Source organism: Atopomonas sediminilitoris (genome assembly GCF_022601735.1).
In the GTDB taxonomy this organism is placed as follows: Bacteria; Pseudomonadota; Gammaproteobacteria; order Pseudomonadales; family Pseudomonadaceae; genus Atopomonas; species Atopomonas sediminilitoris.
In genome coordinates, this window is sequence record NZ_JAKUMM010000006.1 from 194,923 (window position 1) to 251,002 (window position 56,080).

Genomic DNA, 56,080 nt, shown 5'->3' on the forward strand with positions numbered 1-56,080 from the left:
ATGCCGTCGGTCATCAGCTTGATCAGCGTGCCGTCGTGGCTTTGGTCTTCAAAGCGCATCTGAAAACCGACCTGCTCGCCCAATGGAACGTTTAGCTCCTCCGCCACGCGACTGGCCACACTGCGCGCCGCCAAACGACGCGGCTGGGTATGGCCGATCAGCCCGTGTATGCCACGGCCTAATTCAAGACACATTTTCGGCAACTGCGTGGTTTTACCCGAACCGGTTTCGCCGGCAATCACCACCACCTGATGCGCGCTGATCGCCGCTTTGATCTCATCCCGCTTGGCGGCAATCGGTAGTGCGTCGTCATAACGCACCAACGGCACACTGCCACGCCGCGCCGCCACCTTGGCTTGCGACTCAGCAAAGCGCGCCTGCCACTGCGCCAGCTTGGCGGCATCGGGCTGTTTGCTCAGCGCCTGTAACTGGCGGCGTAAGCGGTGGCGATCAGCCTGCAGCACCTGCTCAAGGTTGGCGTTAAGTTGACGAAAATCAGGGTTGCTCATGGCGGAGGAGTAACTACGACGTAATAAAGGGGGGCGATTGTCGCAGATATTTGTACCAGCGACCGAAAGCTAGTCTGCTGAGGATTTCTTTAATTGATCATACTGCGCACAAAGACGCTCTTTTTCTTCGCGCAGCTTCATATCACCGTTACCCATGGAGGCGGCAATAGCTGCGTTACATGCGCTTCGCGCTTCCTGTAACTCTGTATTTGCAGGCGACCACTGCACTGAAGCGACTGTCGGCTTAAAGCTCACGGCAGCCTGACAATACATATTCTTAAGTTTCTTTTGCTTCCAATGCGTTAAGCGCTTCGTTTGCAGCTGAGCGCAAACTTGTGAGAAGAGGTCGCTAGCAACCCTAGTGCACTGTGAAAACACGGCAAGATCAGGCTTATAACGCACACACACCGTCGGCTCTTGAATGCGCCACATTTGATAGGAATAGGGAACCACCACATGCTTGTGCTCAACTTGCATAGCGGTTAGTTCCACGCCCATCACATCCTCCAGCTTGCTATGAGTCACGCCAACAACAAGATCAAGGTACGAAGCAAAAGCCAAAGATAAGGGGTCCATCAGCCATCCCTGCCATTTTTATCCAAACCATAATAAAAAACGGCCGCCGAGGCGACCGTTCTTCATGACGCTAATGCTTACTTATGACCGAGCTTTTTCAGCTCTTCGTCACGCAGTTCGCGGCGCAGGATTTTGCCAACGTTAGTGGTCGGCAGCTCCGCGCGGAATTCAACATGACGGGCCACTTTATAGCCGGTCAGGTTGGCGCGCATGTGATCGATCACTTGCTTTTCGGTCAGGGTGACGTCGGGCTTGGTCGAGATAAACACCTTGATCGACTCCCCCGACTTGTCATCCGGAATACCGATAGCGGCGCACTGCACCACGCCCGGCAAGGTGACCAGAACGTCTTCCAGCTCGTTGGGGTACACGTTGAAACCCGAGACCAAGATCATGTCTTTCTTGCGATCGACGATGCGCATAAAGCCATCTTCTTGGATCACAGCTACGTCACCGGTACGCAGCCAGCCTTCAGCATCCAGTACTTCGTCGGTGGCTTCCTGGCGCTGCCAGTAGCCTTTCATCACTTGCGGGCCTTTAACGCACAGCTCGCCGACCGCGCCGATACCAAGATCTTTGCCATCTTCGTCGATGACTTTACACAAGGTCGACGGCGCGGGAATCCCGATGGTGCCAATCTGAATATTTTGCGGCGGGTTCACCGATGCTACCGGGCTGGTTTCGGTCATGCCGTAACCTTCGCAGATCGGGCTGCCGGTGACTTTCTGCCACAGTTCAGCCGTCGCCAGTTGCAGCGCCATACCGCCGGACAAGGTCAGCTTTAAGCCCGAGAAATCGAGCTTTTTGAAGTCTTCGTTATTGCACAGCGCGACGAACAAGGTGTTCAAACCAACAAAGCCGGTAAAGCGGAACTGGCTCAGGTCTTTAACCATCGCCGGCAGGTCGCGCGGGTTGGTGATCAGCAGGTTGTGGTTACCGGTGATCATCATGGCCATGCAATGGAAGGTAAAGGCGTAGATGTGATACAGCGGCAGCGGTGCCACGATGATTTCACAGCCCTCGCCCATGCCAGAAGCCATCAGGGCTTTAGCTTGCAGCATGTTGGCCACGAGGTTGCGGTGAGTCAGCATGGCGCCTTTGGCCACGCCGGTCGTGCCGCCGGTATATTGCAGTACGGCCACTTCACCTGAGTCGGGGCTGGCTTCGGTCACCGGCTGACCCGCGCCTTTGGCCAAGGCGTCATTCAATTTCACCGCACCGGGAATACGGAACGGCGGCACCATTTTCTTCACGTGCTTGACCACGGTGTTGACCAGCAAGCGCTTAAGCGCCGGCAGCATGTCACCCACTTCGGTCACGACCACATGACGGATGCCCGTCTTAGGCACTACTTGTTCAGCCAGGTGCGCCATGTTGGCCAAGCACACCAGCGCTTTGGCGCCGGAGTCATTGAACTGGTGTTCCATTTCCCGCGCGGTGTACAGCGGGTTGGTGTTAACCACCACAAGCCCTGCGCGCATCGCGCCAAATACCACGACGGGGTATTGCAGGATGTTGGGCATTTGCACGGCGATACGATCGCCAGGCTTTAGATCGGTGTGTTTTTGCAGGTAGGCGGCAAACTGACCAGAGAGTTTGTGCAATTCGCCGTAGGTCAGGGTGCGACCTAAGTTAGTGAAGGCCGGTTTATCGGCAAAGCGCTCGCAAGAATGGCGAAACACAGCTTGGATATTGGGAAACTGATCAGGGTTGATCTCAGTTGGGATGCCAGCCGGATACTTATCCGCCCAGAAATTATCAGTCATGAAACGCCCACTCCTCAAAAAACTGAAGCAAAGTCCATCCGCCGACTCACACGTAGGTTCCGGCGGTTTGTTGTGATCATCTGGAATTTGGCGGCTTAGGGCACCAAAAACTGCCTGAGGTTAGCAGGATTTGCCGCATGCGCCTAGGCAATAGCGCCATTGCCTAGAGCATGATCCGCGTGCTAATGACGTGATCGACACAGCAAAAAAAGCCCGCAAGCACCATCAAATGTGCTGCGGGCTTTTGGTTCACGACGACCGCTTAAGCGGCGCTATCGCGCAACTCGCGGCGCAAAATTTTACCCACAGGGCTCATGGGTAAGCTTTCACGCACCTCGTAATGGCGCGGCACTTTGTAGCCGGTCAGGTTCGCCTTGCAGTAAGCCTTCAGCTCATCCAAGTCGATACTGCCTTCGCGTGGCACCACAAATAGTTTCACGGCCTCGCCTGACTTTTCATCCGGCACGCCAATCACCGCACAGTTGGCCACCTTGGGGTGTGCGCCAACCACATCTTCAACCTCATTGGGGTAGACGTTAAAGCCGGAGACGATCACCAGGTCTTTCTTGCGATCAACAATCCGCGTAAAGCCGTCGTCATCGATGATGGCTACGTCACCGGTCCGCAGCCAACCGTCGGCATCAAGAATTTCAGCCGTGGCTTCTTCTCGCTGCCAGTAGCCTTTCATCACCTGCGGGCCTTTGACGCACAGCTCGCCGCGCTCACCGATGGGCTGCTCGACGCCGTCATCGTCAATCACTTTCAAGGTGGTACCGGGCACCGGCACACCCACGGTACCCAAGCGCACCAAGTCGCCATAGGGGTTGGTGGTGACCACAGGTGAGCACTCGGTCAGGCCGTAGCCTTCCACCACCGTACAGCCGGTCACTTTATGCCAGCGCTCGGCCGTGGCCTTGACCAACGCGGTGCCGCCGGAGTTGGTGACTTTAAGGTTGGAGAAGTCCAAATCATTGAACTCTGGGTGGTCCATCAAAGCGACAAACAGCGTGTTTAGACCCAGCAGCGCCGAGAAACGCCACTGCTTAAGCTCTTTGATAAAGCCTGGAATATCGCGCGGATTGGTGATCAGCACGTTGTGGTTACCGGTCACCATCATGCACATGCAGTTCGCGGTAAACGCGTAGATATGGTAGAGCGGCAGCGGCGCGATCATCACCTCTTGGCCGTCTTTCAATAGCGGCTGGCCGTCATCACCGTATTGCGATAAGCACGCGTGAATCTGCTGCATGTTGGCGACCAAGTTGCCGTGGGTCAGCATCGCACCCTTGGAGACGCCCGTCGTGCCGCCGGTGTATTGCAGCACCGCGATATCGTCCAAGCTCACCTGCACCGGCTTGAGACTAGCGCCCTGCCCCTTGGCCAACACCTGCTTAAACGGCAGGGCTTGTGGCAAGCGGTAATCCGGCACCATTTTTTTAACGTGCTTAACCACGGCATTCACCAGCATGCCCTTGAGCAGCGGCTGCATGTCGCCCATGCGCGCTTCAATCAAGTATTCAATTTGGGTGTCAGCCAGCACTTCTTGCACCAGCGCGCCGAACAAATTGACGTACACCAAGGCGCGCACACCAGCATCAGTGAACTGATGGCGCATCTCGCGCGCGGTGTACAGCGGATTGGTATTGACCACGATTAAGCCTGCGCGCATGGCGCCGAACACCGCGATCGGGTATTGCAGAATATTGGGCATTTGTACAGCAATGCGGTCGCCCGGCTTTAGGTCCGTGTGGTTCTGCAGATAGCCTGCAAACGCCGCAGAAAGCCGATCAAGCTCAGCGTAAGTTAGGGTGACGCCCATGTTGCTAAACGCGGGACGATCAGCAAAGCGTTTACACGAACGTTCAAACACCTCAACAACGGAGGCATACTGCCCCATATCCAGTTGGTCGAGTACACCGGCGGCACGCTTGCCATTCCAGAATTCAGGTTGCATTGTTCTTGTTCCTCTTGACCTGATGCGATGGGCTCTTCTCTGAGCTGTAAGCACGTTAGCAGGGCCATACCTTGCGGCCAAGAGGGTGCCTCACCCATTGACGCGATGAATTATCATTGCTAACCACCTCATCAAACCTGGACACACAGGGACAAGGACACGCAATGCGCCACGAAGGCTTCTGGCTTACTGCCGGTGATGCAACCGAACTGTTTATTAACCGCTGGTGCGGAGATGCCCCACTCAAAGGCGTGGTGATGATTTCGCACGGCATGGCCGAGCACAGTCTGCGCTACGCCCGCTTTGCTGAAGCACTGACCGCACAAGGGTTTCAGGTCTATGCCCTGGATCAGCGCGGCCACGGCAAAACCGCTGAACGCGGCACCGTTGGCCACTATGCTGACAACGATGGCTGGCAAAAAGTGGTCAGCGATCTCGCGCTACTGAACCACCATATCCGCAGCACGCACCCGCAGGCGCCGATCTTTTTATTCGCCCACAGCATGGGCTCCTACATCGCACAGGCCTACTTGATGCAGCACAGCTGCAGCCTGCAAGGTGCAGTGCTGTCGGGCTCCAACTACGGCGATCCGCTGACCTTTAAAGCGGGCCGCTTGATCGCGCAATTCGAGCGCTGGCGCCAAGGCAACACCGGGCGCAGCAAACTGCTCGACTTTTTATCCTTTGGCTCGTTTAACAAAGCGTTTAAGCCCAACCGCACCGCGTTTGACTGGCTAAGCCGCGACCCGAGCGAAGTCGACAAGTACGTCAACGACCCGCTGTGCGGCTTTTTGTGCAGCAATCAGCTGTGGGTTGATCTACTCGGCGGGCTAGTGACGATCACCTCAGTGCCGGCACTGAGCACCATCGATGCCGATTTGCCTGTTTTGGTGATTGGCGGCGAGCGCGACCCGGTCAGCGATGGCAAACGCCTGAGCACGTTGGCCGAGAAGCTGCGTGAAGCTGGGCTCAATAGCGTGCAGTTGAATATTTATCCGCAAGCACGCCATGAGCTGCTCAACGAAACCAACCGTGCCGACGTCACCCACGAAGTGATCAATTGGCTGGAAGCGCATCTCACCCATGCACGCGTGTGCACGCCCAAGGAAATGGCATGAGCCAAGTCACCAACTTCGCTTACGAGCAACTTGAAATTGGTCAGCGCGCCGAACTGATACGCCGCGTAGAAGCGCGCGACGTGCAGCTGTTCGCCGCCGTGTCTGGCGACAACAACCCCGTGCATTTAGATGCCGAATACGCCGCCACCACGATGTTTAAGGGGCAAATTGCCCACGGCATGTTCTCTGGCGCGCTGATCAGCGCAGCCATTGCCTGCCAACTGCCGGGGCCTGGCACTATTTATCTGGGGCAAAACTTGAGCTTTTCGCGCCCCGTTAAGCTGGGCGACACCCTACGGGTTGAGCTGGAAGTACTGGAAAAGCAACCTAAAGGCCGTGTGCGCATGGCGACCCGCGTCTTCAATCAGCATGGCGAGCAAGTGGTCGATGGTGAAGCCCAAGTACTCGCGCCGCGCAGCGCACAAACACTAGAAATGCCTGCCATCCCTGCTGTCACTATCGGCAACTAAAAAACGCAGGCAAAAAAAGGGGCGGGGTTAACCCGCCCACTTTTTCTTCCCTGTTCCCTGCTTTGTCCCTGTCACCATCCTGGTGCGCTGCGTCCTGCAGTGTCCTGATCAACGTCCTGTTGATCTGCGTTATCCCTGAACGCAGGGCTATAGTCGCGCAAGCGATGCCTTCAGGCAAAAGCCGCTTTGCCGTGATCACCGCTAACGTACAAACCATAAGCTTTAAATAAAGTCTTATTTTTCAACGCATTAGATTCGCGCATAGCGCTTGACGCACACACCAGATCGCACTTTTTGCCAACTTACTGACATCGCTTGTCAGCAAATGCTTACACGCCTTTAAGCCTTTGGCGCATACCACCCGCATATTCCAAAAGCTGACCAAAACAAAAAAAGCCCAGCCGATCGCTCGACTGGGCTTTTTGACACCGGCGCCAAAAGGCGGCGCCGCGCGTGACTTACTGACTTACAGGTTGCCGGCGTTTTCAGCCAAGTACTTCGCCACACCGTCTGGTGAAGCGGTCATACCCTTGTCGCCTTTCTTCCAGCCAGCTGGGCACACTTCGCCATGCTCTTCGGTGAATTGCAGCGCATCCACCAAACGCAGCAGTTCGTCCATGTTGCGACCTAGCGGCAGGTCGTTAACGATTTGCGAACGCACAACACCGTTCTTGTCGATCAAGAAGGCGCCACGGAAAGCCACGCCGCCAGCGGCTTCGACGTCGTAGGCTTGGCAGATTTCATGCTTAACGTCAGCCACCAAGGTGTACTTCACTTGGCCAATGCCACCTTTGTCGACAGGCGTGTTACGCCAAGCGTTGTGGGTGAACTGCGAGTCAATCGATACACCGATCACTTCCACGCCACGCGCTTGGAACTCAGGGGTGCGGTGGTCCAGCGCGATCAGCTCGGACGGGCACACGAAGGTGAAGTCCAGCGGATAGAAGAACACTAAGCCGTACTTACCTTTAATGGCTTCGCTCAGGCTGTAGTTATCAACGATCTGGCCATCGGCCAGAACGGCTGCTGCGTTGAAATCCGGAGCTTGTTTACCTACGAGAACGCTCATTCCTTGCCTCCTAAGAGTTAACGGGCGCAAGCCAACGTGGCCACACCAATCGAGTGAGTATGGCAGAGGCCCATCGTACCTGCGGAAAAATATCGCAAGCCATCATACATCCCGCGCACCGCTTCACCCAAGCTCAGCCAGCTGTCTATCCCGACATAAACCTTATTTTTTACAAGGACTTAGCAGGTGCGGAACGCCAACCAACGGTCAATGCATTGACCGTTAGTCGATCCGCGCAAAATCTAAATGCGATAGTGTTTGACAATCATTCTCATTATTTCTTAGCATCGCCTTAACCACTTTACGGAGTTCTTCTTATGTATGTCTGTCTCTGCCAAGGCGTGACCGACCACCAGCTTCGCGCCGCCGTTGATAGCGGTTGCGGCAGCTATAAAGAAGTTCGCTTAAAAACCGGCGTCGCCAGCCAGTGCGGCAAATGTGCCTGCCAAGCTAAACAAATCGTACGCGATGCGTTGGCTGACATGACCTTTGACTTCAGCTTGGCCTACCCCGCCGAGGGTGTTGCGGCCTAACAAACGTCCGTGTTTTACCTTGCACCTTCGGTTACGCTAGCGCCCATGTTGGCTTGATAACCGGAGCTTCCCCTCATGCGTCGCCCGCTCTTACCTGTATTCGCTCTCAGCATGGCCTTGGCCGGTTACGGACTGCCTGCAACTGGCGAAACCTTGTCTGAATACCAACTCAATCGCACCTTGACGCAAGTGGCCAAGCGCAGCAGCGAAGGCACACCGCGCACCATCAACGAACACTTGATCGATCAGGGTTACGCCGTCGAAGGCGCCATGCTAATTAATTACCTGAGTGTTACCCCAGCGCACGGCCAAGAGATGCTTAACAACCGCGATTCCACTCGCCAACAGCTGCGCGCCAGCGTGTGTACCAACAGCGGTTTTCGCGAGCTATTAGCGCAGGGCGCGGTGCTGAGTTACCGCTTTAGCGAGCAACACAGCAATCGGCCTTTGATCGAAGAACGCTTCATTGAAAGCGACTGCATGCCCTAAGGCTTAGCGCCCGTGCCGACATCGGTGTCGGCGTCGGCGTCGGCGCGCAGATGGCGCAGCTCCTCAATCACTTCCTCAAGGCGCCGCGAGCGTCGCGCGGTACCTTCCAAGCGGCGCATGCACTCGTCCTCCAGACTCAGCCCATGCAACTGCGCCGACTGCTGCAGCAAGCGCATTAACTGCGGCTCTAGCAGCAATTTCAACTCAACCATGGTTCAACCTCCTTGTTCTTGACCTTGTCTTACTTTAGCCGAGGTAGCCGACCTGTTCGCGCCAATCCGATGACTTGCATCAAGGCCATCATGCTAGGTTGGTTCAGGCTAGAGAAAACACAGGAGGTTTTATGGCACTGCTCACCTTTCATGGCGCTATTCGACAAGTCACTGGCTCCTGCTACTTGCTAGAAACCCGCGACGGAGCGCGCGTGCTGCTGGAATGCGGCATGCATCAAGGCCTGCGGGATCAAGAAGCGCTGAACGGCTCGCCCTTCCCTTTCGACCCTGCCACGCTAGACGCGGTGGTGGTATCGCACGCGCATCTTGATCACAGTGGTTTGCTACCGAAACTGGCCAGCGCCGGCTACAGCAAGCCGATCTACGCCACCGAAGCCACCAGCGAGCTACTCGAGCTGCTGCTCCAAGACTCCGCGCATATCCAAGAAAAAGACGCCGAGTGGGAGAACCGCTGGCGTGCTCGTCAAGGCAAGCCCGCCATCAAGCCCTTGTACACCAGCGTAGAAACCGACAAAGCGCTCAAGCTGCGCGTGCCGGTGCCTTACGGCAAAACCCTGCAAATCGCCAAAGGCATTGAGATCACCTTCCACAATGCGGGGCATATTCTCGGCTCGGCGATTGTTGAGATCGTCATCCACGAGCACGGCTTATCACGCCGTTTAGTCTTCTCGGGTGATTTGGGCAATGCTTGCACCCCGCTGATGCAAGACCCAACCTACTTGGAAGACGCCGACCTTGTGATGCTGGAGTCCACCTACGGCGATCGCGATCACCGTTGCAGCCAAGCCACCGAAGATGAGCTGCTGGCGATTTTGCAGCAGGCACAAACCGATGGCGGCAATGTCCTAATTCCATCGTTTTCCGTCGGCCGCACACAAGACCTGTTGTTTACGCTTGGGCGCTTTTATCACCAAGGCAAACTGCCGCAGCAAGCCGTGTTTCTTGATAGCCCGATGGCCATTCGCGCCAACGCGATTTACTCGCGCTTTCGCGACCAATTTGACGAAGCCGACCGCGCCGAAATCCAGCGCACAGGCGCCGATACGCTGGAGAAATGGCTGCCGGTATTGCGCTGTACGTTAAGCCCTGAAGAGTCCATGGCGATTAACCGTTTCAAAAGCGGCGTCATCATCATTGCCGGCAGTGGCATGTGCACCGGTGGGCGCATCGTCCATCACTTCAAACACAACCTATGGCGCAACGAATGCCATGTGGTGTTCCCAGGCTTTCAGGCGCGCGGCACCTTAGGGCGGCGCATTGTGGATGGCGAGGAGAACGTCCGCGTCCTACACCAGCGCATTGCGGTAAAAGCCAAGATTCACACCCTCGGCGGCTTCTCCGCGCATGCGGGGCAAAACCAGCTGCTCGACTGGGCCAGTCACTTCAGCAAGCGGCCAGAATTGTATTTGGTGCATGGCGAGCTGGAGAAAACCCAAGCACTGCAACAAGCCCTGAAAGAGCGCTTTAACTGGGATGCGATCATCCCTGAGCAAGGCGAACAAATCGCCTTTTAAGTGCCTATTTCAAGGCTTAGCCAGCAAAACTCGGTGGCGCTGATATGCTTACAGCAAGCACCACCGAGGAGCAACGAATGCCCTACGAACCCGATGACTACCTTGCACGCCACGTGCAAACCAGCGCCATTGACCTGCAACAGCGGGTCGATGAGCTGCTGAGCCAAACCTTACCCAGCGACAGCGAAAACACCAGCCTGTATCGCGAAATGCTCAGCACCGTGATCCGCATGGCGCAAGCCGACCGCGACCGCTGGGACGCCAAAATCATGCTGCAAACCCTGCGTGAGATGGAAGGCGCCTTCGCCATGCTCAGCCAGTTCAAGCGGCGACGCAAAATCACGGTGTTCGGCTCGGCCCGCACCCCCAGCGACCACCCGCTCTACCACCTCGCTCGCGAGCTGGGCGCCACGCTGGCCAAGTACGAGCTAATGGTGATCACCGGCGCGGGTGGCGGCATCATGGCCGCGGCACACGAAGGAGCCGGCTACGAAAACAGCTTGGGCTTTAACATCACCTTGCCTTTTGAACAGCACGCCAACGCCACCGTGCACGGCACCAGTCACGTGCTGCCGTTCCACTTCTTCTTTTTACGCAAGCTGTTCTTCGTCAAAGAAGCAGACGGCTTGGTGCTGTGCCCGGGCGGATTCGGCACCTTGGATGAAGCGCTAGAAGTGCTCACCTTGATCCAAACCGGCAAAAGTCCGCTGGTGCCTGTGGTACTGCTTGATGTGCCCGAAGGCCGCTTCTGGCTCGACGCGTTAGAGCTGCTGCAAACCCAGCTGCGCGACAACGGCTACATTTGCCCGTCGGACCTCAAACTGATCCGCATTGCCAGCACACCGCAGCAAGCAGCTGAGGAGATCATCGGCTTTTACCGTAATTTTCACTCCTCGCGTTGGCTCAAAGAGTCGTTTGTCATTCGCATGAATCACGCGCTGAATGAGCAAGCCATGGCACAGCTCAAGCACGACTTTGCTGACCTATGCCTGACGCCCGGCTTTACCCAGCAACCCTACTGCAAGAGCGAAGCGGACGAGCCTGAGTTTTGCGAGCTGATTCGGCTCGCCTTCCACTTCAACGCCCGCGACCATGGTCGGCTGCGCGAGCTGGTCGACTTCATCAACCAACCGCAGCACTGGAAACAATAAGCCCCGAACTTTTCTGCAGGCATGAAAAAAGGAGGCTCACCTAGCCTCCTTTTTTGCATGTCCTGTGCGCTGCGGATTGCAGAGTGCTTTATCCCTTGCCTTGTGAGCAGTGGCAGGCCGGTTGATGGTGTCGCCGGTAAGCGAAACATCGAAGCAGTGCGCGGGTTAGCGCCTGCAGAAGGACAAATGTCCCAGCCCTTAAGCTTGATAGAAATTCTAGTGCGTGCGCCGAGCAATTACTGATCGAATATGGCACCATCTCAGCACCACACAGCAATTTAATTTCAGCAAATATGCAAAAGACGCAAGCATGAACATAAACAATAGCAACACCCTGCAACTCGATCGCTACGATCTGCAGATTTTGCGCGAATTACAGCGCGATGCCGGGCTTAGCAATCAAGATCTGGCCGAACGCATCGGCTTATCCGCCTCCCCGTGCCTGCGTCGCGTGCGCCAGCTGGAAGAACTTGGCCTCATTCGCCAGCGCGTTGCCCTGCTCGACCGACGCAAATTGGGACTGACGCTCAGCGCCTATGTGTTAATCAGCATGGATAAACACACACCCGATCGTTTTAGCCACTTTGAAGCCGAGCTAGCCAAGTGCCCTGAGGTGCTGGAGTGCTGCCTGATTACCGGCATGGAGGCGGACTACCTGATCAAGGTCGTCGCCACCGACATGGATCACTACCAACAATTCTTGCTCGGCACACTGACGCGCATTGACGGCGTGTCCAGCGTGCGCTCCAGCTTTATCCTGCGCCCCGTGATGGAAGCCACCGAGCTACCGCTTGAGCATTTGCGCCGCTAAGGCGCGAGGCATTGGGTATAATCGCCGCCCGCTATTGCCCCCTACAACGCAGCATGAGGTAACACCCGTGGAAGATTACGAAGCCATCGAGCAGTGGTTGATGGTCGCCATGATCACCGGCCTAGTCGGCTTTATGGGGTTTATTGTGTGGGATTTGGCCAAGCGCTCTAAGGCCGGCCGCTGGGGCACGCTGGTGCTGTTTTTTGCCTTAGGCTTGGGCGTGCTGGGGTTTGTGATCAAAACCGTGGTGATTGAAAGCATCGAAGGCGGGTTTTAACCCCCCTTTGCGACGTTGGCCGTGGCACGATTAAAGCGCTGGCGCGACCTCGCGCCATTGCCCGGGCGCCAAGTCGTCTAAGTGCCAAGCCCCCACTTTCACCCGCACCAGCCGCAGCGTGGGCAAGCCCACCGCAGCCGTCATGCGGCGCACCTGACGATTGCGGCCTTCGCGAATGGTCAGCGCCAGCCAGTGGGTAGGCACATTTTTACGAAAACGCACCGGCGGGTTACGCGGCCAAAGCGCAGGCTCAGGCATGGGCTCAACCACCGCAGGCAAGGTCCAACCGTCTTTCAGTTCGACACCTTTACGCAGCTGACGTAATTGCTCGGGCGTCGGCTCGCCCTCCACTTGCACCCAATAGGTTTTCGCCAGTTTATGCGCGGGGTCAGCAATGCGAGCTTGCAGCTGCCCATCATTGGTCAACAGCACCAAACCTTCGCTATCGCGGTCCAGCCGGCCGGCCGGATACACCCCGCTGACGCTGACAAAGTCTTTTAACGTGGCGCGGCCCTGGCCGTCGGTAAACTGCGTCAGCACATCAAAAGGCTTATTCAGCAAGATTAACCGGGGCACCTCGGGCACCGCCGCCGCTTGCCGACGATACGGCGCTTTACCCGCCGCAGTGCGGGCAGGCTTGGCTGAACGTGGACGGCGCGGCGCGCGGGACATAAACAACACCTGACGATTAAAGCGCGCATGCTAGGCAGGCCAGCCTGTGCATGCAAGCGACGGCTTAACGGAAAGGCGGCTCGTCAAAGCTGCGCAATTTGCGTGAATGCAGACGCCCCAACTGGCTGCGCAAGCGCTCTAAGGCGGCGATAGCAATGGCCAAATGTTGGCTGACGGCACGCTGATAAAACCCGGTGGCAGCTCCAGGCAGCTTAATTTCGCTGTGCAGCGGCTTATCCGACACACACAACAAGGTGCCGTAGGGCACCCGCAGACGATAGCCTTGCGCGGCGATGGTGCCGCTTTCCATGTCCACGGCAACCGCACGCGACAAGTTAATCAACGCCCGCTCATGCGCCCAGTGCAGCTCCCAGTTGCGGTCGTCGTAGGTCAATACGGTGCCGGTGCGTAGGCGTTTTTTTAGCGCATCGCCTTGCTCACCGGTTACCTCGGCGGCGGCCTCCTGCAGCGCTTGCTGCACCTCAGCCAGCGCGGGAATGGGGATATTCGGCGGCAACACACGATCCAAGATACCGTCGCGGCGCATGTAGGCATGGGCCAGCACGTAGTCGCCGATGGTTTGCGACTGACGTAAACCGCCGCAGTGACCAATCATCAACCAGCAATGCGGGCGCAAGACGGCCAAGTGGTCGGTAATGTTTTTTGCATTTGCCGGCCCCACGCCAATGTTGATCAGCGTTGTCCCCTCACCATCGGCCGCTTGCAGGTGATAGGCCGGCATCTGAAAACGATGCCACTCCACCCCATCTACCAAGGCTTGCTGCTGCGCCGCCGGTAAGTCACGACTGACGCGCACATTGCCCGGCAGCACCAAGGCTTGATAGCGCGTATTGCTGCGCAACTGCTCTAGGCCATGCCGAATAAACTGATCGACGTAGCGGTGGTAGTTGGTCAGCAACACCCACGGCTGAACCTCTCGCCAGTCACTGCCGGTGTAATGCACCAGGCGGCGCAGGGAAAAGTCCGTGCGCGCGGCATCAAAGAGCGCCAACGGCAGGTCATCGCTATTGCTCCAGTCGTAGCGACCATCCACCACACTGTCACTCACGCTGGATAAGTCGGTGCTGGGGAACACACGCGCCAACTCAGCCGCCGTCACGCCGCTGCCCGCCAGCTCATCGCCACCTTCCATCACATACGGATAAGGAATGCTCTGCTGACTGCGACCGACCTCGACCGTGACGCTAAAGTCCGCCATCAGAGGCCCAAGCTGGTCGAGCAGATAAGCGCGAAAAGCCGCTGGCTGCGTAACGGTAACGCGATAGGTGCCAGGCAGCTGCACTTTGGCGTAAGCGCGCACGGTGCTGGGTACCTCACCGGGGCAGTGGTAGGTCAGGCGCAACTCGGGGTAGCAAAAACGCTCGCGCTGACTGGCTTGTGGCTGACGACGATTACGCAAGTAATCACGCAGCGCCTGCTGCAAGGTTTCTTGCGCCTCGGTGTACAGCGCCGCTAAGCGCTGCACGGCCTCTTCGGCGGTGGCGACCACCACAAACTCCTGCATCAACACGACACCCACGGCGTTTCTCCTTCAAGATTTTTCAGCAGTGTGGCGGTTTTGACATGACCGCGCATCAGGTCAAGCTCAGCAGCAGATGAACTTTTAATGACCCAAGACTAGGCTTGACCCTCGTCATCTTTTTGTCCCAGTTGCCTTTTACACTGAGCCCAGACTTCCCACTTGAGGGCTGCCTCATGCCTATCACCATCCGCACTGAAGACACTTTCTGGCTGGTTAGCTTCGACAAGCACTGCATCCGCTTCCGCAGTCGCGAAGAGGCCGAACACTACGCCGCCACCCTGCGCTTGCGTGTCAACGCCCCTCACCCATGGCCCCGCCCCGCGATGGCTAAAGCAGGCTGATCAGCACCTTAACCTGATAACAACAAGCCCAGCAGTGCTGGGCTTGTTGTTATAAATATAGCCAAATCGTCGCCAGCCTTACTCCGCTTATCGCCATAGAGCAAGGTACCGCGCCAACAACATACCGTTAGCACTTGGCAGGCATAGAGCGGCTAAGGCATAACGTCGCAAGTCGTTGCTGTTGTCTGGGGTCTCGCTATGTTGAAACAACTCCCGCGCTGGGTGGAACTAGGCAGTTTTGCCTTGGCGCTGGTCGCTGGCAGCGTGAATGCTATCGCCTTGCTGGGCTTTAACCATCAAGGCGTGTCGCACTTATCCGGCAGCTCTTCGCTACTGGGTGTTGAGTTGGCGCAAGGGCAATGGAGCACCGCCTTACATCTGTTCGCCATTATGCTCAGTTTTGTGCTCGGCGCGGCGCTCAGTGCCGCCATGATCAACCACCAAGCCTTACGCGCCGATCGCCGTTATAGCTGGGTGCTGGGGCTTGAGTCCCTGCTGCTGGTTTGCGCCGCGCTCCTGCTGCAACGTAACCACAGCACCGGTCACTACCTGGCATCGTTGGCTTGTGGCTTACAGAACGGCATGACGACAACCTACAGCGGCGCGCTGCTACGCACCACGCATGTCACCGGCATTTTTACCGACTTAGGAATAATGCTTGGGCAACACTTGCGTGGCCAACGCGCCGACCGTCGGCGGATCTGGCTGTACCTCTTGTTAGCCAGTGGCTTTGTCCTCGGCGGTGCACTGGGCGCGCTGAGTTACTTCACCCACAGCTATAACGCCCTGCTCTGGCCAGCGTTGGCCGCTGGCTTGCTGGCGGCAGGCGGTTGGTATCTGTGGCGTCCGCAACCATCCTATTAAGCCTGCGGCGTGCTGCGCGCCAGCAGGGCGGCGACATCAACACCCCGTGACAAGGTGCCGTACACACGCCCGCGACCCGCGATGCGGCTGGCGATAAAGGCATCACTGACGGTGCTGTTGCCCGCCTCTAGCAACAACTTGGCCTGCATGGCCACGGCCACGTCTTCGGTCAACTGACGAGCGCGATACTGAATGTCGTCGGTGTCAGCAAAGTCGTTTTTCAACTGCTGAATATGCCTCTGTAGATGACGGTCGCCGCTGCCATCCCCTAGCTCGTTAAACAACGCTTCGAGCACGCCTGGCTCTTTGGATAGCGCTCGCAGCACATCGAGGCACTGCACGTTGCCGGAACCTTCCCAAATCGAATTTACCGGCGCTTCGCGGTACAGGCGCGGCATGATGTTTTCTTCTACATAACCGGCGCCGCCTAGGCACTCCGAGGCTTCGGCGATCATGCTCGGCGCGCGTTTGCAGATCCAGTATTTACCGACGGCGGTCATCAGGCGCATGAACTTGTCTTCTTGCTCGTCATGCTGACGATCGAGCGCGCGACCTAAGCGCAACGTCAGCGCCAGCGCGGCCTCGCTTTCCAGTGCTAAATCAGCCAACACGTTTTGCATCAACGGCTGCTCGGCCAAGACGCGGCCACCCACTTTGCGGTGCGCGCAGTGATGCGTGGCTTGCGTTAGCGCTTGGCGCATCAAGCTGCTGGAGCCGATCATGCAGTCGAAGCGTGTGAGTGCGACCATTTCGATAATGGTCGCCACACCGCGCCCTTCTTCGCCCACCAGCCATGCCAGCGCGCCTCGGTACTCCACTTCGCTGGAGGCGTTGGCCCAGTTGCCCAGCTTGTTCTTGAGTCGCTGCACATAGAACTGGTTGCGTGTGCCGTCGGGACGATGGCGCGGCAACAAGAAACACGACAAACCCTTGTCGGTGTTGGCCAAGGTTAAGAAGGCGTCGCACATCGGCGCCGAACAAAACCATTTATGCCCGACCAGTTCATACGCTTGCCCAGGGCCGCCGACACCCACCGGATAAGCCCGTGTGGTGTTGGCGCGCACGTCGGTGCCGCCTTGTTTCTCGGTCATAGCCATGCCAATAGTGGCACCGGTTTTTTCGCTGAGCGGCAAGTTGCGCGGGTCGTACTCACGACTCAACACCTTGGGCAACCACACCTCAGCCAAATCTGGCTGCAAGCGCAGGCTGGCGACGCTGGCAAAGGTCATGGTCAGCGGGCAGGCATTGCCGGCCTCGGCTTGATTGTGCAGGTAATTCATCGCGGCGCGAGCCACGTGGGCACCTTGGCGTGGGTCTTGCCACGGCGCAGAGGGAATACCGTGAGCAATCGCGGTACGCATCAGCTCGTGATAGGCCGGATGAAATTCGACCAGATCGACGCGGTGGCCGTAGCGATCATGGGTTTTAAAGCTGGGTTTGTTTTCGTTCGCCAGAAAACCTGCCGCCATCAAAGCCCCACCGGCCAGCGCGCCGTAGGTGTGCAGGGACTCATCAGCCCACGCGCCATCAAAGCGCCGCGTCCATTCTTGTAATGGCGTATCCAGCCGGTACAAGTTGGCGCCGTCTAAGCTGGGCACTTGGTTGAATACTTCGTGGGTTTCGGCCATCTGACTTGCGTGCATCATGCGTGCTCCCGCGCTCCGAGAGCGCCTAGAAATAATTCCACCAGGGTCGCGCGAACGCGCTTGAGGTCGTCGTCAACCTCATGCTCGCTGCGCTGCGCACGCGCCTGTGGTGATAATGGGCCGACCAGAACTTCAGAGATGGCACCGACAAAACACGCGGCGACCAAGTGCGGATATTGGACCGAGAACTCGCCTGCGGCGCAGCCTTCGCGCAGCACTTGGGCGAACAGCTCTGCGTAAGCTTCGCGATAGCGCAAACGCTGCTCTTCCACTTGCGGGTCAACCGGCTCAGCAATCAACGCCCAGGCCAGTTGTCGACTATCCCAGGCGCGCGCGGCAAAGCGCTCAACCCCTTGGCGCAAACGCTGCACCGCCGAGCCCTGCGCGGCAAACACCTCCTTCAGGGCATCCACTTCGCGCTGGCTGGCCATGCAAAACACTTCCGCGGCCAACTCGCCTTTGCCGGAAAAATGTCGATACAAGGTGCCTGTAGCAATGTCCGCCGCTTTGGCTAAGCGCTGCATGGTGAGTTGGGCAAAGCCGCCCTCGACCACCTGCGCGTGAGCTAATTGCAGAATGTGCAGGCGCTGCGCTTGATCACGCGCGAGTCGCTCGGGAGTTTGTCGGTAAGCCATGAGAATTCCTGATTCGGGCAGCAAGAAGTGAATCAGGATTCATACTTTCACAGAAGCGTGATTTCAGCCAGCTTTCAGGGCACTTACGCCAAAAAAACAGGCCCGCACAGCATGCCCACACAAAGCGCGCCTGCCTCATCGTGCAGGATGGGGCCTGCCACCCTAGCTTGCGGGCTCCGCTAGCGCACGCATCAACACCCAACGGTGTAACAGGCGACGCAAGTCATCTAAGCGCACCGGCTTAGGCAGGTAGTCATCCATGCCCGCGGCCAAACAGCGGTCACGGTCACCGCTTTGGGTGTAGGCCGTTACCGCCAGCACCGGCAGGTTTTTACCAGAAGGCATTTCGCGCAGCGCTCGACAGGCCGCAAAGCCATCCATGTGCGGCATTTGGCAGTCCATCAGCACCGCATCGAAGCTTTCTCGCGCCAACACCTTTAAGGCATCCGCGCCATTATCGGCAGTGCGCACTTGATAGCCCAAACGCAGCAACATGCCGCGGATAACCAGCTGATTTACCGGATCGTCTTCCACCAGCAGGACTTTGCACACATGCGGCTCGCGCAGCGGCTCTGGCAGCTCGCCCAACGGCAGCACAGGCGCATCACTGAGCACGCGCGTCGCTTGCGGCAAGGTGCACTTTAATTTGAGGGTGAAGCAGCTACCCACATTGGGCGTAGACGAATGACTCAGCTCGCCGCGCAATAAGCCGACAAGTTGCCGACACAGGCTCAGACCAATACCCAAGCCGCCATACGCGCGCGAATGCGAACCATCGGCTTGGCGGAAGGTGTCGTACAAGTGCGCGCCGGTTTCTTCGCTAAAACCGATGCCGGTATCGCTCACATCAAAACGCAACGTCAGCGAACGACTCGGCTCGCTAGACAGCGCCCCAACTTGTAACCGCACATGGCCTTTGCGGGTAAATTTAACCGCGTTATCCAGCAAATAGCCGAGGGCTTGGCTGAGCCTTGCGGCGTCGCTTTCCAAGATATCCGGCAGCTTGTCGTCGATGGTTAAGTTAAACGTCAGCCCGCGCGCATGCGCTTTTTGCGCGTACTCCTGACGCAAGCCATCGAGCATGGCCCTTAAGCTGAATGGCTCATGCCGCGCATAGAGCTGGCAGGCCTGCAATTGGGTTAACGCCAGAATGTCGTCCACCATACGCAGCATGTCGCGGGCGGAGCCGGTGGCCGTGCGCTGATACTCTTGCAGCTCGGTGGTCATCGGCACCGTTTGCATCAGCTCTAGGGCGCCGATCACGCCATTCATCGGCGTGCGCAGCTCGTGGGTTAAGCCACTGAGAAACTCGTCCTTCAAGCGGTTGCTATTGGCCAACTCTTTGTTGAGTAACTGCAGTTTGTGCCCGGCCTCTTGCAGAATCCGCGCACGCTCTTCTTTGAGTGCATTGATGCGATCCGCCAAGGCCAGCGACAGTAACGCCACTTCAATCGCCGAGCCAATCTGACTGGCGTACATGGTGAAAAACACGTTGGGCAAATAGCCCATCACCATCAACGTATTGATAAAACCACCGCACAAAAAGGCGCTCCACGCGAACAAGAAGTAACGCGCTACCCGCATGCCGCGCCACAACGCCACCACCCCAGCGCTAAACACCAGAATCGAGAACGCCATGGCCATCATCGTTGCGATGGGCATCGCCACGCTGTAGCTGGCGGTTAGCGCCAGCACCATGCAGACGGCCGCCCACAACATCAGCAGTAACAGCAGACGGTCCACCCACAGCGAGTGCTCGCGGGTGTGCAAGAAACTGCGGGCGAATTGGCAGCCAAACAAAGCCGCCGCGCCCACTAAGAAAGGCGTCGCCGCATTCGCCCACCACGGATTGTTGGGCCAGAAATATTCAATCGCCGCGCCATTGACCGACAACTGATACAGGCCAAAGGTGGCGATATAGAGGATGTAAAACAGGTACGAGGTGTCGCGCACACTGATGAAGATAAACAGGTTGTAGACCAGCATCACCAACAGCACGCCGTAGATCATACCCAGGGCGTAGATGCGCCCCGGCTGCTGCTCCAAGTACGCCATGGGCGACCACAAGGTCAGCGGCGCTTGTAGCGAGCCTTCAGACTGCACGCGCAAGTACAGCACTTGCGTCTCACCGGCAGACAAGTGCAGCGGGAATAGGTAGTTGTGCGCCTGCAACGGACGCTCGGCAAAGGGCAGGCTATCGCCGGTAGCGGTGCGCTGCCAGCCGCCGGCGCCTTGCGTAAACAGCTCGGCGCTGTCGAGCGGCGGGTAGGCCAGCTCTAAGATCCAGTCGGCACCCTTTGACTCGCTGACAGGCTGATAGTCGAGCACTAAGCGCAGCCAAAACACCGACTTGGAATAGCCGGCATTCAATACCGGCTGCTCTAGCGGGCGGAAGTTGCGGCGCAACAACGGGGCCGCGACGTCTTCAATCGTCCACGCGCCGCGCACGTCCTCAAGCACCTCTAGGTGCATGCCTAAAGGTTCGCTGCGGGTGTATTCATCGAAGGTCAGGGCGTTGGCCGGCAAAGTCACCGCCAGCCACAGCACGCCCATTAAACACATTAACTGCTTGTACATCAGACCTATCCAAAACCGTTCGAGGCTAAGGCCTCACGCGGGGGTCTACGCAAGCAGACCGGCCAGTTCACTAAAGGATAGGCGACTCTAGCACAGGGTGCGCCACGATAAGCGCTAGCCAATCGCCATCAGTCGGCATAGCGCCAGCCGGCACGGCGAAATAAAAACGCCACCACCCATACTGGGCCAATCAATAAAAACTGCATGTCCTTAAAAAAGGATGGCTTCTTACCTTCCACATGATGGCCGATGAACTGGCCAATCCACGCCAGCACGAAGATCACCACCGACGGCCAAAACACCGACGACATCTGCTGAAGAATCAGCACCGCGACCACACTCAACAAGCCCATCACCGCGGCCACGCGCCACGACAAGCGCGCATAAAACACCAGTGCAAACCCCATGAAGGCCAACGCCACCGCTGGATGCAACGCCCACAACACGCCCAGCAAACTAAAGGTAATCAGCGGCACGCACACCCAATGGAAGGCTTTATTAACAGGGTCTTGATGGCTTTCGCCGTATTCGTCTAACCATTGATCTAAGGTTTTCATCGCACTGCCTCTTTCTGCCTCGGGGGTGTTACTGACCACTTCAGTGTGCGCAGACACCCGACTTCCGACAAGCTGCTTTGATTGTCTCTAGCGGCCATTCTACGGGCGACTATGCTTTAGGAAGGCCAACCCGCCTCCCTTGAATCGGGATCTGTATGCCGCTGCCGTTATTGCTGCTGACACTATTACTGCTCAAAGCGACCTTCGCGTGGGCGCAAACGCCTGACAGTGAACAACCGGTTGAACTGGTTACCCTCGACTGGCCGCCCTACGTGGGCGAGACCTTACCCGCCCAAGGCTACGCCAGCGAGGTGATGCGCCACGCGTTTGCTGCCAGCGGGCAAGCGGTGAACATTCGTTTCGTTCCGTGGGCACGCGCCTTACGCATGGTGCGCAATGGCGAGGCCGATGGCTTATTTCCCGAGTACTACGACCCCGTCCAGCGCCCCAACATGAACTTCTCCACGGCATTCCCCGGCGGTCCGGTCGGCCTGTATGTCCGCAGCGATCGCCGTCTTTCTCTAATGGCTGACCCACGCACCCATCCCGAACTGGCGGTGCAGGCTTTGCAAGGCAAGCGTTTAGGACTGGTGCGCGGCTATATCAATCACCCTGCGATTGACGCCAGTGAGTTCTTTACCCGCGACTTAGCGGTGTCGGACGAGCAAAATCTGGCCAAACTGTTTCGCGGCGGTGTGGACGCCATCTTTATCGACTTCTTTGTCGCGCGCTATTGGATTGCGCGGCGCTATCCCTGGTTTGCCAACGAGCTAGAAGCCGTGGAGCCTGCCTTTGAACAAAAGCCCCTGCATCTGGTGATGCGCAAAGACCAAGCGCGCGCCCAAGCCCTGCTCGATGACTTCAACCGTGGTTTAGAAACACTGCGCAGCAACGGCCAGCTAGAACAAATCCTGCAGAATCACGGGCTACGCTAAACCCTTGCGCAGCCTGCGGTGATAAGCTGCGCGCATGAGCACAAACCACCCTAACCAGCACCCGCAACCCTGCCCGCATCGCGCGCATGTTCTGTGTCTATCCGGCCATGACCCAAGCGGCGGCGCCGGTATCCAAGCCGATATCGAAGCCTTGGCCAGCATTGGCTGCCATGCGTTGCCGGTGATTACCGCCCTGACCTGCCAAGACACCCACAACGTCGCCGCCGTCAGCCCGCAAGACCCTGACTGGGTTGAGCGCTGTGTGCGCACGCTGGCCGCTGACATGCCCATTCATGCCATCAAGCTAGGCATGCTCGGCAGCGCGGCCATGGCGGAACGCGTTGCCCGTCTCGCCGCCGAGCTGCAACAGCCGCTGATCATTGATCCTGTGTTGCGCGCAGGCGGCGGCTCGGCGCTCAGTGATGACGCCTTGCTGTTGGTGCTGCGCCAATCACTCTTGCCGGCAGCTCACGTGATCACACCGAACCTGCCCGAAGCACAGCGCTTGGCCGGTTTAGACAGCCACGCCAGCGCCGATCAGTGCGCCAAGGTATTGCTCCAACTAACGCCCGCCGTGTTGATCACCGGCGCACATGATCAAACCGACGCGGTGATCAATCGTCTGTATCAGCGCGATGGCAGCCAGCAACAATGGTCTTGCACCCGTTTGCCCGGCGACTATCACGGCTCAGGTTGCACCTTGGCGGCCCATCTTGCCGGCTTACTGGCCCAAGGCATTGCCCTGCCGGTCGCTTGCGAGCAAGCGCTGCAGCTCACTTGGCACAGCTTGCTCAATGCCGACCAAGCCGGTCGCGGGCAGTGGCTTCCACGGCGGATTCGTCCCGAGCAAAGCGCATGCTAAGTCGCGGCCTCTACGCCATCACCGACAGCACCCTGCTAGCCGACGGGCGCCTGCTGCCCTATTGCCGCGCGGCGTTGCGCGGTGGTGCGCAATTACTGCAATACCGCGACAAATCCGACGACCACGATAAGCGCCTGCGCGAGGCGTTGCAGTTGCGCGAGCTGTGCGAAACCTTCGGTGCGCGCCTGATCATTAATGATGATCTTGAGCTTGCCCTCGCCTGCCAAGCGCACGGCCTGCACCTTGGCCAAAGCGACGGCTCGCTGGCAGAAGCCCGTGCACGCCTCGCGCCGACAGCGGTGTTAGGCGCTACCTGCCACGCCGAGCTAACGCTCGCCGCGCAGGCTGAGCGCGCTGGCGCCAGCTACCTCGCCTTTGGTCGTTTCTTCCCCTCGCAGACCAAGCCCGGGGCGGCGGCAGCGCCTTTGTCGATCCTGCATGATGCAGGTCAAGCCAGCCGACTACCTAAGGTGGCGATTGGCGGCGTCAGTCTGGATAATGCAACCCAACTGATCAACGCCGGCGCCGATTACTTGGCCGTGGTCAACAGCCTGTTTGCGCTCACAACCGCACAGGCCGTCGAACGCCAAGCTCAGGCTTTTTGCGCCCTGCTCGCCGGCGCCCAACCCACTGATTGATTGAGAATCGCCATGTCCCGCTCCGAAAGCCTGTTTGCCCAAGCTCAAGCCCATATTCCTGGCGGCGTGAACTCGCCGGTACGCGCGTTCAAAAGCGTCGGCGGTACGCCCATTTTCTTCAAAGACGCTCAAGGCGCCTACGTCACCGATGAAGACGACAAGCGCTACGTCGATTACGTCGGCTCTTGGGGGCCGATGATTTTGGGCCACAGCCACCCCGACGTGCTCGACGCCGTGCGTCGTCAACTGGCACATGGTTTGTCTTACGGCGCGCCCACCGCGCTGGAAGTAGAGATGGCCGATTTGGTGTGCAGCCTAGTGCCGTCAATGGAGTTGGTACGCATGGTCAGCTCCGGCACCGAAGCCACCATGAGCGCCATTCGTCTTGCGCGCGGCTACACCGGCCGCGACGCCATCATCAAGTTTGAAGGCTGCTACCACGGTCACTCCGACAGCCTGCTGGTCAAAGCCGGCTCCGGCCTGCTCACCCAAGGCGTGCCCAGCTCAGCTGGCGTGCCCGCTGACTTTGCCAAACACACCCTGACCTTGCCGTTTAACAACCTCGACGCCGTCGCCAACACGTTGGCTGAGGTCGGCCAGAGCGTGGCTTGCATCATCGTAGAGCCCGTCGCCGGCAACATGAACTGCGTTCCTCCTGCCCCCGGCTTCTTACAGGGCCTGCGCGCACTGTGCGACCAACACGGCGTGGTATTGATTTTTGACGAAGTCATGACCGGTTTCCGCGTCGCCTTGGGCGGTGCGCAGGCGCTGTACGATGTGACACCTGACCTGACCACCTTTGGCAAAATCATCGGTGGCGGCATGCCGGTCGGCTGCTTTGGCGGCAAGCGCGCCATCATGGAGTGCATTGCTCCGCTGGGGCCGGTCTACCAAGCCGGCACCCTATCCGGCAATCCACTGGCCATGGCCGCAGGCTTAACCACGCTGCGCCTGATCAGCCGCGAAGGTTTTCATGCCGAGCTCACCGACTACACCTCACGCATGCTGCAAGGTCTGCAAGAGCGCGCCGATGCTGCGGGCATTCCGTTTGTCACCACGCAAGCCGGCGGCATGTTCGGCCTGTATTTCAGTGCTGCCTCGAACATCGTGACCTTTGAAGATGTGATGGCCAGCGACGTCGAGCGCTTTAAGCGCTTCTTCCACCTGATGCTCGACGCCGGTATTTACCTGGCGCCAAGTGCCTTTGAGGCCGGCTTCACCTCCATCGCCCATGGCGAGGCAGAACTTGCCCTCACCCTGGACGCCGCCGAGCGCGCCTTTGCTGCAATGAAAGCTGACTAATGCTACAACCCAGCACGTTTATCAGCGACGGCCTGCTGGCCTTAGTCTGCGCGGCTTGCGCCGTGCTCGCCTTACGCCAGCAAAGCCGGCAAGCCAGCGATCGCCAACCACTCTGGTTTAGCGTCTTTCTTGGCTTTGCCCTGACCGCCAGCGCCGCCACCCTAGGCGCACTGCGCTATGGCCCGGGGCTAGACGTTGCGCAGGCGCACAGCTGGCTGAGTCAAGCCAGCAGCCTACTCGGCCTGCCGCTCATCGCGCTGGCAGCACTGGTCTTAGGCCGCCGCTGGACGTGGGAAAAGTCCAGCTGGGGCCGCGCCGTACTGGGCTTTTGCGCCTTTTTTGAACTCGCACGGCAAGCCGGTGTGATGGAGCATTACCGCATGGTGCTCAATCTGCTGACTTTAGGCCTACTGCTGTACGCCAGCGCCTTACGCTGGCCCGAGAAACGCGCGCTCGCCTACGCCCTGAGCAGTGTTGGCTTACTCGCTTTGGCGGGGCTTTGGGTTGGCACGCGCGGCACCTTAGGCCCGTTTTATAGCGTCGATGTATTTCACGCGCTGTTAATCCTGGCCTACCCGCTGATACTCGCGCTGCTACTGCGTCTGAGTCAGGTTGACGCCACGGAACTGTCGCCACGCGGCTAAATCCCGCATAATGACAAGGCTCGCAAGGCGTCGAGCCTGTTTATTGACCCATGGATTACTGCCCTGCCATGACGCTGGCCCACCGTTTGCTCATCCCCCTCACCCTGTGCCTCAGTGCACCGCTGTGGGCGTTGGACGATCGCAACACCTTATTGCTCTCCAGCGATGAGCGCTGCCTGCTGAGCAACACCAGCGGTGAAACCGTCGAACAAGCCCTTGCCAGCTGCACCCAATGGGCCAGCAATGGCGAGCGGCAGGCGCAGTTTGAACTCGGCCAGTTCTGGCTCAAGCAACCCTTAGAGCGCCAAGACCTGCCACAAGCCCTGCACTGGCTAGAACTCGCCTCCCTGCAAGGCCAAGCCGAAGCGCAACGCTTGTTAGGCCTGATGTACTGGCAAGGCCAAGGGGTCGAGCCCAGCAGTGTGCAGGCTTACATCATTCTGAAAATGGCCGCAGTGAATGGCTCCGACCAAGCCATGGATGATGCCGACCGCCTAGCCGAGCACATGCAGCGCAGCGAGCTGGCCATCGCCACTCAAGTACTGGGGGATATCTTCCGCCGCTATCTCGACGAGTTACAGGCCTTGCCGAGCAACGCACCGGCACCGATCGCTCCCCTCATCACGCCTTAACCTATTACTCGCCCTCAAGCGGCGGCAACTCCTCCTGCAGAATTTGCTCAATCCGGCCCTGTGCCTTTAAACGACGCAGGCCAGCGTTAACCTTGCGCAGCAACGCTCTGGCATTGGGGTGAGTCTGACTGATCAGCACATACAAAGGCTTGATATCCAAGGGCGGCTCAACAAAACGTACCGAGCGCAAATGAATCGGGGCTTTTGTCGCCAGTAAATAATGCCCCCTAAACTGATCCATCACGGCTAAATCAATGCGCCCGCGCAGCAGCTTCTCAAGGTTTTGCCAGTCGTCATTGACCCAATCTTTTTGTAAAAAACTGGCGCGATCAAACGCATCGAGGTTGGCATAACCACGCACCACACCAATACGAAAATTACGCAAGCTGGCCAAACCATCGAACTCAACCTGTCGCTCTTGCAAGGTAAAAAAGCCCACCCGTGTATCCAAAAGCGGCTCGCTGGCCAGAAAAAGGTGTTTACGCTCAGCAGACATATACGCCGGTGCCAGCAAGTCATACTCAGCTTTGCGGGTTGCTTTAAAGGCGCGCGTCCACGGCAAAAAACGCACGTCAACCGTGTCGCCGCTTAAGGCAAGGGCTTCGCGAACAATCTTGGTTACCACACCATGATGGCGTAGCTCAGAGCCAATGTAAGGCGCCCATTCGCCACTGGCCATTTACACGCTTTGCGCCTGCAAACCAGTCGCTACCAGCAACCACAACAGCAACCACCAGCGTTGCATCGCGCACACCTCTTATCGCCATGTCTGTTGAGCATAGGTCAGAGGTGCGCAAGATAAGTTGCAGTGCGCCGATAGGCGACCGATGGCAAAACAGGGCCGCTGGACGACCCTGTAAAGCATCGCTGCTTTAGAAAGTCAGCGAGAAGTGTTTGTAGTCTTGATCGTCTTGGAAACCAATCGAACGATACAGTTCGTGACCCACGTCGTTATCTTTACGCGTGGACGCACGCAAACCAAACGCGCCCTGAGCTTGCGCCAGCTCACGGGCTTTCAGAATCAAACGATCGGCCACCAGCTGGCGACGCGCTTCCGGCACCACATAAATGTCGTTCAACACCCATATCGGTTTGAGTGACAGCGACGACATGCTGGGGAACAGCTGGATAAAACCGAGGATTTTTTCCTCATCGTCAGCCATGGCAATGTACAGGTGCGAATCCTGATTATTGATGCGCTCAGTCAGAAAGCGGCGCGAAGCCTCAGGATTCGGTAGCTGCTGGTAAAACTCACGGTAAGTAATGAACAACGGCGTGAGCGCATCCAGGTGCTCGAGGGTCGCAGGCAGGATTCTCATAATGATCTCGACTTCTAATGTTCTTCGGACTCTCAGGTTCGGTTGCCACAAATCCCCGTATAACAGGCACTTGAGCTGCGCTCATCCTGCCCCAAGCAAAGTGGAAAGCACAATCCAAGCAAGCGTTTGAATTTTATGAAGCGCCTTTCATTAAACCGCCACAAACCTTACCAAGCCGCGCCGTAGCCAGTGCGCGCAGCATTAACCAGCCCATCAATACCCCCTCATTAAATTGCGTGATAGCCCAAGCCAAGCAGCGCTCAACAGTCCGCTTTGCCCTGTGCTAACCTGCCGCCAGCGATTACCCGCCTACTTTATTGATGATTTAAGGCTTGTCATGCGACTGCATATTCTCGGCATCTGCGGCACTTTTATGGGCTCCTTGGCGGTACTCGCCAAAGCACTGGGGCACGAGGTCAGTGGCAGTGACGCTAACGTCTACCCGCCGATGAGCACCCAGCTAGAAGCCCAAGGCATTCAGCTGATGGAAGGCTACAGCGCCGACCATATCGCCCTCAGCAATCCGGATTTGGTCATCATCGGCAATGCGCTATCGCGCGGCAATGCCGCCGTCGAGTACGTGCTGAATAAAGGCCTAGCGTATGTTTCTGGCCCGCAATGGCTGGCAGACCACGTCCTGCAAGGGCGCTGGGTATTAGGCGTAGCCGGCACGCACGGCAAGACCACCACCAGCAGCATGCTGGCGTGGGTGCTTGAATACGCGGGCATGGCTCCGGGCTTTTTAATTGGCGGGGTGCCGCAAAACTTTGGGATTTCCGCCCGGTTAGGCGCTACGCCGTTTTTTGTGGTGGAAGCCGATGAATACGACAGCGCCTTCTTCGATAAGCGCAGTAAGTTTGTGCACTACCGGCCACGCACCGCCATTCTCAACAACCTTGAGTACGATCACGCGGACATCTTCCCTGATCTCGCGGCAATCGAGCGACAGTTTCACCATTTGGTGCGCACGGTGCCCGGTGAGGGTTTGCTGATTCGCCCGCACCATGATGACAACCTGGCTCGCACCCTCGCCATGGGCAGCTGGTCGCCGATACAAACCACCGGCGAGGACGGCGACTGGCAAGCTGAGCTGCTCAGCGCCGACGGCAGCGCCTTCCGCGTGAGCTTCCAAGGACAAGTACAGGGCGAAGTGCACTGGGGGCTCAACGGTGCGCATAACGTCGCCAACGCACTGGCCACCTTGGCCGCCGCCCGCCATGTCGGCGTAACCGCCGAGCACGGCTGTGCTGCGCTGTGCGCCTTTGAAAACGTCAAACGGCGGATGGAAAAGTACGCCGAGCCCAATGGCATCAGCCTATACGACGACTTTGCCCACCACCCCACCGCCATCGCCACCACGCTGGACGGCCTGCGCAAAAAAGTCGGCAGCGCGCCGATCATTGCCGTGCTGGAGCCGCGCTCGAACAGCATGAAGCTGGGCGCTCACCGCGATGGCTTAGCCGACAGCGTTGGCCAAGCCGATCACGTGCTGTGGTACGCACCGGCCAATTTGGGCTGGGACTTAAACGAAGTGGCCCGCGAGTGCCGCGTACCCGCGCAGGTTCATCACAACCTCGACAGCCTGATCGCGCAGATCCAGCAACTGACCAAAGCAGGCAGCCACGTGCTGATCATGAGCAATGGCGGCTTTGGCGGCTTACACGCCAAGCTGGCCGACGCCCTTGCCTAATCCATTACAGGAGCCCGTCATGCGCCGACGCATCACCCTTGCCATCACTGGCGCGTCCGGCGCGCAATACGCGCTGCGCCTGCTCGACAGCTTGGTGCAGGCCGATTGCGAAGTGCACGTGATCGTCTCCAAGGCCGCGCAGCTAGTCATCGCCACAGAAACCGACGTAGCACTGCCGCCTAAGCCGCAGGCCATGCAAAGCTTTCTGACTCAATACACCGGCGCGGCCAACGAGCAAATTCGCGTCTTTGGCCTGCAAGACTGGATGGCGCCACCAGCATCGGGTTCGAGCCTGCCCAGCGCCATGGTGGTGTGCCCTTGCTCTACCGGCACCTTGTCGGCCATCGCCACCGGCGCGTGCAACAACCTGATCGAGCGCGCCGCCGATGTCGCCTTAAAAGAGCGGCGCCCACTGATTTTGGTCCCGCGTGAAACGCCCTTCTCCAGCATTCATTTGGAGAACATGCTCAAGCTGTCCAACCTTGGCGCGGTCATCATGCCCGCCGCTCCCGGCTTTTATCATCAGCCGCAAAGTGTGGATGACCTGCTCGACTTCATGGTCGCGCGCATCCTTAATCAACTGGGCATTCAGCAAGACTTTCTGCCGCGTTGGGGTGAACAGCATCTGGGCAGCCACGATGACTAAGCTCAGTGCGGCACTGGCTTTAGCGCTGACACTCAACGGCTGCGCCAGCGTCAGCACCCTCAACGCCAGCAAAGAAGGTGCGCCGCTGATTTACTCCGGTACCCGCTTGGATTGGTACAGCCTTAACGGCGGTTGTTGCCCTGTGGATCGCTTTGGTGTCGAGCCACCCAGCTACCCCGCACTGGACCTACCCGGCAGCTTATTACTCGATACGCTGTTACTGCCGTTGGCCATCGCCGCCGAACTGGGCATCGGCCTAGTAGTGCACGGCGGCCTGTAGGCGCAGCCGCCGGCACACAACACGGTGCGGGTTAGAAAAAGCCCAGCGGATTGACGTCATAGCTGACCAAAATATTCTTGGTCTGCTGGTAGTGACGCAGCGCCACTTTATGGGTTTCACGGCCCACGCCTGAGCGCTTGTAACCACCAAACGCCGCATGCGCCGGATAATGGTGGTAGCAATTGGTCCAGATTCGGCCCGCCTCAATACCGCGCGCCATGCGATAGGCACGGTTCATATCGCGCGTCCACAAGCCAGCCCCCAAGCCATACTCGGTGTCGTTGGCAATCGCCAAGGCGTTCGCCTCATCCTTGAAGGTCGTAACCCCGACCACAGGACCAAAGATTTCCTCCTGAAACACCCGCATGCGATTGTCGCCTTTCATCAAGGTCGGCTCGATGTAGTAGCCGTGCTCAAAACCCGCCCCCACCTGTGCCGCCTTGCCGCCGGTAAGAAACTCCACGCCCTCCTGCCGGCCGATATCCATGTAACCCAAAATCTTGTCGAACTGCTGCGCCGAAGCCTGCGCGCCAACTTGGGTTTGCGTATCCAGCGGATTACCGCGCACGATGCGTTCGGTACGTTCCACCACCAAACGCATAAACGGCTCATAGATAGACTCGTGGATCAGTGCGCGCGATGGACACGTACACACCTCCCCTTGATTGAAGAAGGCCAGCACCAAGCCTTCAACGCACTTACTGAGGTACTCGTCCTCATGCGCCATCACATCGGCGCAATAAATATTGGGCGATTTCCCGCCCAACTCCACCGTACTGGGAATGATATTTTCTGCGGCACATTTAAGGATTTGCGCACCAACAAGGGTCGAGCCGGTGAAGGCGATTTTGGCGATACGCTTGCTGCTGGCCAAGGCTTGACCGGCCTCACGACCATAACCGTTGACCACGTTAACCACCCCCGGCGGCAGTAAATCAGCGAGCAGCTCCATCAGCACCAAGATCGACGCAGGGGTTTGCTCGGCAGGTTTGAGCACCACGCAGTTGCCGGCCGCTAACGCCGGCGCCAGCTTCCACGCGGCCATTAACAACGGGAAGTTCCACGGGATAATCTGCCCCACCACGCCCAACGGCTCATGCACGTGGTACGACACCGTATGGCCGTCGATCTCGCCCATGCTGCCCTCATCGGCCCGCAAGCAGCCGGCGAAATAGCGAAAGTGATCCACACACAGCGGCAAATCGGCGGCCAGCGTTTCGCGCACGGCTTTGCCGTTATCCCAGGTTTCTGCCACGGCGAGCATTTCTAGGTTCTGCTCAATGCGCTCGGCTATTTTCAGCAGCAGATTAGAGCGCTCAGTCACGGACGTCGCCGCCCAGCCGGCTTTAGCGGCATGAGCGGCATCCAACGCCAGCTCAATATCTTCGGCGCTACTGCGGGGTATCTGACAAAACACCGCACCGTTAACCGGGCTAATGTTATCGAAGTACTGCCCCAGCACCGGGGCGCACCACTGCCCACCGATAAAATTGCCGTACTGCGTTTTAAAGTTAACCTTGGCACCGGGCGTATTGGGATTGGCATACAGCATGACGAGCATCCTCTCTTGTTATGGCGCGCCGCAGCACGCAGCGCATTAGACATAGGTCGAAGGATCACGCTATCGCCTTGACGCTCTCGTCGCTTGCTTGCTAGTACCTATCACTTGCTTGGCAGTTTCAACACCGTCACAGCCCCGCCAACCGCAGGAGGCGACATGCACACACAAGCCCGCCAACGCTTAACCGAGCGCCCACAGCAACTGATCGAGAACCGCGTCAGCTTTGCCGGCCCCAACGCCGAGTTGAGCGTGTACGACACCTACCAAGCGGCCCAAGATGTGCAGCTCAAGGCGGGCGAGCTGCTGTATTGCGGCATGCTCACGGGCAAAAAGGTGCTGCACCAAACGGCCAGCCGCGCCGGCGGCAGCGACTTCCAGCAAACCTTTTTGCCGCACGAGAGCTTTGTTTTAGCCCCCAACCAACAGGTGGCCATCGACTTCCCTGAAGCGCGGCTGGACACACCAACCCGCTGTCTGACCATCGAGATTGCCTGCGACAAAGTGCAACACATCGCCGAGCGCCTCGCCGCCCACAACCCAGTCCTGGCGCCCCTACAACAATGGCAGCACTGCCCGCAGCCTTTTCTGCACACCCCGCACAGCCAAGCCACGCAAAGTTTATTGCAGCGCTTGTTCGGCTTATTTACCGACAACGACCCCGACCGCGATCTAGCCATCAACTACGGCATCGACGAATTAGTCAGCCGCCTGCTGCGTCATCGTGGCCGTGATTTTTTACTCAACAGCGCCCGCCAAGACCCCGAGGCCAATGCCCTGCAAGCCTGTGTCGCGCTGATTGAGCGGCGACTGGATCAAGCCCTCGATATCGACCAACTGTGCCAGCAAGCCTGCATGAGCCGCAGTCGTTTTTACCGCGAGTTCAAACAGCTGCTGGGCTGCACGCCGGCCGAGTTCCAACAGCAACTGCGCCTGAATCAGGCGATGCTGCGACTGCGCCGTGGTGATGCGGTAACGCAAGTGTGCTTCGACTTGGGCTACGCCAACCTGAGCCACTTCAACCATCGTTTTAAGCGTCAGTTCGGCTATTCGCCCAGCCACTACTCGCCGAAAAGCCCACACCACGTCTGCGCTTAAGCCCATCCGCCACACCCGCAAAACGGCAGGCTCAAGCTGTGCCACACACGGAACGCACAACACACAGACATAAAAAAACCGCGCCGAAGCGCGGTTTTCTATTGAGCGAGGCTCGGCTGTCGGGTAAGGAGCGACCATTACTGGCCACCCCTCCCCTAAGAACCGTACGTGCGAGTTTCCCCGCATACGGCTCAAGCCCTTGTAAACCCTTCCTAAATCGAAAGAGCCGGTACCACACTGTGTAACTGTCGATGACAGTTGGGATGCAGCAACTCCAGATTTTCCAGCTCATTACCTCCGCCCTTGTGCCGCTCGACGATGTGGTGGATGTTCCACCCCGTATCGAACGTGATCAGTTGCTTGCACATAGGACAGCGCTTGTTCTGGGCAATCCAAAGCTTCAGCGTTTTCCGTTTACCTTCGTCCGAGTTCCTCCAGGCGTATTCCAATCTTTCCTCGAAGTACATCTCGTCTGCCGGATCATACGGATTGGCTTCCCCTCTGATTTTGGTATGCCGCTTGATCGGGACATCGCAGGCATACAGCAAGGTGGTCAGTTTCCCGCTGGGATGAATTCCGGAAAATACCCAGCTGCGTGATCCCACGCGTTTGAAATATTTTCCCTTGATCCAGCGTTTGCAGCGATTCAGATGTCGCCGCCTGCACCACCGCCATAGCAATTTCCAGATCCTGTAATCCACATAATTGAAGGTCTGCTTCGCGACCACCGGCCTGTGATAGTTGGCCCACCCCCGAATGATGGGGTTGAGCTTGTCTATCAGTAAGCTAGCCGGCAGCGTTTTGTTTCCATCAATCAGTGCCTTCACCTTCGCCAAAAATGCCTTTACGTTCTTGTGGGCTGGCTTTATCAGCAGCTTGTCACCGTACTTGCGAGCATTCTGGCCTAGGAAGTCGAAACCTTCCGATACGTGCGTAAACAACGTCTTCTCCGCCGCAAGGCTCAACCCCCGCTCCGCCATAAAGACTTCAACGATAGGCTTAACCTCATTCTCCAGCAGCTCTTTCGAGATGCCAGTGATGACGAAGTCGTCCGCATAGCGCACATAGTTGACCTTGGTCTTGTAGCTGGCTTTGGTATTGCGTTGCCCGAATTGAGACTCGAGCACCTTTTCCAGACCATCAAGCGCCATATTGGCCAGCACCGGGGAGATGATGCCTCCTTGTGGCGTCCCCGCTTCGGTTGGGTTCAGTAGGCCGGATTCCATATACCCTGCCTTCAACCACTTCCGTAAAACCACCTTGTCCAGTGAGATATTGGTGATCAGCCAGTCATGGTTGATATTGTCGAAGCCCCCCTTGATATCGCCCTCCATTACCCACTGCGCAGAGTGTTTGCGACCGAGATTGACGAACAATTGCTCGATTGCGTCTGCCGTAGATCGGTAAGGACGAAAACCATAGGAGTTTCTGTCGGCTGTGGTTTCAGATACCGGTTCGAGTGCCAGCAGGTATAAGGCCTGCATAGCCCGATCCAGCATCGTTGGTATTCCCAGCGGTCGGCGCTGACCATTCGCTTTGGGTATGTAGACCCATCGCAGTGGCCGGGGCTGGTAGCCCGTTCGCTTTAGCCGGAATATGGCTCCCCACTTGCTTTCAGGTGTGCTCCAGGTTTCCCCATCGACACCCGGGGTCCTACGACCCCGGTTTTCAGTGACTCGTTTCACCGCCAATGCCTTAGCGGCAAATGAGCGAACCAGCATGCGCTGTAGGGCTTTCACCCGACGCCATTGTTGGTTCTTAGCTGCCTTCGCGATTCGTACCTGTAGCCCTCTCACCTGTCGATGGCTGGTTTCTCAGTCAATCGAATGCCAACTGGCTGTCAGATGGGAGGATGCAGGTACTGCTGTTTGTGCCGTACTCATCTTGCGTTCCTCCAGAAAGATTTCCCGGAGGGCAGCAGACGCACGAGCCCCTTGCGGGGAGTGAGTTCACTGCCCCGTAAGGGATTTCTATTTGATAGATGCCCCCAGTTAGACCAGCAAACATCTCTTCTTGATGGCTTTACATGCCGTTTCGCGATCAAAGACCCGTCGGAAGTCAGCACCGTTTCCAGTCAGGGCATAACCCCTATCCAGTCCATTACAGCTTGGCATTCGCTTTTTCCGACATCCTTTGCCCGCATTTCCTTGGGCCTCCCTTGCGGTTAGCTTGCCTCTGCCATAACGGTCAGTGGCGAAAATACGGGTTTACCGAGTTCCATACCTGTCACAAGGATGGGTTAGGTCCTGCCTATTCACCGATGACTCAATGTCAGCGTGTCTCCAGATGTAAAAGAGACAACCAGTCATGCACCATTTTGGTCGAAGCCTATCAGCAACTTTGGCTCCATGCGGTTGACGGTGTTTATCAGCAGTTCACTTACGTTGACCATACCAACCAGCCTAGCGTCGCACCCGCGTGTTGCTCGCAGGATTTGCATGGCGCCTCACGGCGACCACACACCACAGACATCGTGGGACTACATTGTCAGGAAGCTTCGCACCCCACCGTTACCAGTGACGCACTATCCCTAGGCTACTTTTGGCTGAACAAAAGGTCTCATGCCCAAACACCTTGCGATATTCGAGCGAGACAATGACAGATACAGCTTGCGCCCTATAGAGAGCAGCCCAGCACATATCAAACAAGATCCCATGCAGGTTGCAGCCCCCGTCGGGGATATGCCTCTTGCAGGTAATTTTGAGAGTGGGTAACGCTCCAAATTTAAGGCGTACTTACCCTGTATTCGACACCTTGTGGGTGACCGAAACCGGGCTTTAGTGGCCCGGGATCGGGTTTTAATAGTGCTATTTTCTGCGGGAAAGTGGTCACCAAACCATGTTGGTGACCACCAGATGTAGCCCGCTAGGCTAGCTACCTATAGCGACTCTCGTCGCACTACATCATGCCGCCCATGCCGCCCATACCACCCATGCCGCCCATGTCAGGCATCGCCGGCTTGTCTTCCGGGATTTCTGCAACCATGGCTTCAGTGGTGATCATCAGACCGCCGATTGAGGCTGCCGCTTGCAGTGCAGAGCGGGTGACCTTAGCGGGATCCAAGATACCCATGTCGATCATGTCGCCGTAGGTATCGGTCGCGGCGTTGAAGCCGAAGTTGCCGGAACCGGCTTTAACCTTGTCGACCACCACGCTTGGCTCGCCGCCAGCGTTGGCAACGATTTGACGCAGCGGTGCTTCAACGGCACGACGCAGCAGAGCAATACCAACGTCCTGCTCTTCGTTGTCGCCTTTCAGACCTTCGATTGCCTGCAGAGCGCGCACCAGAGCTACGCCGCCGCCAGGTACCACGCCTTCTTCAACCGCAGCACGGGTAGCGTGCAGGGCGTCTTCAACGCGGGCTTTCTTCTCTTTCATTTCGACTTCGGTGGCCGCGCCAACCTTGATCACTGCAACGCCGCCAGCCAGCTTGGCCAGACGCTCTTGCAGCTTCTCTTTGTCGTAGTCAGAGGTGGTTTCTTCGATCTGCTTGCGGATCTGCAGAACGCGCGACTCGATGTCGCCCTGCACGCCAGCACCGTCGATGATGGTGGTGTTTTCTTTGCTCAGTACGACGCGCTTAGCGTTACCCAGGTTTTCCAGGGTAGCGGATTCAAGGCTCAGGCCGATTTCTTCAGAAATCACGGTCGCGCCAGTCAGCACAGCGATGTCTTGCAGCATGGCCTTGCGACGATCGCCAAAGCCCGGTGCCTTAACGGCAGCCACTTTCACGATACCGCGCATGTTGTTGACCACCAGAGTCGCCAGCGCTTCGCCTTCCACGTCTTCAGCAACGATCAGCAGCGGACGGCCAGCCTTGGCAACGGCTTCCAGTACTGGCAGCAGTTCACGGATGTTGGAGATTTTCTTGTCAACCAACAGCAGCAGCGGGCTTTCCAGCTCGGCAACCATGGTGTCAGGCTTGTTCACGAAGTAGGGCGACAGGTAGCCACGGTCAAACTGCATGCCTTCAACCACAGACAGCTCGTTTTCCAGACCCGAACCTTCTTCAACGGTGATTACGCCTTCTTTGCCAACTTTTTCCATTGCTTCGGCAATGATGTCGCCGATGGAGCTGTCAGAGTTAGCCGAGATAGTACCTACCTGAGCAATGGCTTTGGTGTCAGCGCAAGGCTTGGCCAGCTCTTTAAGCTGAGCAACGATGGCGATGGTCGCCTTGTCGATGCCGCGCTTAAGGTCCATTGGGTTCATGCCCGCAGCGACTGACTTCAGGCCTTCGTTAACGATAGCTTGAGCCAAAACAGTAGCGGTGGTGGTGCCGTCACCGGCAGCGTCGTTCGCCTTGGAGGCAACGTCTTTAACCAGTTGCGCGCCCATGTTTTCGAACTTGTCTTTCAGTTCGATTTCTTTGGCAACCGATACACCGTCTTTGGTGATGGTCGGCGCGCCGTAGGACTTATCCAAAACAACGTTACGACCCTTTGGGCCTAAAGTTGCTTTTACCGCGTCAGCCAGCACGTTAACGCCAACCAGCATCTTCTTACGCGCGGAATCACCAAACTTTACGTCTTTAGCAGCCATTATCTTTATTCCTCGTTAAATCAGGGAAACAGGGTTGGGTGTGATTACGCTTCAACCACAGCCAGAATTTCGCTCTCGGCCATTACCAGCAGGTCTTCGCCGTCGACCTTGATGGTGTTGCTGCCGGAGTAGGGACCAAAGACCACTTTGTCACCCACTTTTACCGCCAGCGGACGTACTTCGCCGTTGTCCAGTACGCGGCCATTGCCCACTGCCACGATCTCGCCTTGGTTGGGCTTTTCAGCCGCTGAACCGGGCAGAACGATGCCACCTGCAGTTTTGGTTTCTTCTTCGCTGCGGCGAATGACAACACGGTCATGCAAAGGACGAATTTTCATCACTCGATATCTCCCAATGAATTGTCAGTGCCGGATACTCCGGCTGCACTGTCATTACCGGCCTAGTGCCGGAGTGACGCGCGAACGCGCCACGAATAATTGCCTGCGGTTAAAGGGCAGGACCTTGCGGTGTTTTAGAGGTGGGGGGCGATCAAGGGCATTTCAAGGGCCACGGCAAAAAATATTGCGCGCCGCGCTTAATCCAGCCGCCGCCACTCGCCGTCTAGCGTATCCGGCGCATGTGACCGGCCTGACTCAAACGGCTGACGAGCAAAGCGCGACTCATCGGCGGTGAAGCTAGCGTTGGAGGCCGCCCCCGCTTGCTGCGCCCGCGCACGACGCACGCGCGCCAGCAGCCAAGCACCGAGAAAGCCATGACTGAATGGCAGCAGCAGCAAAACACCCAATACGTCGGTCATCAGGCCCGGCATGAACAGCAGCCAGCCGCCCAGCGCCGCGAGTAGGCCGCGCAACAGGGTTTGCTCGGGGAAATAACCTTGCGCCAGCTTTTGTTGGCTTTGCATCAGCGTGGCCAAGCCAGCGGTGCGCATAAACCACAAACCCAGCATGCCGCTGAGCACAATCTCCGCCAGCACCGGCCACACGCCCCACACCTGCCCTACTTGGATTAACAACGCCAATTCAAGCAGTGGTAGGACTAAAAAAATCAACAGTGGCATGCATGCCTCCCAAGTAGTGATAAGGATTAGATGAGGGCTCGCGCGAGCAATATCAAGCCCAGTCCGCGCTGCGCGCCATGCTCACCAATTGCTGACGCACGGCCAGCGGGGTATCGCAGTGCGCGGCAAACGGTAGCCGATGAATGGCGGCGCCAATGCGCAAGTGCATGCCGGCAGGGTCCAGCCCGACTAAGCTCACCGCTCCCGCTGGCAACTGTGCCACCTGCTGATAATGCGCCAAGGCCGCCTGATGATCGCTATTCATGTGCGTCAGCATGCCCTGCTCTGCTTCGCCGGCAAACGGATTAGCCTGCGCGACACTGTCCGCCTCGAGCCAATGAATGGCACCAAAGCCTGCGATATAACGCCACGCCACAGGCGTTAAGCGCCAAAAGTCGAAATCATGCACGCGGTGATAATCGGCAGACTCGGGAAAGAAGCGGTAATAGCGCGCCGCGACCGCATCAACCTCGGCCGCGGCAACTGGCGCGGCATCCGCCAGCAGGGTTAAGCGCCCCGCATTCTGCACATCCTCGGCAGCGCGCGCGCCGATCAGCAACGAACAACGCGGATCGGCCGTCAGGTTATGGGTGTGCTGGGCTATGCGGCTGATCAAAATAATCGGCAAACCAGACGCATCTAAACAGTACGGCGCGACCGAGCCGAACGGGTAACCGGCAAACTTTTGCGAATGGGTGCTGAGCACGCCTTGGTATTCCTTTTGAAGGAATTCTTGTGCATCCTTAGCCGCACTTTTACTCACCTTATGACTCCTGCCTTTACGTTTGCGCAAAATAAGAACCGGTGCCGCACTTCTAGTCACAAGCACCCGCAGGCAGCCCTCTCTCCGCTTACCCACTGCGAGGTTACCCTTATGAACCTGACCGACAAAGTCATCATCGTTACCGGCGGCTGCCAAGGCCTTGGCCGTGCCATGGGCGAATACCTCGCCGGCAAAGGCGCCAAGCTGGCCTTGGTGGACTTAAACCAAGAGAAGCTCGACGACGCCGTTGCCGCCTGCAAGGCCGCCGGTGGTGACGCTCGCGCTTACCTGTGCAACGTCGCCGACGAAGAACAAGTGACGCACATGGTGGCACAAGTGGCCAGTGACTTCGGCGCGATCAATGGCTTGGTCAATAACGCCGGCATTTTGCGCGACGGCCTGACTATCAAGGTTAAAGATGGCGAGCTGAGCAAGATGTCGCTGGCGCAGTGGCAGTCGGTGATCGACGTGAACCTGACCGGCGTATTCCTGTGCACCCGCGAAGTCGCAGCGAAGATGATTGAGCTGAAAAACCAAGGCGCGATCGTCAATATCTCGTCCATCTCGCGCGCGGGCAACATGGGCCAAGCCAACTACTCTGCAGCCAAAGCGGGCGTCGCCGCCGACACCGTGGTGTGGGCCAAAGAACTGGCGCGCTACGGCATCCGCGTGGCGGGTGTTGCACCGGGTTTTATTGAGACGGAAATGGTCGCCAGCATGAAGCCCGAGGCACTGGAGCGCATGACGTCGGTTATCCCGCTGCGCCGCATGGGCAAGCCCGCCGAAATCGCCCACTCGGTGGCTTACATCTTTGAAAACGACTACTACACCGGTCGTATTCTGGAGCTTGATGGCGGCCTGCGCCTCTGATGGCGAGCGGCGACTCTAAGCTGACGCTGCTGTAATCGTCGCCGCCGCAAGCGTTAATGCTAAAAAAACGCCACCTCGGGCAACCTGGGTGGCGTTTTTTATAGCGCGTGACGGCAGGCCACTAGGTGCCCGCCGCGCACTACCAGCCGACGCCCACACCGAGCAAGTAACGTTTCTCGGTATAGGTTTCCTCAAGGCCGCGCACTTGGTCGAACTCAAACAACAACGACAAGCGCGCCCAATCGTTAACTCGGTAACGCAGCCCTGCATCACCGCGTGTGGCGTAATCCACCTGATCGGTGAACGGAAAGTGCACCACCCCCGTGGTGGTCAGCTCAAAGCGGCTGCCCCACAGCACTCGCTTGTAGTCCCAGTTCACGCTGCCGGTATCCAGCGACTCGCTCTCATGCTGGGTGACACCGAAATCGTCCTGCAATTTTTGGTCATAACGGATGCGATTCAGCTCCGCAGTCAAATCAAGACGCCCTAACTCGTTATCCCAAAACTGGTAACCGGGGCCGGTGCCGATTTCACGCTGGCGTTCTAACTCTTCAAACCTATCGCGCTGATACTTGTAACCGGTGGTCCAAAACCATTGCTCGGTGATGAAGCGGTCGAGGCTGTACTCCAGCGTGTAGTTGTCTTCTTTCTTGACCTGATTTTCGGTTTCGTATTCGGTCTCAAGGTTAGCCCGATGACGCCAACGCCCGTGCTCTAAGCGATTGGTGCCTTTGAAGCGCAGTTTGTCGCTGTCATCTTCTTTGCGCTTCATATCCAAGCTGCCATCGATGTTGCCTTCCCAAAGGAAATCCTCAACAAACGGTTTTGGCGTCATCAACTGGGTGATGCTGGCCAATGGCACCGCGCGCGGCGCCTCGCCATTAACCAAACGCACCATACCTGGACCGGCTGCATCTAACTCTTTGCTGCGCTCAAGCTGGTCCACACCTTCTTTGACCAGCAACTCTTTACTGGAACTGAGCGTTTCGACGTCGCTCCACTGGATATGCAAGCGCCCTGCGTACGGCGTGCTGAACACCAAAATCCCGCTATCGAGCAAGATCACCTCGCCGCTCAGGCGGTCACCATTATTGAGCCACACCGTATCGGCAAGGCTGTGTGCCGCGCCGAACGCTAGCCAAAGCAAGAAAAAATACCGCACCATGCTTACCCCCAAAAACTGGCGGCCATTATCCAATTCGCCCATGCAAAAGCCACTACCGTCTGCCGGCGACGAGCGCCGCACTGCACTATTTAGCGTCCTCGGGCACATTCCCGCAGGTCGCGTGTGTACTTATGGCCAGCTGGCCGAACTTGCCGGACTTGGCCGCGCCGCACGTTGGGTAGGGCGCACGCTCAGCCAGTTGCCCGACGACACACGCCTGCCGTGGCATCGCGTGGTCGCGGCCGGCGGGCGCTTAAGTCTGCCGGCCGGTAGCGAATCAGGCAGCGAGCAGCGCCAGCGCTTGGCCAGCGAAGGCATTGTGCTGCGCAATGACAAGGTCAATCTGCGCCAGCACGGCTGGCCCTAAGCCCCCGCAAGCAGCTACAGTGCGCGCTGCATTTGGATGAGCACCGCATGACGCAAACCACTTGGCGCGAAGCCGCCCGCACCTACCTCACGCCCTCTGCCTTAGCCTTGCTCGCGCTCGGTTTTGTTGCCGGCCTGCCTTACATGTTGGTGTTCTCGACCTTGTCTGTCTGGCTGCGCGAAGCCGGCATTGCCCGTGAGCAAATTGGCTTCGCCAGTCTGATTGGTTTGGCCTATGCCTTTAAATGGGTGTGGTCGCCGTTACTCGACCATGCTCGCCTGCCTTTATTACAACGCTTAGGCCGTCGGCGTTCGTGGTTATTGCTGGCCCAACTGTTGGTGATGGCGGGGCTCGGCGGCATGGCCTTGTTTGACCCGAAAAATGCGCTGCCGGCGCTGATCACCCTTGCCGTGCTGGTTGCCTTTGCCTCGGCCACGCAAGACATCGCCATCGACGCTTACCGTATCGAAATTGCCGATGACAGCCAGCAAGCAGCGCTCGCCGCCACGTATATGACTGGCTATCGCGTCGCCGTGTTGATGTCCGGTGCGGGCGCACTGTTCTTAGCCGAAGGTTTTGGCTCCACCGTCGACAGCTACTCCGCCAGCGCTTGGCAAAGCACCTACCTGATTCTGGCGCTAATGATGGTGCCGGGCGTCATCACCACCCTATGGATTAAAGAGCCGCCAGTGGCACTACCCAGCCGCAGCGAACAGCGCAGCGCGCAACAATGGTTGGAGCAAACCATCATCGCGCCGTTTGCCGACTTTATCCGGCGTTACGGTAAGCAAGCGGTGCTCTTGCTCGCCCTCATCGCCACCTATCGCCTGTCCGACACGGTGATGGGGGTTATGAGCAACGTGTTTTATATCGACTTGGGCTACAGCAAAGACACCATCGCCAGCATCAGCAAGGTGTTCGGCTTGATCATGACGCTGGTCGGCGCTGCCGCCGGCGGCCTGCTGATCGCCCGTTACGGTATTTTGCCGATCCTCTTTGCCGGCGGTTTATTCAGCGCGCTGACCAATCTGCTGTTCGCCTACCTTGCCCACCTAGGGCCCGACACGCTGGGCTTGATCATCGCCATCAGCGCCGACAACTTCTCCGCCGGCATGGCCAGCGCGGCGTTTATCGCCTATCTCTCCAGCCTGACCAACGTGCAGTTTTCCGCCACGCAATACGCGCTGTTTAGCTCGTTCATGCTGCTGCTACCGCGCTTAGTCGGCGGCTACTCGGGGGTGATGGTCGATGCGCTGGGCTATATCGAGTTCTTCTTGCTCACCACGCTGATGGGCATCCCTACTTTGCTGCTCATCGTGTGGCTATGGCGCCAAGGCGGAGCCGAGACAACCCGCGCCAAGCCTTAACCGCCCCTTAAAAAGCAACAAGGCCGGACAATCGCCGGCCTTGTTGCTTTTCAACACTGGCGCTTATTGCGCCTGATGCACCACCCGCTGCGGGAAGGGAATCGACAATCCTGCCGCCTCAAGCTGCTCTTTGCCTTGTTCGATAAAGCCAAACATCACATCCCAATAGTTGGGCGTATCCACCCACACTCGCAGCTGGAGATTCACTGAGCTATCGGCCAACTCCGTGACCCACAGCACCGGCTCTGGGTCTTGATGCACGCGCGCATCCGCCTTGGCCATGCTCAGCAGCACAGCCCGCGCCTGCTTGATGTCATCGCCGTAATCAATCCCAAACGGAATATCCACGCGCCGCCGCGACTCACGCGAGTAGTTGGTGATGGTGCCGTTGGACAGCGCCCCGTTGGGCACCACGACGACCTTGTTGTCGCCGGTTTTCAGCACCGTGTGAAAGATCTGGATTTGCTCGACAACGCCGGCAATCCCCTGCCCTTCGATAAAGTCCCCCGCTTTGAACGGGCGAAATAACAAGATCAGCACGCCGCCAGCAAAGTTCGACAAGCTGCCTTGCAGCGCCAAGCCAATGGCCAAACCCGCAGCACCGATGGCCGCGACAAACGAGGTGGTTTCGACCCCGATCATGCTGGCCACGCTGACGATCAGCAGCACCTTGAGCACGATATTGGCGAGGCTGGCGATAAACCCATGCAGGGTCTTATCCACCGCCTTCATGGTCAGCAATGCGGTAATGCGCTTGCTCAGCTTATTGGTCAGCCACCAGCCCAACACCAAGGTCAGCAGGGCTAACGTCAATTGGCCGCTGTAATGCATCACCACCGGCAACCAGGCGCTGGATAGCTCCAGTATTTTTTCCCATTCCGCTTGCATGGGTTCTCCTCAATTTTTATCCACTAAAAAGACAAGAGGCCCACGGGGGGGCCTCCTTGTATTCACGCGCGGGTTAATCGCGAAAGTTATTGAACTGCAGCGGCATGCCCAGCTCTTTGCCGCGCAACAAGGTGATCGCCTCTTGCAGGTCATCACGCTTCTTGCCCGTCACGCGCACTTGCTCGCCCTGGATGGCGGCCTGCACCTTGAGCTTGCCGTCCTTGATCAGGGCGACGATTTTCTTCGCCAACTCTTTATCGATGCCTTGGCGCAAGACCACTTCCTGCTTCACCTCTTTGCCGGAGGCATAAGAGTCTTTGATCTCCATACACTGGATATCGATCTTGCGCTTAACCAGCGAGTTCTTAAGGATTTCGAGCATTTGCTGTAACTGAAAGTCCGCATCGGCGGTCATCATCACAGCCATTTCTTTGGCCTCAAAGTTGCCATGACCGCGCAGGTCATAACGGCGATCGAGCTCTTTCACGGCGTTATCCACCGCATTGGTTACTTCGTGCTTATCCAGCTCCGACACCACGTCAAATGACGGCATAGGTCCTCCCCCCAAACAGTGATCATGTCCCACAGGCTTCGCCCAAGTGGGTTACTTGCGACAGAAAAGATGACTGATTATAACGAACACGGCACACTCTGCCCCAGCATGCAGCCTTGGATGGCTGGCATTCACTATACTGAAGCGCAAACTCTGGAAGGAACACCATGCCCAACCCCCAGCTCAGCATTATGGTGGTCGACGACGCTAAGTTTTCTAGCGCCGTGATTGGCCGTGCCTTAACCCAAGCGGGCTACCAAGACATCCGCTTTGCCTCCAGCGCAGTCGAAGCCCTGCAACAGCTGGAAAAGCGCGCCGTTAGCGTGCTGCTGGCCGACTGGTTAATGCCTGAGATGGACGGTTTAGAACTGACCGCACGCGTGCGCCAGCATGATGAGTCAACCAATCACTACACCTACATCGTGCTGTTAACTGGCAAAGATGGCGACAAAGTCCAAGGCGAAGCATTTGACCGCGGCGTGGACGATTTCATCAGCAAAACCAGCATGAGCGACCAATTATTACCGCGCATTTATGCCGCCGATCGGGTGTCGAACACCATCAATCGTTTGCTCGGTGAAACCCGTTTGTTGTCGCGCAACCTGGCCAGCCTTGAGTCACGCAATTTGGTGGACGCCGTCACCGCGCTGGGTAACGCCCGCTTTGCTCGGCAAAAACTGCACGACACCCTGCGCCAAGTAGAGTCGCGTGGCGGTGCTTGCTGCTGTTTGCTAATCGGCATTGAAGACGCGAAAAAACACCAGCACACACTGGGCGACAAAGCTTATAACGAGCTGCTCTCGGCCATGGCGCGCCGCCTGCAACACCTAGTACGGCCGCTGGATATTTTGGCCCGTATCGATGACGAATGTTTCGCCCTGATCACCCTGCAAGACAACCTGCAGCAGTGCGTACCCAGCAGCTTCAAGCGCCTACACGAAGGCCTAAACCTGAAAGCCTTTAAGACCAGCGAGGGCTTTATCAGCGTTAAAGCCGGCATCGGCATGGCCGCCTGTGATAACAAGCTGGGCTTACCCGAAGACAACGCATTGATGTCACTGGCCCACCAGCAATTGGCCGATGCCTATGCCACGGGCTTGGTCAGCGCCGTACGCTGGCAACCGCAATGACTTGGCATGTGCTCGGCGCCGGCAGCCTTGGCTGCCTATGGGCCGCGCGCTTAGCCCGGGCCGGCCTGCCGGTGCAATTACTACTGCGCAACCGCACGCGCCTAGCCCAGTACCGACAAACCACCGGCATTGGCCTGCGCGAAGGCGACAACTTTAGTCGCTTCCCGATCAGCGCCGACACCGTCGACGGCACCAGCCCCATTAGCCGCTTGATTTTGGCCTGCAAGGCCTACGATGCCGAAGAAGCGGCCGCCAGCGTGGCCGCCCGCCTCACCGCTGATGCGCACATTTTATTGCTGCAAAATGGTTTGGGCAGCCAGCAAGCGGTGACACAACGCTTACCCCGCGCTCGTTGCATTGCGGTTTCCAGCACCGAGGGCGCGTACTGCGACGCCGACTTCAGCGTGGTCTGGGCCGGCCGTGGCGATAACTTTATTGGGGATGACGGCCCTGCGCCGGCATGGTTCAACGAGTTCAGCCGCGCCGGTATTCCGCATGCTTGGAGTGAGCAAATCGACGCGCGCTTGTGGCGCAAGCTGGCGCTCAACTGCGCCATCAACCCACTCACCGTGCTGCATCAATGCCGTAACGGCGCACTCCGCGCACAACAAGAGACGCTGCACGCTTTGTGCGTCGAATTAGCCGCCTTGCTGACCCGCAATGGCTTTGGCCTCAGCGCCGACGCCCTGCTGGAGCACGTGCTGCAGATTGTCGAGGCCACCGGCAACAACTACTCGTCCATGTACCAAGACGTTAAACAAGGGCGGCGCACCGAAATCGCCTACCTGCTCGGATATGCCTGCCGCAACGCGCGCGCACATCAACTGCACTGCCCCGCACTGGATCAACTGCACCAGCAACTGCAGCACCATTTACACGCCGCCGGCCTCCCCAGCGACTGACCATGCGAGCGGCACGCCCTTTTCTATACGACCTGCCCGTCGGCCACAAAATTCTCGCCGGCTTATTGGTGTTGCTGCTCAGCACCCTGCTGATCGCCAACCTCGCCTTTATCAGCGCCGCCTACTGGATCACCCAAGAAAGCATGGCCCCCTCAGCCATGCGCACCTTGGGCCAAGTATTTGCCAGCCCCGCGCTGAGCGCCGAAGCGCTGGCCTCCCCCGCTGCCGCCGAGCAAGCACTCAAACGCTTAGACGGTCATGCGCCACTCCGAGGCGCGGCACTGTACGGCGCCGATGGCGCGCGCTTAGGCGAGCGCTTTTGGGGTAAGCCTTTAAACGTGCCGTCTAACGCCGGGCAGCTAGACGACTGGAGCGACCGTCATGTGCGCAAAAGTCGGATCACCCAACTACCGCTCCCAGAAAACCAGCACGGCCACCTCTTGCTGATTGCCAGCAGCGAGCTGCCGAGTGAGTTCTTTACCGGCACGTTAAGCGCCAGCTTCGGGATCTTCATCGTCAGCGCGCTGTTATGGGTGATTCTGGCGCGGCAACTGCGCACGCTGGTGACCAAGCCCATTCGCCGCCTCGAAGAACTCAGCCGACAAGTCACCGAGCGCGAAGATTACAGCTTGCGTGCGCGCATCAGCGGCGAGGATGAAATCGGCCGTCTAGGCCAAGCCTTCAACACCATGCTGACGCGCATTCAAGCCCGCGAACAGGAACTGAAAGACGCCCGCGACGAAGCCTGCGCCGCCGAGCAGCAAGCCCACCAATTGGCCGAAGACGCCCGCCGTGGTCATCGCAAGCTGCAACTCGAAATCCAAGTGCGCAGCAAGATTGAGAAAAAACTCACTGGTTTTCAGCACTACCTCAACAGCATCATCAACTCGATGCCCTCGGCGCTGGTCGCCGTGGATGAGCAGCTGTTTGTCACCCAATGGAATCAAGCCACCTGCGCGCTGCAAGGGCTGCAGCGTGATGACGCGTTGAACAAACCGCTGTTTTTGGTTTTCCCCAACCTAGAAAGCTTCAGCAGCACCCTGCAAGACGTTATTCAGCGACATAAAAGCGCGTCCATCGAGCGCGTAAGCTGGCCCTATCAGGATGAGAACCGCCACTTTGCCCTGACCTTTTATCCGTTGTCCGGTGCCAGCGGGCGCGGCGCGGTGATCCGCATTGACGACATTACTACGCGCCTGAACATGGAAGAATTGATGGTGCAGTCGGACAAAATGCTCTCCGTCGGCGGCCTTGCGGCCGGCATGGCACACGAGATCAACAACCCCTTAGGCGCCATGCTGCATAACGTGCAAAACCTGCGCCGGCGGCTGTCCGCCAACCTGCCGCGCAATCAACACGTCGCCGATGAGCTGCGCTTGGACCTCGACCTCCTCGAGCGCTACCTCGAACAACGCGAGATCCCGGCGCTGCTCGATGGAATTGACGCAGCCGGCCAACGCGCCGCCCGTATCGTTAACCACATGCTCAAATTCAGCCGCATGAGTGATCGCCAATTAGCACCGTGCGACATCAATGCCTTGGTGGAACAAGCCGCCGAAGTGGCGCGCACCGAACTGCAACTGGCTGACGGGGGCGACCTGCGCCAGCTGCCGATTGAGTTGTCGCTGTCCAATCGCCTGCCGCAGGCGCTGGGTGTCAGCACCGAACTTGAGCAAGTGCTGCTTAACCTGATCAGCAACGCCGCGCACGCCATTGGCCAGCGCAAGCGACAGGTGCCCAGCTTGGCCGGACACATTCATATCCGCACGCGTCTACGCAGTCCATGGGTGGAGATTCTGCTCGAAGACAACGGCATCGGCATGCCCGACAAAGTGCGCAAGCGGATCTTCGAGCCCTTCTTCACCACCAAAGACACCGGCCAAGGCACCGGCTTAGGGCTGTCCGTGAGCTATTTCATCATCACCAACAACCACAACGGACAAATGGAAGTGCAATCCGAGATGGGCGCTGGCACCTGCTTCACCCTGCGCCTGCCCGTGGCATAAGCCAACCGCACTCACAGCCTTATCCTCGGCCAGCCGTGGCACAATGCGCGCTTGTTTATCCGAGGACTTCCCATGAGCAACCGTCTCACCCGCATATACACCCGTCAGGGCGACAAAGGCCAAACCTCTTTGGCTGACGGCAGTCGCGTGAGCAAAACTCACCCACGCATCGAGGCCATCGGCTCGGTGGATGAACTCAACAGCCAGCTGGGCCTACTGATCGCCGACCTGCACAGCGCCCTCGCCGCCAAACCCGCGCTGCAAGAAGTGCTCGACGTGCTGCAACCGATTCAGCACCGCCTGTTTGACTTAGGCGGCGAGCTCGCCATGCCCGAATGGCGCGCCTTACAACAAGCGCACATCGATCGCATGGAAGCGCAGATTGATGTGTGGAACAACGAGCTTGGCCCACTGGAAAACTTTATTCTGCCCGGCGGCTCGCGCCTATTGGCGCAAGCTCATGTGTGCCGTACCTTGGCCCGCCGTGCCGAGCGGCGCTGCCAGCAGCTCGGCGACGTGGAAAACATTGCCGGTCTAGCCCAGCCCTACCTCAATCGTCTGTCTGACTTGATGTTTGTCGCCGCGCGCATCATTGGCCGCCGCGAAGGCTGCGCCGAAGTGCTGTGGGTGCCTGCCACCGCTGACAGCAACGCAGAAGGTTAAGCGCATGGCTCTGCAGTTTGATTGCATCGTCCTCGGCGGAGGCGCCGCAGGCTTAATGTGTGCCGCCACCGCCGGCTATCGTGGTCGCCGCGTGGCGGTGCTCGATCACGCCAACAAAGTCGGCAAGAAAATCCTCATGTCGGGCGGCGGGCGGTGCAACTTCACCAACTTGAGCATCGAGCCGAGTAACTACCTCTCCGGCAACGCGCACTTTTGTAAGTCGGCACTGAGTCGCTACCGCGCCAGCGACTTTATCGAGCTGGTCGAGCGCCACGGCGTGGCTTATCACGAGAAAGGCCAAGGTCAGCTGTTTTGCGACAACAAGGCCAGCGACATCCTCAATGTCTTACTCACCGAGTGCGAATGGGCAGGTGTTGAGATTCGTACCGAATGCCAAATTGAGCGTGTCAGCAAAAGCGAGCACGGCTTCAGCCTGAGCACCAGCCAAGGCACGATGCACTGCCAATCCCTGGTGATCGCCACCGGCGGTTTGTCGATCCCGACCATGGGCGCCACGGGCTTCGGTTTTAATCTGGCGGAGCAGTTTGGCTTGCCGCTAAAACCGCGCTGGGCCTCGCTGGTGCCTTTCACCATTACCGACAAATGGCAAAGCGTGTTCGCCGAGCTAGCCGGTGTGGCGGTGGATGTCGCGGTGAGCTGTAACAAACAACACTTTAACGACCCACTGCTGTTCACCCATCGCGGCCTTAGTGGACCGGCGATCTTGCAGATATCCAACTACTGGCGGCCGGGCGACGCCATCACGCTGGACTTCTTCCCCAGCGGCGATATTGCCGAACTGATGCAACAATGGCGTGCCGAAGGCAATAAGAGCGAGCTGAAAAACCTGCTTGCCCTGCACCTGCCCAAACGCTTTGTACAAGCGTGGCTTGAGCAAAGCCTTGGCAGTCGACCGGTGCAGCAATACAACGACGCCGAGATCAAGCAATTAGCCGAAGCGCTCCATCGCTGGAGCATCACCCCATCCGGCACCGAAGGCTACCGTACCGCCGAGGTGACCATGGGCGGCGTTGACACCGACGCGGTGTCTTCAAAAACCTTTGAAGCCAAAGACGTGCCCGGGCTGTTTTTTATCGGCGAAGTGTTAGATGTCACCGGCTGGCTAGGCGGCTTCAACTTCCAATGGGCTTGGGCCAGCGGCTTTTGTGCGGGGCAGTATGTATAAGCGCCAGATCACCTACTGCGCCCTCACCCACAGCCCTCGAATAGCCGCCACGCCCTGTGCCCCAGCCGCCCAAGCATTGGGCAAATCGTCAGGGCCAACACCGCCAAGCAAGTAAGCGGGGCAACGGCAATCGGCGAGCAAGTGCTGCGCCTGCGGCCAGCCCAGCGGTGTGGCCGTAGGGTGGGAGGCGGTAGCTAACAGCGGTGACACGGTGATGAAGTCCACGCCCAGTTGATTGGCCAGCGCTATTTCGGCGGCGTTATGGCACGAGGCCGCCAGCCAGCGTGACGCTGGCAGTGGCCTGTCGGTGTTGGCCAGCGCGGCAAGCTGCGCCCGCGTGAGGTGCCAACCGGCTTGCGGCAATGCTTGCAGCCAAGTTGCCCATTGGCTGGTCGCTCCTTGCAGCATCAATTGCGCGCGGCCTTCGCACAGAGCCAAGGCCTGCTGTGCGCAAGCGACGTAATCCGCCGCACTTAATGTCGGCAAGCGCCAGTAGATCAAGCGCGCGCCCGCCGCGAGCACAGCTGGCAATTGCTGCAAGGCTTGCTCGGCGTTTAACTCAGCTGGCGTTACCCAATAGCAATCCGGCAGTTGCGCGGCTTTCACGATGGGCAAGTTAGCGGCGGGAAAGGCGTATTCATCAAGCGCCGCAGGCCACACCCAAGCCAGCGGCTGACCTTCGGCACCGTGTGCCTCACCGCTAAAACCGCTCACGCGCCATACATCCAGCAGGATCGATTTATCCAGATAATCATGCCGCACTTGAATCAGCGGGCGGGCGACAGTGACGCGAATACCCAGCTCTTCGTGCAGCTCACGATCGAGTGCTTGCTCGCGCGTCTCACCGGCTTCGCGCTTACCGCCTGGAAACTCCCACAAGCCGCCCTGATGCTGGTTGGCGGCACGCTTGGCGAGCAGGATTTGTCCTTGAGCATTAACAATCACCGCCGCCATCACGTGTATACGCTTCATCACTAACCTTTGTGCTTAAACCGAGGACGCCGCCAACTGCGCCTCTTGTTGCGCGGCCGCCAGCCACGCTTGATAGGCCGGCCATTGTCGCACGCTCGCGGCATAACGCTCAGCCGCAGCGGGCAAGGCCACGCCATAGCTGTGCAGGCGACTGACCACCGGAGCAAAAAAGGCGTCCGCAATGCTCGGCGCGCCGAATAAAAACTCACCTGCGCTGCGAGCCGGATGCTGCAAGCACAGCTGCCATAACCCGCACACTTGTTCGATCTCAGCACACACCTCGGCCGGCACTGACGCTAACGGCTGCTGCCGCTGCATATCCATCGGCATGTGGCTGCGCAGCGCAGTAAAGCCGCTGTGCATTTGCGCGCACACCGAGCGGGCCAAGGCACGCGCGGCGGGATCACGCGGCCACAACTGCGCCTCAGGAAAACGCTCGGCGAGGTATTCGGCAATCGCCAGCGAATCCCAGATGCTGCCGTGTTCGCTGTGCAATACCGGCACCTTGGCCGAGGGCGAGTGACTGGCCAGCCGCGCTGCACTGTCTGCCGCGTACAAAGGCTCCAGCTGCTCGCGGTAAGACGCGCCGCTGAGCTGCATCACCAAGTAGGCGCGTAGCGACCATGAAGAATAATTTTTATTGCCTACCACGAGCGTTAGGGACATAGCCCACCCCTTGCTATTCATGCCAAATGAGTCACGACCATAGCCGCCCGCGCGCTCACCGCACCAATGATTGATTTTTATCGCCGCATAACAACGAGGAATAACCCACCAACAAAAACGGGCAGCGTTATAGGCTGCCCGTTATATTGACGTGTTGTATTGACGCGTTGTTGCGCGGCTTAGGTGCGGTACTCGGCGTTGATTTTTACGTACTCGTGCGACAAGTCGGTGGTCCAGATGGTTTCGCTGAACTCGCCACGCCCCAGCTCGATGCGAATGGTGATTTCTTCGCGCGCCATCACCGCACTGCCTTGCTCTTCGGTGTAGCTGGCGGCGCGACCGCCTTGGCTGGCAATGCACACTTCGCCCAAGAACACATCGATTTTGCTCACATCCAACTGCGGCACGCCGGCATAGCCAACTGCGGCCAAGATGCGCCCCCAGTTCGGGTCAGAGGCAAACAAGGCGGTCTTGATCAGCGGCGAGTGCGCCACGGCGTAGCCTACATCCAAACACTCTTGTGGCTTGCCGCCGCCGTTAACTTGCACGGTGACGAACTTCGTTGCGCCTTCGCCGTCACGCACGATGGCTTGCGCGACCTCCATGAACACGTCCAACACCGCTTGCTTGAGTAGGTGGAATTGCTCACCGGCGGCGGCGTTGATTTCCGGCAGACCACACTGGCCGGTCGCGATCAACATGCAGCAGTCGTTGGTTGAGGTGTCGCCATCAATGGTAATGCGATTGAATGACTTGTTCGCCGCATCGGCCACCAAAGCCTGCAATACGTCACGACTCACACACGCGTCGGTAGCGATGTAGCCAAGCATGGTCGCCATGTTGGGGCGGATCATGCCGGCGCCTTTGCTGATGCCGGTGACGGTCACGGTGACGCCGTCAAACTCAAACTGGCGACTCGCGCCTTTGGGCAAGGTATCCGTGGTCATGATGCCTTCGGCCGCCTGCGCCCAGTTATCTTCCCGCAGATCAGCCAAGGCTTGCGGCAGCGCCGCCACAATCTTATCCACCGGCAACGGCTCACCGATCACCCCCGTGGAGAACGGCAAGATTTGATCAGGCGTGACCTCGACCAGCGCGGCCAAGTTCTCCGTGGTGCGGCGCGCATTCGCCAGGCCATCCGCGCCGGTGCCGGCATTGGCATTGCCGGTGTTGGTCAGCAGATAGCGCACATTGCCCGCCATACGCTCACGGGTGATGAGCACTGGCGCCGCGCAAAAGGCGTTGGTGGTGGTGACACCGGCCACGCGCGAACCTTCGGCGCAGCGCATCACCACCACGTCTTTGCGCCCCGGGCGTTTGATGCCGGCGGAGGCGATCCCCAGCTCAAAGCCTTTAACCGGGTGCAGAGTAGGTAATGGACCAAGACCAACAGCCATAACAGCGCTCCTTGTTGCAGTCAGCAATACGGCCCTCAGCGGGCATCAATAGCAGATTGGCAAAACGCCGCGAAAAGCTGAGCTGATCGCGGCGTTTGCGGTGTCATCACACTGGCATCAATCAGTCAATTTGGCCATGACAGTGCTTGTATTTTTTCCCCGAGCCGCACGGGCACGGCTCATTACGGCCGACCTTGCGTTCGTTGCGCACGGGTTCTTGCGCCGGGGTATCGCCTTCTTCGGCATCGCCCTCATCACCGCCCACCATGGCCGGTGCAGCGGCGTGCTGGAACTGCATGCTGCGCGCACGGGCTTCAGCTTCGGCACGCATGCGCGCCTCTTCTTCGGCCGGGTCTTCGCGGCGCACTTGCACGTGAGCCAGCACTCGAATCACGTCGCGCTTAATCTGCTCAAGCATTTCTTGGAACAGGTTGAACGACTCGCGCTTGTACTCCTGCTTGGGGTTCTTCGCCGCGTAGCCACGCAGGTGAATACCGTGACGCAGGTGATCCATGGTCGCCAGATGCTCTTTCCACAGGTCATCCAGCACCCGCAGCATCATCTGCTTTTCAAAGCTGCGCAGGGCTTCAGCACCGGCGAGCTCTTCTTTCTCGCGATAATCTTCGGTGACCAGATCCAGCAACTTGGCGCGCAAGGTTTCTTCGTGCAGGTGATCGTCGTCGTCCAACCACTGCTGTACCGGCAAGTCGAGGGTGAACTCGGCGCGCAGCGCTTGCTGCAAGCCTTCGATATCCCACTGCTCGGGCAACGATTGCGGCGGCAGGTATTGATCGACTAAACCGTTGAGCACTTCGGCGCGGAATTCGTCGATAGTGCCCGCCACGTCTTCGGCTTCCAGCAAGCTGTTGCGCATGTGGTAAACCACTTTGCGCTGCTCGTTGGCGACGTCATCGTATTCCAGCAGCTGCTTACGAATGTCGAAGTTGCGGCCTTCCACTTTGCGCTGCGCTTTTTCGATGGCGTTGGTGACCATGCGGTGTTCGATGGCTTCGCCACCTTGCATGCCCAGTGCCTTCATGAAGTTCTTCACCCGATCGGAGGCGAAGATGCGCATCAGGTTATCTTCCAGCGACAGGTAGAAACGGCTTGAGCCTGGGTCACCCTGACGACCGGCACGACCGCGCAGCTGGTTGTCGATACGGCGTGACTCGTGACGCTCGGAGCCAATCACGTGCAAGCCGCCGTTTTCCAGCACTTGCGCATGACGCTGCTGCCACTCGGCCTTGAGCTGGGCGACTTGCTCGTCGCTGGGGTTTTCCAGCGCCGCCACTTCGGCTTCCCAGCTGCCGCCGAGCAAAATATCGGTACCACGACCGGCCATGTTGGTGGCGATTGTTACCGCGCCCGGACGACCGGCTTGCGAGATGATCTCGGCTTCTTTTTCGTGGAACTTGGCGTTAAGTACTTTGTGCTCAACCTTGGCTTTCACCAGCAGGCTCGACAAGTATTCGGAGGCATCAATCGAGGCCGTACCGACCAACACCGGACGCCCAGCCGCTTGGCAGGCTTGAATATCGGCGATCACCGCTTGGTATTTTTCTTCAACGGTCAGGTACACCAAATCATTGCCGTCTTTACGCGCCAACGGCTTGTGCGTGGGAATGACCACCACGTCGAGGCTGTAGATTTGGCGGAATTCAAAGGCTTCAGTGTCGGCGGTACCGGTCATACCGGACAGCTTGGTGTACAGGCGGAAGTAATTCTGGAACGTGGTCGAGGCCAAGGTTTGGCTTTCTGCCTGAATAGGCAAGCCTTCTTTGGCCTCAATCGCTTGGTGCAGACCTTCTGACAAGCGACGACCGGGCATAGTACGGCCGGTGTGCTCGTCAATCAGCATGACCTGATTGTTCTGCACGATATATTCAACGTTGCGATGGTACAGCGCATGCGCACGCAGCGCTGACAGCACGTGTGACAGCAAGCTGAGGTTCTGCGGCTGATACAGGCTTTCACCTTCTGGCAACAGATCAGCAGAGGTCAGCATGTCTTCGATGAACTGGTGACCGGCCTCGGTGATTTCGATTTGGCGGGTCTTTTCGTCGATGGTGTAGTGGCCTGGCGTACCCGGCTGGCCTTCTTCTTCGACGGTGCCACGCTCAAGCGTGGGCACTAGCTTGTTCATGGCTTCGTACAAGCGCGAGCTGTCTTCGGCTTGGCCGGAGATGATCAGCGGGGTACGGGCTTCGTCGATCAGGATCGAGTCCACTTCGTCGACCACGGCAAAGTTCAGGCCACGCTGGAACTTATCTTCCAAGCTGAACGCCATGTTGTCGCGCAGGTAATCAAACCCGAATTCGTTGTTGGTGCCGTAGGTGATGTCACAAGCATAGGCTTGGCGCTTTTCCTGCGGATCTTGCATGGGGGTAACCACACCCACGCTCAAACCCAAGAACTCATACAGCGGACGCATCCAATTGGCATCGCGACGCGCTAGGTATTCGTTCACGGTGATAACGTGCACGCCTTTGCCGCTCAAGCCGTTGAGGTACACCGCCAAGGTGCCGACCAAGGTTTTACCTTCACCGGTGCGCATTTCGGCAATCTTGCCGTCATGCAAGGTCATGCCACCGATCAACTGCACATCGAAGTGACGCATGCCCATGACCCGCTTACTGGCCTCGCGGCACACCGCAAAGGCTTCCGGCAGGATGGCGTCCAGCGTCTCTCCAGCGGCTAAGCGCTGGCGAAACTCTTC

Annotated in this window: 54 protein-coding genes and 1 pseudogene (2 of these 55 running past the window's edge); 28 read left to right on the forward strand and 27 right to left on the reverse strand. The window is 58.3% G+C overall.

What is annotated here, in order from left to right; genetic code table 11:
- The 4 genes from hrpA to fadD2 all read right to left on the reverse strand — a co-directional run.
- Positions 1-509, reverse strand: partial view of an ATP-dependent RNA helicase HrpA gene (gene hrpA, locus MKI83_RS10975; protein ID WP_241585888.1) — the start only. It extends 3,490 nt beyond the left edge of the window; the window shows 509 of its 3,999 coding nt (coding positions 1-509); its start codon is at positions 507-509; the stop codon falls past the left edge of the window.
- A 69-nt stretch (positions 510-578) separates the two neighbouring features.
- On the reverse strand, positions 579-1,085 hold the full coding sequence (locus MKI83_RS10980; RefSeq protein ID WP_241585890.1) for a hypothetical protein: 507 nt from the start codon (positions 1,083-1,085) through the stop codon (positions 579-581).
- Between the two features lie 77 nt (positions 1,086-1,162).
- Positions 1,163-2,851: a long-chain-fatty-acid--CoA ligase FadD1 gene (gene fadD1 / locus MKI83_RS10985; RefSeq protein WP_241585892.1), complete on the reverse strand. Its 1,689-nt coding sequence runs from the start codon at positions 2,849-2,851 to the stop codon at positions 1,163-1,165.
- 262 nt (positions 2,852-3,113) lie between these two features.
- Positions 3,114-4,805 (reverse strand): long-chain-fatty-acid--CoA ligase FadD2, encoded by a 1,692-nt coding sequence (gene fadD2 / locus MKI83_RS10990; protein WP_241585894.1) that lies wholly within the window; start codon positions 4,803-4,805, stop codon positions 3,114-3,116.
- A gap of 164 nt (positions 4,806-4,969) precedes the next feature.
- On the opposite strand from fadD2, the gene MKI83_RS10995 reads away from it, so the two are divergent.
- Together MKI83_RS10995 and MKI83_RS11000 are read left to right on the forward strand one after the other, a co-directional pair.
- The gene (locus tag MKI83_RS10995) at positions 4,970-5,923 is read left to right on the forward strand and encodes an alpha/beta hydrolase (RefSeq protein WP_241585896.1); all 954 of its coding nucleotides are present in this window, start codon (positions 4,970-4,972) and stop codon (positions 5,921-5,923) included.
- Positions 5,920-6,393: a MaoC family dehydratase gene (locus MKI83_RS11000; RefSeq protein WP_241585906.1), complete on the forward strand. Its 474-nt coding sequence runs from the start codon at positions 5,920-5,922 to the stop codon at positions 6,391-6,393. The genes MKI83_RS10995 and MKI83_RS11000 overlap by 4 nt, the downstream gene beginning before the upstream one ends.
- Before the next feature lie 466 nt (positions 6,394-6,859).
- Here MKI83_RS11000 and MKI83_RS11005 read toward each other — a convergent pair whose 3' ends face one another.
- Positions 6,860-7,462 carry a peroxiredoxin gene (locus MKI83_RS11005; protein ID WP_241585908.1) on the reverse strand — a complete coding sequence of 201 codons (603 nt, stop codon included), beginning with the start codon at positions 7,460-7,462 and terminating at the stop codon, positions 6,860-6,862.
- A gap of 317 nt (positions 7,463-7,779) precedes the next feature.
- Between MKI83_RS11005 and MKI83_RS11010 the strand changes: the two genes are divergently transcribed.
- Complete coding sequence (locus tag MKI83_RS11010) at positions 7,780-7,995, forward strand: bacterioferritin-associated ferredoxin (protein WP_241585910.1); 216 nt, start codon at positions 7,780-7,782, stop codon at positions 7,993-7,995.
- A gap of 75 nt (positions 7,996-8,070) precedes the next feature.
- Positions 8,071-8,484, forward strand: a complete 414-nt coding sequence (locus MKI83_RS11015) for a PA3611 family quorum-sensing-regulated virulence factor (protein ID WP_241585912.1) — start codon at positions 8,071-8,073, stop codon at positions 8,482-8,484.
- Here MKI83_RS11015 and MKI83_RS11020 read toward each other — a convergent pair.
- Entirely contained in the window at positions 8,481-8,696 is a 216-nt protein-coding gene (locus MKI83_RS11020) for a hypothetical protein (protein ID WP_241585914.1), read from the reverse strand. The genes MKI83_RS11015 and MKI83_RS11020 overlap by 4 nt on opposite strands.
- Before the next feature lie 131 nt (positions 8,697-8,827).
- Here MKI83_RS11020 and MKI83_RS11025 point away from each other — a divergent pair, with 131 nt between their 5' ends.
- From MKI83_RS11025 to MKI83_RS11040, 4 genes are all read left to right on the forward strand, one after another.
- A complete protein-coding gene (locus tag MKI83_RS11025) occupies positions 8,828-10,231 on the forward strand; it encodes an MBL fold metallo-hydrolase RNA specificity domain-containing protein (RefSeq protein ID WP_241585916.1) in 1,404 nt (467 codons plus the stop codon).
- A 77-nt stretch (positions 10,232-10,308) separates the two neighbouring features.
- A complete protein-coding gene (locus tag MKI83_RS11030; RefSeq protein WP_241585918.1) occupies positions 10,309-11,382 on the forward strand; it encodes an LOG family protein in 1,074 nt (357 codons plus the stop codon).
- A 310-nt stretch (positions 11,383-11,692) separates the two neighbouring features.
- Positions 11,693-12,193: an Lrp/AsnC family transcriptional regulator gene (locus MKI83_RS11035; RefSeq protein WP_241585920.1), complete on the forward strand. Its 501-nt coding sequence runs from the start codon at positions 11,693-11,695 to the stop codon at positions 12,191-12,193.
- A 100-nt stretch (positions 12,194-12,293) separates the two neighbouring features.
- Entirely contained in the window at positions 12,294-12,470 is a 177-nt protein-coding gene (locus tag MKI83_RS11040; RefSeq protein ID WP_241586275.1) for a DUF2788 domain-containing protein, read from the forward strand.
- Between the two features lie 30 nt (positions 12,471-12,500).
- Here MKI83_RS11040 and MKI83_RS11045 read toward each other — a convergent pair whose 3' ends face one another.
- Positions 12,501-13,142, reverse strand: a complete 642-nt coding sequence (locus MKI83_RS11045; RefSeq protein ID WP_241585923.1) for a pseudouridine synthase — start codon at positions 13,140-13,142, stop codon at positions 12,501-12,503.
- Between the two features lie 64 nt (positions 13,143-13,206).
- Entirely contained in the window at positions 13,207-14,667 is a 1,461-nt protein-coding gene (gene amn, locus MKI83_RS11050; protein ID WP_241586277.1) for an AMP nucleosidase, read from the reverse strand.
- A gap of 191 nt (positions 14,668-14,858) precedes the next feature.
- Here amn and MKI83_RS11055 point away from each other — a divergent pair, with 191 nt between their 5' ends.
- Together MKI83_RS11055 and MKI83_RS11060 are read left to right on the forward strand one after the other, a co-directional pair.
- Complete coding sequence (locus tag MKI83_RS11055) at positions 14,859-15,026, forward strand: hypothetical protein (protein ID WP_241585925.1); 168 nt, start codon at positions 14,859-14,861, stop codon at positions 15,024-15,026.
- A 198-nt stretch (positions 15,027-15,224) separates the two neighbouring features.
- Positions 15,225-15,890 carry a YoaK family protein gene (locus MKI83_RS11060; RefSeq protein ID WP_241585927.1) on the forward strand — a complete coding sequence of 222 codons (666 nt, stop codon included), beginning with the start codon at positions 15,225-15,227 and terminating at the stop codon, positions 15,888-15,890.
- Here MKI83_RS11060 and MKI83_RS11065 read toward each other — a convergent pair.
- The 4 genes from MKI83_RS11065 to MKI83_RS11080 form a co-directional block, all read right to left on the reverse strand.
- Complete coding sequence (locus tag MKI83_RS11065) at positions 15,887-17,533, reverse strand: acyl-CoA dehydrogenase family protein (protein ID WP_241586279.1); 1,647 nt, start codon at positions 17,531-17,533, stop codon at positions 15,887-15,889. The genes MKI83_RS11060 and MKI83_RS11065 overlap by 4 nt on opposite strands.
- The gene (locus MKI83_RS11070; protein WP_241585929.1) at positions 17,533-18,171 is read right to left on the reverse strand and encodes a TetR/AcrR family transcriptional regulator; all 639 of its coding nucleotides are present in this window, start codon (positions 18,169-18,171) and stop codon (positions 17,533-17,535) included. The genes MKI83_RS11065 and MKI83_RS11070 overlap by 1 nt, the downstream gene beginning before the upstream one ends.
- 162 nt (positions 18,172-18,333) lie before the next feature.
- The gene (locus MKI83_RS11075) at positions 18,334-20,748 is read right to left on the reverse strand and encodes a hybrid sensor histidine kinase/response regulator (RefSeq protein ID WP_370867387.1); all 2,415 of its coding nucleotides are present in this window, start codon (positions 20,746-20,748) and stop codon (positions 18,334-18,336) included.
- Positions 20,749-20,876: 128 nt separating this feature from the next.
- On the reverse strand, positions 20,877-21,305 hold the full coding sequence (locus tag MKI83_RS11080; RefSeq protein WP_241585931.1) for an Mpo1 family 2-hydroxy fatty acid dioxygenase: 429 nt from the start codon (positions 21,303-21,305) through the stop codon (positions 20,877-20,879).
- Between the two features lie 155 nt (positions 21,306-21,460).
- Here MKI83_RS11080 and MKI83_RS11085 point away from each other — a divergent pair, with 155 nt between their 5' ends.
- From MKI83_RS11085 to MKI83_RS11110, 6 genes are all read left to right on the forward strand, one after another.
- Complete coding sequence (locus MKI83_RS11085; RefSeq protein WP_241585933.1) at positions 21,461-22,240, forward strand: substrate-binding periplasmic protein; 780 nt, start codon at positions 21,461-21,463, stop codon at positions 22,238-22,240.
- 34 nt (positions 22,241-22,274) lie between these two features.
- Positions 22,275-23,102 carry a bifunctional hydroxymethylpyrimidine kinase/phosphomethylpyrimidine kinase gene (gene thiD, locus MKI83_RS11090; protein ID WP_241585942.1) on the forward strand — a complete coding sequence of 276 codons (828 nt, stop codon included), beginning with the start codon at positions 22,275-22,277 and terminating at the stop codon, positions 23,100-23,102.
- Complete coding sequence (thiE, locus tag MKI83_RS11095) at positions 23,096-23,740, forward strand: thiamine phosphate synthase (protein ID WP_241585944.1); 645 nt, start codon at positions 23,096-23,098, stop codon at positions 23,738-23,740. Before thiD ends, thiE begins: the two co-directional genes overlap by 7 nt.
- 12 nt (positions 23,741-23,752) lie before the next feature.
- Positions 23,753-25,042, forward strand: coding sequence for a glutamate-1-semialdehyde 2,1-aminomutase (gene hemL / locus MKI83_RS11100; RefSeq protein WP_241585946.1), 1,290 nt, complete (start codon positions 23,753-23,755; stop codon positions 25,040-25,042).
- The gene (locus MKI83_RS11105; RefSeq protein WP_241585948.1) at positions 25,042-25,686 is read left to right on the forward strand and encodes a DUF6962 family protein; all 645 of its coding nucleotides are present in this window, start codon (positions 25,042-25,044) and stop codon (positions 25,684-25,686) included. Before hemL ends, MKI83_RS11105 begins: the two co-directional genes overlap by 1 nt.
- A 68-nt stretch (positions 25,687-25,754) precedes the next feature.
- Positions 25,755-26,318 carry a tetratricopeptide repeat protein gene (locus tag MKI83_RS11110; protein WP_241585950.1) on the forward strand — a complete coding sequence of 188 codons (564 nt, stop codon included), beginning with the start codon at positions 25,755-25,757 and terminating at the stop codon, positions 26,316-26,318.
- Positions 26,319-26,322: 4 nt separating this feature from the next.
- Here the strand turns inward: MKI83_RS11110 and MKI83_RS11115 are convergent, their stop codons facing one another.
- Both MKI83_RS11115 and MKI83_RS11120 read right to left on the reverse strand, forming a co-directional pair.
- A complete protein-coding gene (locus tag MKI83_RS11115; RefSeq protein ID WP_241585952.1) occupies positions 26,323-26,997 on the reverse strand; it encodes a substrate-binding periplasmic protein in 675 nt (224 codons plus the stop codon).
- A gap of 193 nt (positions 26,998-27,190) precedes the next feature.
- Entirely contained in the window at positions 27,191-27,637 is a 447-nt protein-coding gene (locus tag MKI83_RS11120) for a GNAT family N-acetyltransferase (protein WP_241585960.1), read from the reverse strand.
- 337 nt (positions 27,638-27,974) lie between these two features.
- On the opposite strand from MKI83_RS11120, the gene mpl reads away from it, so the two are divergent.
- The 3 genes from mpl to MKI83_RS11135 are packed head-to-tail and all read left to right on the forward strand — an operon-like array spanning position 27,975 to position 30,253.
- Complete coding sequence (gene mpl, locus MKI83_RS11125) at positions 27,975-29,327, forward strand: UDP-N-acetylmuramate:L-alanyl-gamma-D-glutamyl-meso-diaminopimelate ligase (RefSeq protein ID WP_241585962.1); 1,353 nt, start codon at positions 27,975-27,977, stop codon at positions 29,325-29,327.
- A gap of 19 nt (positions 29,328-29,346) precedes the next feature.
- The gene (ubiX, locus tag MKI83_RS11130; protein WP_241585964.1) at positions 29,347-29,973 is read left to right on the forward strand and encodes a flavin prenyltransferase UbiX; all 627 of its coding nucleotides are present in this window, start codon (positions 29,347-29,349) and stop codon (positions 29,971-29,973) included.
- Complete coding sequence (locus MKI83_RS11135; RefSeq protein ID WP_241585966.1) at positions 29,966-30,253, forward strand: YceK/YidQ family lipoprotein; 288 nt, start codon at positions 29,966-29,968, stop codon at positions 30,251-30,253. Before ubiX ends, MKI83_RS11135 begins: the two co-directional genes overlap by 8 nt.
- Before the next feature lie 31 nt (positions 30,254-30,284).
- On the opposite strand, the gene exaC is transcribed toward MKI83_RS11135, so the two are convergent.
- Entirely contained in the window at positions 30,285-31,805 is a 1,521-nt protein-coding gene (gene exaC, locus MKI83_RS11140; RefSeq protein WP_241585968.1) for an acetaldehyde dehydrogenase ExaC, read from the reverse strand.
- A gap of 165 nt (positions 31,806-31,970) precedes the next feature.
- Here exaC and MKI83_RS11145 point away from each other — a divergent pair, with 165 nt between their 5' ends.
- Positions 31,971-32,909, forward strand: coding sequence for a helix-turn-helix transcriptional regulator (locus MKI83_RS11145; protein WP_241585970.1), 939 nt, complete (start codon positions 31,971-31,973; stop codon positions 32,907-32,909).
- Positions 32,910-33,121: 212 nt separating this feature from the next.
- Here the strand turns inward: MKI83_RS11145 and ltrA are convergent.
- The 5 genes and pseudogenes from ltrA to MKI83_RS11170 all read right to left on the reverse strand — a co-directional run bounded on the left by ltrA (position 33,122) and on the right by MKI83_RS11170 (position 39,232).
- Positions 33,122-34,792, reverse strand: a pseudogene (gene ltrA, locus MKI83_RS11150) (group II intron reverse transcriptase/maturase).
- A 1,015-nt stretch (positions 34,793-35,807) separates the two neighbouring features.
- Positions 35,808-37,451 (reverse strand): chaperonin GroEL, encoded by a 1,644-nt coding sequence (groL, locus tag MKI83_RS11155; RefSeq protein ID WP_241585981.1) that lies wholly within the window; start codon positions 37,449-37,451, stop codon positions 35,808-35,810.
- A 44-nt stretch (positions 37,452-37,495) separates the two neighbouring features.
- Positions 37,496-37,789 carry a co-chaperone GroES gene (locus MKI83_RS11160; RefSeq protein WP_241585984.1) on the reverse strand — a complete coding sequence of 98 codons (294 nt, stop codon included), beginning with the start codon at positions 37,787-37,789 and terminating at the stop codon, positions 37,496-37,498.
- 197 nt (positions 37,790-37,986) lie between these two features.
- On the reverse strand, positions 37,987-38,469 hold the full coding sequence (locus tag MKI83_RS11165; protein WP_241585986.1) for an FxsA family protein: 483 nt from the start codon (positions 38,467-38,469) through the stop codon (positions 37,987-37,989).
- A gap of 52 nt (positions 38,470-38,521) precedes the next feature.
- Positions 38,522-39,232, reverse strand: a complete 711-nt coding sequence (locus MKI83_RS11170; RefSeq protein ID WP_241585988.1) for a HugZ family pyridoxamine 5'-phosphate oxidase — start codon at positions 39,230-39,232, stop codon at positions 38,522-38,524.
- A 111-nt stretch (positions 39,233-39,343) separates the two neighbouring features.
- Between MKI83_RS11170 and MKI83_RS11175 the strand changes: the two genes are divergently transcribed.
- A complete protein-coding gene (locus tag MKI83_RS11175) occupies positions 39,344-40,102 on the forward strand; it encodes an SDR family oxidoreductase (RefSeq protein ID WP_241585990.1) in 759 nt (252 codons plus the stop codon).
- A 139-nt stretch (positions 40,103-40,241) separates the two neighbouring features.
- Here MKI83_RS11175 and MKI83_RS11180 read toward each other — a convergent pair whose 3' ends face one another.
- Entirely contained in the window at positions 40,242-41,309 is a 1,068-nt protein-coding gene (locus MKI83_RS11180) for a DUF481 domain-containing protein (RefSeq protein WP_306423249.1), read from the reverse strand.
- On the opposite strand from MKI83_RS11180, the gene MKI83_RS11185 reads away from it, so the two are divergent.
- Entirely contained in the window at positions 41,308-41,634 is a 327-nt protein-coding gene (locus MKI83_RS11185) for an MGMT family protein (RefSeq protein ID WP_241585992.1), read from the forward strand. The genes MKI83_RS11180 and MKI83_RS11185 overlap by 2 nt on opposite strands.
- 47 nt (positions 41,635-41,681) lie before the next feature.
- The gene (locus tag MKI83_RS11190) at positions 41,682-43,001 is read left to right on the forward strand and encodes an AmpG family muropeptide MFS transporter (protein ID WP_241585994.1); all 1,320 of its coding nucleotides are present in this window, start codon (positions 41,682-41,684) and stop codon (positions 42,999-43,001) included.
- A 63-nt stretch (positions 43,002-43,064) separates the two neighbouring features.
- Here the strand turns inward: MKI83_RS11190 and MKI83_RS11195 are convergent, their stop codons facing one another.
- Both MKI83_RS11195 and MKI83_RS11200 read right to left on the reverse strand, forming a co-directional pair.
- Positions 43,065-43,889 (reverse strand): mechanosensitive ion channel family protein, encoded by an 825-nt coding sequence (locus tag MKI83_RS11195; protein WP_241585996.1) that lies wholly within the window; start codon positions 43,887-43,889, stop codon positions 43,065-43,067.
- 73 nt (positions 43,890-43,962) lie between these two features.
- Complete coding sequence (locus tag MKI83_RS11200; RefSeq protein ID WP_241585998.1) at positions 43,963-44,442, reverse strand: YajQ family cyclic di-GMP-binding protein; 480 nt, start codon at positions 44,440-44,442, stop codon at positions 43,963-43,965.
- 167 nt (positions 44,443-44,609) lie between these two features.
- Here MKI83_RS11200 and MKI83_RS11205 point away from each other — a divergent pair, with 167 nt between their 5' ends.
- From MKI83_RS11205 to MKI83_RS11225, 5 genes are all read left to right on the forward strand, one after another.
- Positions 44,610-45,572: a GGDEF domain-containing response regulator gene (locus tag MKI83_RS11205; protein WP_241586006.1), complete on the forward strand. Its 963-nt coding sequence runs from the start codon at positions 44,610-44,612 to the stop codon at positions 45,570-45,572.
- Positions 45,569-46,474: a putative 2-dehydropantoate 2-reductase gene (locus tag MKI83_RS11210; protein WP_241586009.1), complete on the forward strand. Its 906-nt coding sequence runs from the start codon at positions 45,569-45,571 to the stop codon at positions 46,472-46,474. Before MKI83_RS11205 ends, MKI83_RS11210 begins: the two co-directional genes overlap by 4 nt.
- Positions 46,475-46,476: 2 nt before the next feature.
- A complete protein-coding gene (locus MKI83_RS11215; RefSeq protein WP_241586011.1) occupies positions 46,477-48,480 on the forward strand; it encodes a sensor histidine kinase in 2,004 nt (667 codons plus the stop codon).
- Positions 48,481-48,552: 72 nt separating this feature from the next.
- Entirely contained in the window at positions 48,553-49,143 is a 591-nt protein-coding gene (locus tag MKI83_RS11220; RefSeq protein ID WP_241586020.1) for a cob(I)yrinic acid a,c-diamide adenosyltransferase, read from the forward strand.
- A gap of 4 nt (positions 49,144-49,147) precedes the next feature.
- On the forward strand, positions 49,148-50,329 hold the full coding sequence (locus MKI83_RS11225) for a BaiN/RdsA family NAD(P)/FAD-dependent oxidoreductase (RefSeq protein WP_241586022.1): 1,182 nt from the start codon (positions 49,148-49,150) through the stop codon (positions 50,327-50,329).
- Positions 50,330-50,341: 12 nt separating this feature from the next.
- Here the strand turns inward: MKI83_RS11225 and MKI83_RS11230 are convergent, their stop codons facing one another.
- The 4 genes from MKI83_RS11230 to secA all read right to left on the reverse strand — a co-directional run.
- Entirely contained in the window at positions 50,342-51,301 is a 960-nt protein-coding gene (locus MKI83_RS11230) for a Nudix family hydrolase (protein WP_241586031.1), read from the reverse strand.
- A gap of 15 nt (positions 51,302-51,316) precedes the next feature.
- Complete coding sequence (locus tag MKI83_RS11235) at positions 51,317-51,967, reverse strand: glutathione S-transferase family protein (protein WP_241586033.1); 651 nt, start codon at positions 51,965-51,967, stop codon at positions 51,317-51,319.
- 179 nt (positions 51,968-52,146) lie between these two features.
- Positions 52,147-53,364: a bifunctional glutamate N-acetyltransferase/amino-acid acetyltransferase ArgJ gene (gene argJ, locus MKI83_RS11240; protein WP_241586035.1), complete on the reverse strand. Its 1,218-nt coding sequence runs from the start codon at positions 53,362-53,364 to the stop codon at positions 52,147-52,149.
- Positions 53,365-53,485: 121 nt separating this feature from the next.
- Positions 53,486-56,080: the 3' portion of a preprotein translocase subunit SecA gene (secA, locus tag MKI83_RS11245; protein ID WP_241586043.1), read on the reverse strand. 141 nt of this gene lie beyond the right edge of the window; 2,595 of the gene's 2,736 nt are visible here — the last part of the coding sequence; its start codon lies off the right edge, out of view; the stop codon is at positions 53,486-53,488.

Coding starts and splice junctions, on each gene's coding strand:
- ubiX (WP_241585964.1), top strand. CDS start 29,347: ATGCGCCGACGCATCACCCTTGCCATCACTGGCGCGTCCGGCGCGCAA.
- MKI83_RS11030 (WP_241585918.1), top strand. CDS start 10,309: ATGCCCTACGAACCCGATGACTACCTTGCACGCCACGTGCAAACCAGC.
- MKI83_RS11010 (WP_241585910.1), top strand. CDS start 7,780: ATGTATGTCTGTCTCTGCCAAGGCGTGACCGACCACCAGCTTCGCGCC.
- MKI83_RS11190 (WP_241585994.1), top strand. CDS start 41,682: ATGACGCAAACCACTTGGCGCGAAGCCGCCCGCACCTACCTCACGCCC.
- thiD (WP_241585942.1), top strand. CDS start 22,275: ATGAGCACAAACCACCCTAACCAGCACCCGCAACCCTGCCCGCATCGC.
- MKI83_RS10980 (WP_241585890.1), bottom strand. CDS start 1,085: ATGGACCCCTTATCTTTGGCTTTTGCTTCGTACCTTGATCTTGTTGTT.
- MKI83_RS11060 (WP_241585927.1), top strand. CDS start 15,225: ATGTTGAAACAACTCCCGCGCTGGGTGGAACTAGGCAGTTTTGCCTTG.
- MKI83_RS11235 (WP_241586033.1), bottom strand. CDS start 51,967: ATGTCCCTAACGCTCGTGGTAGGCAATAAAAATTATTCTTCATGGTCG.
- mpl (WP_241585962.1), top strand. CDS start 27,975: ATGCGACTGCATATTCTCGGCATCTGCGGCACTTTTATGGGCTCCTTG.
- MKI83_RS11230 (WP_241586031.1), bottom strand. CDS start 51,301: ATGAAGCGTATACACGTGATGGCGGCGGTGATTGTTAATGCTCAAGGA.
- MKI83_RS11145 (WP_241585970.1), top strand. CDS start 31,971: ATGCACACACAAGCCCGCCAACGCTTAACCGAGCGCCCACAGCAACTG.
- MKI83_RS11215 (WP_241586011.1), top strand. CDS start 46,477: ATGCGAGCGGCACGCCCTTTTCTATACGACCTGCCCGTCGGCCACAAA.
- MKI83_RS11025 (WP_241585916.1), top strand. CDS start 8,828: ATGGCACTGCTCACCTTTCATGGCGCTATTCGACAAGTCACTGGCTCC.
- MKI83_RS11080 (WP_241585931.1), bottom strand. CDS start 21,305: ATGAAAACCTTAGATCAATGGTTAGACGAATACGGCGAAAGCCATCAA.
- fadD1 (WP_241585892.1), bottom strand. CDS start 2,851: ATGACTGATAATTTCTGGGCGGATAAGTATCCGGCTGGCATCCCAACT.
- MKI83_RS11165 (WP_241585986.1), bottom strand. CDS start 38,469: ATGCCACTGTTGATTTTTTTAGTCCTACCACTGCTTGAATTGGCGTTG.
- MKI83_RS11185 (WP_241585992.1), top strand. CDS start 41,308: ATGCAAAAGCCACTACCGTCTGCCGGCGACGAGCGCCGCACTGCACTA.
- MKI83_RS11040 (WP_241586275.1), top strand. CDS start 12,294: ATGGTCGCCATGATCACCGGCCTAGTCGGCTTTATGGGGTTTATTGTG.
- MKI83_RS11055 (WP_241585925.1), top strand. CDS start 14,859: ATGCCTATCACCATCCGCACTGAAGACACTTTCTGGCTGGTTAGCTTC.
- MKI83_RS11180 (WP_306423249.1), bottom strand. CDS start 41,309: ATGGGCGAATTGGATAATGGCCGCCAGTTTTTGGGGGTAAGCATGGTG.
- MKI83_RS11210 (WP_241586009.1), top strand. CDS start 45,569: ATGACTTGGCATGTGCTCGGCGCCGGCAGCCTTGGCTGCCTATGGGCC.
- amn (WP_241586277.1), bottom strand. CDS start 14,667: ATGCAGGAGTTTGTGGTGGTCGCCACCGCCGAAGAGGCCGTGCAGCGC.
- MKI83_RS11070 (WP_241585929.1), bottom strand. CDS start 18,171: ATGGCTTACCGACAAACTCCCGAGCGACTCGCGCGTGATCAAGCGCAG.
- MKI83_RS11045 (WP_241585923.1), bottom strand. CDS start 13,142: ATGTCCCGCGCGCCGCGCCGTCCACGTTCAGCCAAGCCTGCCCGCACT.
- MKI83_RS11205 (WP_241586006.1), top strand. CDS start 44,610: ATGCCCAACCCCCAGCTCAGCATTATGGTGGTCGACGACGCTAAGTTT.
- MKI83_RS11110 (WP_241585950.1), top strand. CDS start 25,755: ATGACGCTGGCCCACCGTTTGCTCATCCCCCTCACCCTGTGCCTCAGT.
- MKI83_RS11115 (WP_241585952.1), bottom strand. CDS start 26,997: ATGGCCAGTGGCGAATGGGCGCCTTACATTGGCTCTGAGCTACGCCAT.
- MKI83_RS11135 (WP_241585966.1), top strand. CDS start 29,966: ATGACTAAGCTCAGTGCGGCACTGGCTTTAGCGCTGACACTCAACGGC.
- MKI83_RS11200 (WP_241585998.1), bottom strand. CDS start 44,442: ATGCCGTCATTTGACGTGGTGTCGGAGCTGGATAAGCACGAAGTAACC.
- exaC (WP_241585968.1), bottom strand. CDS start 31,805: ATGCTGTATGCCAATCCCAATACGCCCGGTGCCAAGGTTAACTTTAAA.
- MKI83_RS11160 (WP_241585984.1), bottom strand. CDS start 37,789: ATGAAAATTCGTCCTTTGCATGACCGTGTTGTCATTCGCCGCAGCGAA.
- MKI83_RS11225 (WP_241586022.1), top strand. CDS start 49,148: ATGGCTCTGCAGTTTGATTGCATCGTCCTCGGCGGAGGCGCCGCAGGC.
- thiE (WP_241585944.1), top strand. CDS start 23,096: ATGCTAAGTCGCGGCCTCTACGCCATCACCGACAGCACCCTGCTAGCC.
- fadD2 (WP_241585894.1), bottom strand. CDS start 4,805: ATGCAACCTGAATTCTGGAATGGCAAGCGTGCCGCCGGTGTACTCGAC.
- MKI83_RS11085 (WP_241585933.1), top strand. CDS start 21,461: ATGCCGCTGCCGTTATTGCTGCTGACACTATTACTGCTCAAAGCGACC.
- hemL (WP_241585946.1), top strand. CDS start 23,753: ATGTCCCGCTCCGAAAGCCTGTTTGCCCAAGCTCAAGCCCATATTCCT.
- MKI83_RS11005 (WP_241585908.1), bottom strand. CDS start 7,462: ATGAGCGTTCTCGTAGGTAAACAAGCTCCGGATTTCAACGCAGCAGCC.
- MKI83_RS11220 (WP_241586020.1), top strand. CDS start 48,553: ATGAGCAACCGTCTCACCCGCATATACACCCGTCAGGGCGACAAAGGC.
- MKI83_RS11075 (WP_370867387.1), bottom strand. CDS start 20,748: ATGTACAAGCAGTTAATGTGTTTAATGGGCGTGCTGTGGCTGGCGGTG.
- MKI83_RS11065 (WP_241586279.1), bottom strand. CDS start 17,533: ATGCACGCAAGTCAGATGGCCGAAACCCACGAAGTATTCAACCAAGTG.
- MKI83_RS11015 (WP_241585912.1), top strand. CDS start 8,071: ATGCGTCGCCCGCTCTTACCTGTATTCGCTCTCAGCATGGCCTTGGCC.
- MKI83_RS10995 (WP_241585896.1), top strand. CDS start 4,970: ATGCGCCACGAAGGCTTCTGGCTTACTGCCGGTGATGCAACCGAACTG.
- MKI83_RS11000 (WP_241585906.1), top strand. CDS start 5,920: ATGAGCCAAGTCACCAACTTCGCTTACGAGCAACTTGAAATTGGTCAG.
- MKI83_RS11175 (WP_241585990.1), top strand. CDS start 39,344: ATGAACCTGACCGACAAAGTCATCATCGTTACCGGCGGCTGCCAAGGC.
- MKI83_RS11195 (WP_241585996.1), bottom strand. CDS start 43,889: ATGCAAGCGGAATGGGAAAAAATACTGGAGCTATCCAGCGCCTGGTTG.
- argJ (WP_241586035.1), bottom strand. CDS start 53,364: ATGGCTGTTGGTCTTGGTCCATTACCTACTCTGCACCCGGTTAAAGGC.
- MKI83_RS11120 (WP_241585960.1), bottom strand. CDS start 27,637: ATGAGAATCCTGCCTGCGACCCTCGAGCACCTGGATGCGCTCACGCCG.
- MKI83_RS11035 (WP_241585920.1), top strand. CDS start 11,693: ATGAACATAAACAATAGCAACACCCTGCAACTCGATCGCTACGATCTG.
- groL (WP_241585981.1), bottom strand. CDS start 37,451: ATGGCTGCTAAAGACGTAAAGTTTGGTGATTCCGCGCGTAAGAAGATG.
- MKI83_RS11105 (WP_241585948.1), top strand. CDS start 25,042: ATGCTACAACCCAGCACGTTTATCAGCGACGGCCTGCTGGCCTTAGTC.
- MKI83_RS11020 (WP_241585914.1), bottom strand. CDS start 8,696: ATGGTTGAGTTGAAATTGCTGCTAGAGCCGCAGTTAATGCGCTTGCTG.